The sequence below is a fragment of the Prevotella sp. LMAG:51 genome, assembly GCF_008680225.1.
GTDB classification, from domain to species: Bacteria; Bacteroidota; Bacteroidia; order Bacteroidales; family Bacteroidaceae; genus Prevotella; species Prevotella pectinovora.
Window position 1 is genome coordinate 173,015 of sequence record NZ_NALQ01000003.1, and the last position, 57,671, is coordinate 230,685.

Sequence of the window (57,671 nt, forward strand, 5' to 3'; positions counted from 1 at the left end):
TTCGCTGCAAAGGTAGTAAAAAAATTTTAAAGTTGCTTGTCAGTTAACAGTTTTTAGGTCGTCGTTAACATATAGGCATGTTGTATAACAACTTATAAATGAGCACTGTTAAGCTCATTGTGCCGTCTCCTGCCCCTCTTTTCCCATCACAGTCTGTGATGTCGCCGGTCATGATATCGCCGCCCAGTTCACGTTGGTCTTTCTCAGTGCGGCAAGGCGTTGCCAGAGCATGCTGTTTTCCGTTTTGTTGCATTCCGGGTCCTGCTCTATTATCTTCTGTGCCTCCTCCCTTGCCATCTGCACTATCTGTCCGTCTCTCGCTATGTCGGCAATCTTCAGGTCGAAAGCCATTCCGCTCTGCTGGGTGCCCTCCAGGTCGCCGGGGCCGCGCAGTTTCAGGTCGGCTTCGGCAATGAGGAATCCGTCGTTGGTGTCACACATGATGTCGATGCGTTTGCGCGTCTCGTTGGTCAGTTGAGGCTTCGTCACGAGGATACAGTACGACTGGCTCGCCCCTCTGCCCACACGGCCCCGCAGCTGGTGCAGCTGCGACAGTCCGAAGCGTTCGGCGTTGAGAATCACCATCACCGAAGCGTTCGGCACGTTGACGCCCACCTCTATCACCGTTGTGGCGACGAGAATCTGTGTCTCTCCGTTAACAAACTTTTGCATCTCCTCGTCCTTCTCAGCCGGTTTCATCTTGCCGTGCACCTTGCTGAGGCGGAATTCCGGGAACACCTCCTTCAGTATTTCAAACCCCTCCTCAAGGTTCTGTATGTCGAGCTTCTCGCTCTCCTTGATGAGCGGAAACACGATATACACCTGTCTGCCCTCTTTTATCTGCTGTCTGATGCCAGAGTACAGACTTGTGGTCTGGTTGTTGTATTTGTGTATCGTCACTATCGGTTTCCTTCCCGGCGGCAGCTGGTCGATAACGCTCACGTCGAGGTCGCCGTATATTGTCATTGCGAGGGTTCGCGGTATCGGTGTGGCGGTCATCACGAGCACATGGGGAGGGTTCTGGCTTTTGCTCCATAGCCTTGCCCTCTGTGCCACTCCGAAGCGGTGTTGCTCGTCCACCACCACGAGTCCCAGTTTGCTGAACTGCACCGTGTCTTCAATCACGGCGTGTGTTCCCACGAGGATGTCCACGCTGCCGTTGGCGAGTCCGCCGAGCACGGTCTTGCGCCGTTTGCCCTTCACGATGCCGGTGAGCAGTTCCACCCTTATGTCCATGTCGCCCAGAAACTCGCGTATCGTGGCGAGATGCTGTTCGGCGAGAATTTCCGTCGGTGCCATTATGCAAGCCTGGTATCCGTTGTCGAGAGCTATCAGCATTGTCATCAGTGCCACGAGAGTCTTTCCGCTGCCCACGTCGCCCTGCAGCAGCCTGTTCATCTGCCGTCCGCTGCCCAGGTCGCTCCTTATCTCCCTCATCACCCTTTTCTGGGCGTCGGTGAGTGAGAATGGCAGATGGTCGGAATAGAAGCTGTTGAATATCTCGCCGATGCGCGGGAAGGCATATCCGCGGTATTTCTTCTTTTGGTCGGAGGCATAGCGCAGGATGTTGAGCTGCACGTAGAACAGCTCTTCAAACTTCAGTCTGAAGCGTGCGCTCTGCAGTTCTTCGGCGGTCTTCGGATAGTGTACGTGGCGCAGTGCCGTGTCCCTCTCCACCAGACGCAGTCTGTTGGCGATAAACGGCGGCAGTGTCTCCGGCAGCGGCTGGTTCATCTTTTCGAGCATCGCCTTCGTGATTTTCTCTATCGACCTCGATGTCAGTCCCGCCTTCTTCATCTTCTCCGTGGTGATATAGTAGGGCTGCATTCCCATCTGTGAGAGCTGCAGGTCTTCCGCCTTGTCGATGTCGGGATGTGCAAACTGGTATCTGCCGCCATAGAGAGTAGGTTTTCCGAATACGATATACTCCGTGTTCACCTTGAATTGCTGCGTGGCATATTTGATGCCGGAAAACCATACTATGTCCGCTATCCCCGTTCCGTCGGTGAAGTGGGCCACGAGGCGCTTCTTGCGCGGTCCGCTGCCAAACTCCTCGAAACCGAGAATCCGTCCCTTCACCTGCACGAAGGGCATGTCGCTGCGCAGTTCGTTGATGGTGTATATGCGGCTGCGGTCCACGTATTTGTATGGGTAATACTCCAGAAGGTCGGATATCTTCGAGATACCCAACTCCTTCTGCAGCATGTCCCTCTTCTTCGGTCCCACGCCCGGCAGATATTGTATGTCCTGGTTCAGTATGTCAAGCACTTGTGATGTTCGGTTGTGACAGGTTGAATTGGCTGTTTGTCGGCTTCACTCCCCCAGGTTGGTCATCTGGAGTTGCCTGAAGTCTGTTGCTTCAGAATGATGGACTCCTGTTGCAGTATCACCTCCGCCACAGCCATGTCGAAAGGTCTTGTAATCTTGATGTTCTCCTGGTTGCCCTCCACGAGCGCCACCTCATGGCCGAGGTGTTCCACTACAGAGGCATCATCGGTGAAAGCCTCGGAATAGTCCTGTGCATAAGCCTCCTTCAGCAGTCTGATGCCGAATGCCTGCGGAGTCTGCACGATGCGGTATTCGCTTCTCGGCACCGTCTCCGACGGTGTTTCTCCGCCATCCTGAGAAGTGGCGGCGGTTGTCGTGGCGTCAGAAGCATTCTGCTTGTCGCTCTTCAGGAGATGTCTGAGCGTGTCCACCACCGGCACCACCGGTACGGCAGCCCCCATCTCCGCGGCTTTCGCGTATGTGCGGCGTATGGTGTCGGCAGATACGAATGGGCGCACTCCGTCATGCACCCCCACCGTTCCGCAGGCATCGTCGGGGATGCAGCCGAGTCCGTTTTTCACGGAGTGGAAACGCGTCTCTCCGCCGTCGGCAATCACAATCGGTTCGCAGAACGAATGCCGTTCGCACAACTCCTTCCAATACTCCTGCTGATGTTTGGGCAATACGAGGATGATGCGCATGCGGTCGTTGAAGTTCCTGAACCTGCGTATCGTGTGCATGAGCACAGGCAGTCCGCCTACAGGCAGGAACTGCTTTGGAACGTCAGCCCCCATGCGCATCCCCTTGCCGCCGGCAACGATTATCACATAGTCGTGATTCTCCATCATGCGGCGCTTATTTGTTTTCCATGAGATGCAGATACATCATTCCCTCAGCCACGCTCTCTGCAGTCTGCTTCGTGGTGAGCATTTCGAGCAGCGTGTATGCATAGGGGAATGTTGCGGCAGGACCTTCGCCTGTCACCACATTGCCGTCAACGGTGCACAGTTCATGGGTATATTCCGCTCCGTCGAGATATTTCTCGAATCCGGGGTAGCATGTGGCACGTCTGCCTTTCACGATGCCCAGGCTTCCGAACACCATCGGTGCGGCACAGATGGCAGCAACGAGTTTCCCCTTCTCATACTGGCTGAGCACGGCATTGCGCACACCCTCGTGGTCGTTGAGGTTTGTGGCGCCTGGCAGTCCTCCGGGCAGCATCAGCAGGTCGGCATCCTCCAGCTTGGCGTCCTCGAATTTTAGGTCGGCCTTCACGGTCACGCCGTGTGCCATCTCTACTAACTCTGAGCCTGTGATGCTCACTGTCTTTATCTCCACTCCGCCGCGGCGGAAAACGTCAACGGGAATCAGGGCTTCTATTTCCTCTGAACCGTTGGCAAGAAACATATACGCTTTTGCCATAATCTTTTGTTGTTTAATTATTCTATTGATAGACCGTTTGTCTTTCTTGATGTATCGCTGGAATATGTCGGTAGTAGCCGTCTTGTCGTCTTTTTCCTGCGTGTCGCGCTTCAGCTTGTATTCTCGTGCCATAATTCTTTAATTTGCAAGTGATACCAATCCTGACTTTTCCAAGGGGAAGTGACAGGCTTCCTTGTATGCCTGTAGCCTTTGTCAGCTTCGGGGCCTTACTTTAGGCACTGGAGATACGCCTCGATAGTGTTCTTCAGTCCGATGTAGAGGGCATCGCAGATGATGGCGTGTCCGATGCTCACCTCGTCGGTCCATGGAATCATCCTGTGGAAGTAGGCAAGGTTCACCAGGCTGAGGTCGTGGCCGGCGTTCAGACCCAGTCCCAAATCGCGGGCAGCCACGGCAGCGTCGATAAACGGCTTGATGGCCTCCTCCCTGTTTTCGGCATATCCCGATGCGTAAGATTCGGTGTAGAGCTCCACTCTGTCGGTTCCACACTCCTTGGCTCCCCTCACCATTTCGGCAGAAGGGTCCACGAAGATGCTCGTTCTGATGCCGGCCTCCTTGAATCTTCCTATCACGTCGGTAAGAAACGCTTTGTTCTCTATCGTGTTCCATCCGTGGTTGCTCGTCAGCTGGGCGTCGCCGTCGGGAACGAGCGTCACCTGTGTCGGCATCACCTCGAGCACGAGGTCGATATATCTGTCGATAGGGTTTCCTTCGATGTTGAATTCCGTAGTGATGAGCGGTTTTATCTCCCTCACGTCTTGATAGCGGATGTGTCTTTCGTCAGGTCTTGGATGTACGGTTATGCCCTGGGCGCCAAACAACTGGCAGTCAACGGCGGCCTGCTCCACGTCGGGATTGTTGCCGCCTCTGGCGTTGCGCAGGGTGGCTATCTTGTTTATGTTTACACTTAATTTTGTCATGTCTCTTCAATTTGTTAATATCACAGTGCCCGAAATTCGGTAGAAAACCGTATATTTGCAGACACTTTCAAGCGCAAAGTTACGAAAACATTTGCAATGGAGGCTTATTAATTCGTCAGAAAGATAAAAAACTCCCAATTATGTCGTTGAGAAAACTCAGATTTGCCATTTTCGGCAATATTTACCAGGCCAGGAAGTCGGCGGACATACAGCGCTTGCTGTTGTCGCTCAATGAACGGATGGCGCAGGTGAGCATGGAGAGAAGTTTCTACGATTTCCTCTGCTCGTCCCACGGTTTGCCGCTGCATGGCGTCACCGTGTTTGAAGGAAACGACTTTGATGCCGACTTCGTGATATCCATGGGAGGCGACGGCACATTGCTGCGGTCGGCATACAGCGTGGGCAGCCGCAGCATTCCCATTATCGGCGTGAACATGGGGCGCCTGGGATTCCTCGCCGGTGTCGGCGTTGACGATTTCGACAGTGTGCTCGACAGCATATACGCCGACAGCTATATGGTAGACAGTCTTGCCATGGTGAAGGTGGAGAGCGATGGTGCCAACGGCGACGAGCGGATTTCGGAATGCGCCCTCAACGAGATAGCCATACTGAAACGCGACAATGCTTCGATGATTTCCATCCGTGCCAGCATCAACGGCGAATATATCGTGACGTTCCATGCCGACGGACTGATAGTGAGCACGCCGACGGGGTCGACAGCCTATTCCCTGTCAAACGGCGGACCGATAATCGTGCCGCACACCGGAATATTGTGTCTCACTCCCGTTGCGCCGCATAGTCTCAACATGCGTCCTATCGTCGTTGCCGACGACTCTGTGATAACCCTTGAGGTGGAGAGCAGGAACCATAACTATCTCGTCGCCGCCGACGGACGTTCCATCAAATGTGGCGAGGGACAGACGCTCACCATACGCCGTTCCCCCTACGACGCACATATCGTGAAGCCCAAGGATTCTACATATTTCTCCACGCTGCGTGCCAAGATGATGTGGGGCGCCGACATGAGGATGAAGAACGAGTAAGCCAATGAGATATTTGAGAAAATTCCTGAAGATACCCAAGAGCCGGTATTCAGCCAGACAGATAATAGGATGGCTGTGGAGGGCATGGCGCGGCAACCGTCTGCAGGCGTCGCTCAATGCCATCCTCGGACTCATCGATGTGGCGATAAGCCTGCTTTCGGTGTGGGCTGTGAAACACGCCATCGACGTGGCGTCGCATGTCGTCGAGGGTTCTCTGTATTGGGCGGTGGCAATCATGGCGCTGCTCATCCTCGGCGGATTTGCCGTGAACATCGCTTCGATATGGGTGAAGAACATATTGGGAATAAAGGCACAGAACAGGATGCAGCAGCGTCTGCTCGCCCGCATCCTGCGCTCCGAATGGCATGGCAAGGAGAAATGGCACAGCGGCGATGTGTTGAACCGCCTGGAATTCGACGTCAGCAACGTGGTGGGGTTCCTCACCGAAACGCTGCCAAGCACTCTCTCCGTGCTCGCCCTCTTTCTGGGTTCCTTCTTCTATCTCTTCTCCATGGATCCCGTGCTGGCTCTGGTCATCATTGCCATGCTGCCGGTGTTCATCCTCTCGAGCAAGGTGTATATGGGCCACATGCGCAAACTGACACGCCAGGTGCGTAACTGCGACAGCAAGGTGCAGAGCGTGTTGCAGGAAACGATACAGCACCGCATGCTGATAAAGACCCTTGAGAAAGACGACGAGATGGTGGGCAGACTGGAGAACATGCAGGGAGAACTGAGACATAACGTGGTGAGACGCACCAGATTCTCGGTGTTCTCAAACCTCATACTCAATACAGGTTTCGCCATCGGATATCTCGTGGCATTCCTGTGGAGCGCACTGCGGATGTATCACGGCACACTCACCTTCGGCGGAATGACAGCATTCCTCCAGCTCGTGTCCAAGATACAGGGGCCGGCACGCAACCTCACCAAGCTCGTGCCGGCATTCGTCTCCGTGTTCACTGCAGCGGAGCGACTGATGGAACTTGAAGAGAACCCTCTCGAAGAACAGGGCGACCCCGTGTCGATGGCGATGACGGGTGGAGTGGGAGTGAGGTTCGACGACGCCTCCTTTGCCTACGCCGACGGCAGCAGGGATGTGATAGACCATCTCTCGTTTGATTTCCGTCCAAACACCTGCACCGCCATACTCGGAGAGACGGGAGCCGGAAAGACTACGATGGTGAGACTCATCCTCGCCCTGATACAGCCCACCAGCGGCCATGTATACATATATAATAAGGAAAGCGAGCAAGACATCTCGCCTCTCACACGCTGCAACCTCATCTACGTGCCACAAGGCAATACGTTGCTCAGCGGCACCATCCGCGACAATCTGCGCATGGGACGGTTCGATGCCACCGACGAGGAGATGATGCAGGCCCTCGACAAGGCATGTGCCGGTTTCGTGAGAGACATCCCCGGAGGGCTCGATGCCAGCTGCAGCGAGGCGGGCGGCGGACTGAGCGAGGGACAGGCTCAGCGCATCTCCATAGCCAGGGCATTGCTCAGGGAGGGAAGCGTGATGATATTCGATGAGGCTACGAGCGCTCTCGACCCGGAAACGGAAAGGCAGCTCCTCGCCAACCTGCTCCAGGAACGCCGGCAGACCATCATATTCATCACCCACCGCCCGGCAGTGGTGGACTATTGCGACCAGGTGTTGAGGATATGATGAACATCCGACGAACCGCTATGGCGCCTGACGGCCACATCGCAAGTGTAAAAGAGAGTATAACATCAAAAAGAGAAAACGATATGAAAATAAAGAAACTATTCATCTTCGTGGCGATATTCCTCGCCGCAGTGGTCTCGTCGCAGGCTCAGAATGCGCCGGACCAGACAAAAGACCTCGACTCGCTCTATGCACAGAAACTGTTGAAGCCCGGAACGGTGGCTCCCGATTTCATCCTTCCGATGATGAACAACTACAAGGTGCAGCTCTCCGAATTCAAGGGCAAATATGTGCTGCTTGACTTCTGGGCAACGTGGTGTCCGGACTGCCGCAAGGACATACCTGCTGTGAAGGAACTCTACGACAAGTATGGCTCAAAGGTGGAGTTCATCGGTGTGTCGTTCGACGTAGACCACAACCGCTGGACAAAATATGTTGTAGACAACGGGATGAAATGGCGACAGGTCAGCGAACTGAAGAAGATGCGCGATGCCGAAATCTCCAAGGCATACGGAGTGGAGTGGATTCCGTCGATGACGCTCATCGGTCCCGACGGCAAGGTGGTGCTCTCCACGGTAGTGCTGGAGAGAATGGCAAAGGCACTCGCCGACATAGCGAAATAATCCCACACCATTTTCCGCAAGTCTTTCGGCTTGCGAACTTGTTGACTCGTCAAGACAAATCTCTTTGTCAACTTGTTTACTTGTCAACTCGTCAACTTTATAAAAATAAAACTCAAGACATACAGATATGCCAGAATCAAATTTCGTAGACTACGTGAAGATATACTGCCGCTCCGGTAAGGGCGGCAAGGGATCTATGCACCTCCGCCACGTGAAGTATCAGCCCAACGGCGGTCCCGACGGCGGCGACGGCGGTAAGGGCGGAAGCATCATCCTGCGTGGAAACCATAACTACTGGACCTTGCTCCATCTGAAATACCAGCGCCACATCAAGGCGGAACACGGCGGCAACGGCGGTAGAGACAAATGCCATGGCACCGACGGCAAGGACGTATATATAGACGTGCCTTGCGGTACTGTGGTATACGACGCCGAGACAGGAAAGTTCATCTGCGACGTCATGCACGACGGACAGGAAGTGGTGCTCCTCAAGGGAGGCCGCGGCGGACTCGGCAACTACCAGTTCCGTACCGCCACCAACCAGGCTCCGCGCTATGCCCAGCCGGGAGAGCCCATGCAGGAGATGACGGTCATAATGGAGCTTAAGCTCCTTGCCGACGTCGGTCTCGTCGGGTTCCCCAATGCCGGCAAGAGCACGCTGCTCTCCGCCGTGTCGAGTGCCCGACCCAAGATTGCCAACTATCCCTTCACCACCCTCGAACCGTCACTCGGCATCGTGGGCTATCATGACAACAAGTCGTTCGTCATGGCAGACATCCCTGGAATTATTGAGGGAGCGAGCGAGGGCAAAGGTCTCGGACTCCGTTTCCTGCGCCACATCGAGCGCAACTCCCTGTTGCTCTTCATGGTGCCGGGTGATACCGACGACATAAAGAAGGAATACGAGATACTGCTCAACGAGCTTACCAACTTCAATCCCGAAATGCTCGACAAGCATCGCGTGCTTGCCGTGACAAAATGCGACCTGCTCGACGATGAACTCATTGAGATGCTCAAGGAAACGCTGCCGTCAGACCTCCCCGTGGTATTCATCTCGTCGGTGTCGGGAATGGGAATCTCCGAACTGAAGGATGTGCTGTGGAAGGAACTCAACAGCGAGAGCAACAAGCTCGCTGATATAATGGCTGAGGACACCCTCGTGCATCGCGACAAAGATCTCAATACCCTGCCCGAAGAACTGCGCAAGGAGGGAGAAGACGAAGTGGTGTTCCTCGACGAGGATGATATCGAGGACGTGGAAGACCTCGACGACTTCGAATATGATATGGAGGACGAGGACTGATGCAGAAACCACAACTCCATTATTACGACCTCGACGACAATGTGGTGGCGTTCAGCTCCACACGTCATGGAGGATACAGCACCGGCAGCCACGGTGAGTTCAACATCAATGAGCATTGTGGCGACGATGCCTCTGCCATAGCCCGAAACCGTCAGATTCTCTGTGAGGAGCTTGGCGTCGCCGACGCTAATGTCATTGTGCCACACCAGACGCATGGTGTGGAGGTGAGACAGATTGCCGCCGACTTCCTCGCCCTCCCGCTTCCGGTAAGGAAGATGATTCTGGATGGCGTGGATGCAGTGATGACAAATCTGGAGAACGTATGCGTCGGTGTGTCTACAGCCGACTGCATTCCCATTCTCCTTTCCGACTCCAGGCATGGAGCCGTGTGTGCCGTCCATGCAGGATGGCGGGGCACTCTGTCGCGTGTCGTGATGAGAGCCGTGGCGGAGATGCGTCTTGCCTACGACACCAATCCCGCAGACCTCAAGGCTGTGATAGGTCCCGGCATCTCCTTTGATGCCTTTGAAGTGGGCGACGAGGTGTATGAACAGTTCGTGGCGGCAAACTTCGACATGCAGGGCATCAGCCGCCAGATGAAGATGAACGGCAGTGAGGAATACAAATGGCACATCGACCTCGTGGAATGCAACCGCCAGCAGCTGCAGCAATGCGGACTTGCCGCCGGCAACATACAGTCGTGTGACATCTGCACATATTCCAATACCGACGATTATTTCTCTGCCCGTAAGCTCGGCATCGACTCCGGCAGGATATACTCGGCTGTGATGAGAAAATAAAATATCTCGTCAACCCGTCAACTTGTCAACTCGTCAACTGATATAACAACAAAGCCTCAAAGCTTGAATGCTTTGAGGCTTTATTATAGGGGGATGATGTGATTTAGAGATTGTCGATCACGGTGCAGATGTCACCGAAGATACGGTCGAGCGCTCCCAGTCCGTTGATGTGGTGATGGATGTTCTCCTTCTTATACCATTCGATGAGAGGAGCGGTCTGGTTGTGGTAAACGTCGAGGCGCTTCTTTATCGTCTCCTCGTTGTCGTCAGAGCGTCCGCTCTCCTTGCCGCGCTTCACGAGGCGCACCATCAGTTCGTTCTCCGGAACGTCGAGCTCTATCATTGCGGCAATTTTGTGTCCACGCTCGTCGAGCATCTTCTTCAGAGCCTCTGCCTGTGGGATAGTGCGAGGGAATCCGTCGAATATCACTCCCTCATGCTCCTTGCCGAAAGAGTCGTATACGCTGGCGAGAATGTTTACCATCAGCTCGTCAGGAATGAGCTGACCCTTGTCGATGTAAGCCTTGGCAGTCTTGCCCAGCTCAGTTTCGTTTTTGATTTCATTGCGGAGCACGTCACCAGTAGAGATGTGTCCCAGTCCGTACTTCCTGATAAGGAGATCGCTTTGTGTGCCCTTTCCTGATCCGGGCGCACCGAAAATAACAATATTCTTCATGTGTTTTGTTGATATGTAATTTATTGCTTATTCCTTTACTACGTAAATGTCTCTCAGGTTTCGTCCCAGTCCGTCGTAGTCAAGTCCATATCCGACGATGAAGTCGTTTGGAATCTCCATGGCTATATATTCGATGTCTAGATTCCTCTTCAGGTTGTCAGGTTTGAGCAGCAGCGTGCAGATGTGTATCTCTGCCGGTTTGAACTCTTTCAGATATTCTATCATCTTCTCCATGGTAAGACCCGAGTCCACGATGTCTTCCACGATGACCACCGTGCGTCCCTCGATATCCTCGTTGAGACCCACGAGCTTCTTCACTTTTCCTGTAGATTCTGTGCCCTGATACGATGTCATCTTCACGAACGAAATTTCGCTCTCTATGGTGAGCATCCTCATCAGGTCGGCGGCAAAAATGAACGATCCGTTCAAGACTCCGAGCAGCAGAGGCTTCTTTCCTTTCAGGTCGTTGCTGATCCTGTCTGCCACGGTTTTCACTCGGCGCATTATCTCCTCCTCGGGTATCAATGTCTCGAAGGTTTTGTCTTTGATATCTATAGTTGCCATAAGAATTATATTGTTTTTGCGCACAAAAGTAATAAAAATATTCAAACAATAAGTCAATCTATCCAATTAATTAGTATTTTTGCAGATATGAAGATTCTTACAGGCACACAGATACGTGAGCTCGACAAATATACGATAGAACACGAGCCGATAAAATCCATCGATCTGATGGAGCGCGCGGCAAAGGCATTGACGCGCGCCATAACGAGAGTATGGGACGACAACACCAGCGTGGTGGTCTTTGCCGGACCCGGCAACAATGGTGGCGATGCGCTTGCCGTGGCACGCATGATGGGAGAGCAGGGCTACAGCGTGAAGGTCTACCTCTTCAATGTGTCAGGCACCCTCTCCGCCGACTGCAGCGCCAACAAGGAGCGTCTTGCCGGAGCCGCCGGCGTTACCTTCATTGAGGTGACCAACGAGTTCGACCCGCCGGAGCTGCCGGCATCGGTGCTCGTCATCGACGGACTCTTCGGTTCGGGACTCAGCAAACCCCTAAGCGGCGGTTTCGCCTCGCTGGTGAAATACATCAACCAGTCGGAATGCCGGGTGGTGAGCATCGACATCCCGTCGGGCCTCATGACCGAAGACAACTCCTACAATACGCGTACCAACATCATACGCGCCGACTACACCTTCACCCTGCAGCAGATGAAGCTGGCGTTCCTCTTTCCTGAGAACCAGCGCTATCTGGGCCGCCTCGGTGTGCTCGACATCCGTCTCAGCGCCGAAGGCATAGAGAAGGCAGACGCCAAATTCGAGATTGTGGACGAGAGCTTCGTCCGCACGCTGCTCCGTCCGCGTGGCGACTTCTGGCACAAAGGCGATGCCGGCACCTCGCTCATCGTTGCCGGCAGCTATGGCATGGCAGGTGCTGCAATCCTTGCTTCCAGAGCCTGCTTCCGTTCCGGAGCGGGCAAGGTGATAACCCACGTTCCGGCACGCAACAACGACATCATGCAGATTGCCGTTCCGGAGGCCATCGTCAGCCGCGATGCCGACGACAACCTGTTCACCGAACCCGTTGCCGACGACAGTTTCGACGCCATGGGCATCGGTCCGGGCATCGGCACCGACGAGGTGACGGCAACGGCATTCATCTCGCAGCTGCGCCGTGCGCAGGTGCCTACGGTGGTAGATGCCGACGGTCTCAATATCCTGGCTTCCCACAGGGCATGGTTCCAGAGAATCCCCGTGGGCACCATCCTCACACCGCATCCTCTGGAGTTTGAACGACTCGCCGGAGTGCGTTTCAACGATGGTTTCGAACAGCTCTCCAAGGCTGTCGAGATGGCGCAGACCATGCAGATATACATCATACTGAAAGGTCATTATTCAGCCCTCTGCATGCCCGACGGCAAGGTGATGTTCAATTCCACAGGCAATTCCGGAATGGCGACGGCAGGCAGCGGCGACGTGCTCACCGGTGTGCTCACCGCACTCCTCGCACGAGGCTACAACCAGAAAGACGCCTGTCTGATAGGCACCTACGTGCATGGTCTTGCCGGCGACCTGGCGGCAGAAGAGCTGGGAGTGGAGAGCGTTACTGCCGGCGACATAGTGAGGTTCCTGCCAAAGGCTTTCAAACGCCTCGACGACTGATGGCGACACGGTAGTGACCATGGGGCAGGGCTGCTCCCTGTCCGACTTTAGAAAATCCATAATCCAAAACGAAACGACATAAAGAATTGATATGAAGAAATATATGAAATACAGGAATGTGATGAAGGGATTTGTGGCTGCCGTGGCGGTCACTCTTCTCGCTGCTCCACAGAATGCCGCGGCACAGGACGACGTGCGCACGGTGGACGGTGCATCCTATTATCTGCCGAAGACGGAGCTTCGCTTCTCGCTCCTTGTCGAGAAGGTCACATTTACTCCCGGCGACCTCGCTCCCTATGCCTCACGTTATCTGAGGCGCGACGATGTGAGTATGGAACCGTCAACACAATACCGCATCGTGGGCATGCAGCTCTCGCAGAAAGCTGTGCCCGACACCACGAAATTCTTCACGGCGAAAATCGACGGCAAGCACAGCGTCCGCACTCTCTCGCGTGATGGGAACGGAGTGTTGCTGGCGGTGAATGCCGAACCGAGGGAGGCGAAGACCCGCAAACCTTTCGTGGCGGCGCCGAAACCGGCTCCGGTGAACCCTCGCGACTATATGACCCAGGAAATCCTCAGCGCTGCCAACAAGGTGAAGATGGCGGAGCTTTGTGTGCAAGAGATATACGACATTCGCGAGAACAAGAGTCTGCTCAACAAAGGACAGGCAGACTTCATGCCGAAGGACGGTGAGCAGCTCCGTCTGATGATAGACAATCTGAACGCTCAGGAGAATGCCCTGCTGCAGCTCTTCGAGGGCACTACCGACCGTGACACAACGGAGGTGGAGGTGGCATTCGTGCCCACCCGTGAGGTGGAGAAGCAGCTGCTGTTCCGCTTCTCTAAGTATTTCGGACTGACGGATGCCGACGACCTCAGCGGCAAACCTTATTATATTAAGGTGGAAGACCTTCACAGTTCGCCCACTCTCAACGGCAGTCTGGCTGACCCCAAGAAAGACAAGGACAACATCGGCATCTGCGTGAACCTGCCGGGTAAGATACGTGCCACGGTGTTCAGTGCCGACCGTGCTTTGGGAGCCTTCGAGCTGTATGCTCCGCAGTTTGGCACCACCGAGTCGTTGAGCGGTGAGATGTTCAGCAAGAAGTTCACCTCCCACCTCGTGCTCAATCCCGTCACGGGAAGCATCGAGAGTCTTGAGACAGAACCGCTGAAATGATATTCCGCCATGCGATGGCAATGATATAGATTGAAAAAATGCCTTTAACCGATTCTCCTTTATCCGGTTAAAGGCATTTTTTACAGCACGGAGTGATAATATCGGTGAGCATAGTGTCCATCAGCCTGCGGCGATGGACACGGGTCTAAAATAAAACACTGATATCACAGATAAACCACGGATCAATCATCACGGATTATTTTAGACCTTTTTAGTTTTGGATTAAATCTTGGATTTCCGTGGATTTGCGAGTGCTTGTGGCACTCCCTTTTTCTGGAAGGCATCAGTAATGACTGTAGTTGCCCGTCCTTCAATATCAGCCCAACCTAACCTCAAACCCATCCTAACCTTCCCAAAGGGAAGGAACTGGTTACTTCGATTATTGTCATCAGCCCCCACCTAACCTCCCCCGTAGGGGAGGGATTGGTTACTCTCAGTTGCTGATTATCAATAGGTTATCAATATCCGGAGTAATCAGCATCTCCCCAACGGGGGAGAACGAGAGGGGGCTGAAGTTCATTGGCAGAGTAGCTTCGATTATTGTCATCAGCCCCACCTAACCTCCCCCGTAGGGGAGGGATTGATTGCTCTCAGTTGCTGATTATCAATAGGTTATCAATATCCGGAGTGACCTGCATCTCCCCTTCGGGGGAGAACGAGAGGGGGCTGAAGGCGATTGGAAGAAGATGTCCGATAACCATTGCGCATCGCAAGGCATATCGAAAAACGAAGTGCCCCAGCACTTGCAAATCCAACTGAATCCAAACCTGAATAAAAAAATCATTGGCTCAATAATATTAAAAAAATATCCGTGAAAGACCGATCCGTGGTTCTCTGTGCAATCCGTGTTTCATTTTTTGATTTGTGTCCCTGCTGAAGGCTGGGGACACAACTACAACAACACGGAATAGATATATCTGTGAGTCGATTAATATCGACTTCTGATTCCTCATCAACAGGAAAGAGTCTGTTATGTTGGCGCTTTGCATCCCCTTACTGACGTTTCTTTCTATGGAAACTTTGGGCACAGTTTTGGGCACTACCCGTGCCCACTTGGGGCAAGGTGCTTGCCCCAAGTGAGTAAGCTGCTTGCCCCACATGGGCAAGCATGTTGCCCATTTCATGAAGCTTTTAACCCAAATCGCTTTCTATGTTAATATCCAAATGTTTTGACCATTATTTTCAATTTATGCTGAGATTTTATATTCAGGGGTGAATGTTTGGCGATTTCTGACCATGGCTGTGACCAAATGTACAAGTTTGTTCTTGACATTGTTCAGTGCAACCTGCTTCTTCTTTCCTCGTTCTACGAGGCGCATGTAGTACCTCGCCATAATGGGATTGAAGTTGACGGCAGCTAGTGCCGCTTGCGTCAGCATGGCCTTTATCTGGCGGTTAGCCATATAATGTACATGCGGATCGGAATGCACACTGGTTCCCGAATCTTTGCCAAATGGAGCTAGGCCGTAATAGCAGGCAATCTTGCGTGAGTCGTAGTTGAAACGCCGGAAGTTGTCGGTGTACACCATCAGGCACACAGCGTTCTGCGTTCCTATGCCAGGCACCGAGGTCACGATGGTGAACACCTCGGTGAGTTCCTCGTCCGACTTGATGAGATCGGCAATGCGCTTATCTATCTTCTCTATCTCCTTATTGAGTTCAGAGACGATGTGCCGTCCGCTCTGCGAAATCATTGTCTTGACTGGCGACTTCTCCATAGTGAGTCGCTTTTCGCCTCTACGCACCTGGAAACTGCATCTGTGTCTTACGATCATCTGACGGTATAGGAACAGCTCACGCAGTTGTGTAAGCGACTCGCTAAGAGGCTCGTACATAACGGCTTTATCGTAATTCCTCATGGCGTATTCTGCAATCATCGAGGCGTCAGCACGGTCAGACTTCAATCGTCTAAGACCAGATGCGTCTTTGATGCTCTTTGCGTTCTCAAGCCACATGTCGTAGCCTTTACCGTAGAGGAAGTTGCACAGTCCCTTGCTGTAGTCGCCCGTGTTCTCGCCACAGAAGAGCCACAAGGACGAGTCGATACCGCAGGAATTCTGCTCAACCCACTTGACCAACTGCCTATAGCCAGACACGGTTGTCTTGAACTCGTTGAACACTCTAGCAGCGGTTTCTGCCAGTCCGTCTGCAAAAAGGATAGCCACATCAACTTTTTCTTTCGAAAAATCAACTCCGATAAATAAATTCTTCATAACTTTGTACGAGTTATATTGTGTAGAATTGGTCAATAGTTGTATGGACTAACACTCTAACAAGGCTCAGAGCCGATAACTTTCTATCTGGTCTTTGCAACTATGTCGATGAGGACCTAAACGATTTATAGCTTTACGGCTGGGTCATTAGCTGGTTTACCTCTTCGACAGACCGATTCTACCTTTTTACAACAAAGGTACGAAACTGTCTTTAGCAATCATAGTTTTACCTTGATTATTTTGGAGTTTATGCGACTTCGTCGCAATCTTCTGCAAACTTAGAGGTCATTAGGCCGTTTATTGTATTTTTTAATTACTGCTTGCAGTCTTTAGTTTTTTATAAGGCGCCTTTTGTCTGTTTTTAATTCGTAATAGCTCGCTATTACTCATTAAAAGCCAAACAAAATCCACTCTTCTAAAATAACAAAATCCAAGCAAGCCCTAACGGCCGATTCGGGTTTAAGACAAAATCCAGAACCGACAAGTTGTAACTACAATCAGACAGTCAATGGTATTTGTCCCTCCCCTTCGGGGGAGGTTAGGTGGGGGCTGATGACAGTATGCGGAGTAACTAACCTGAGTTCGGGATAAGAAAGTCTTTATAAAAGTTGGTAATCTCAATAATTTTTAGTACCTTTATGGTTGTAAATCAATTAGTTATAAAGTAAAAGGATACTATAGTTATGGAGATTACCAAGGACAAAATTACTGAAATTTTCTGTATTATCGATGATTTTTGCCAAGAATATGATAAAGAGATTGCCCGCATGTCCATTTGTGAGCCTGACGGGCGTAAGCACCGCAATCGGAAATGTACTATGAGCCGGTCGGAAATCATGACAATACTCATCTGCTTTCATTTCAATACTTTCCGCAACTTCAAGCATTATTACCTCTTTTATGTCAAGGTGCACCTGCACGACTTGTTCCCAAAGCAGCTCTCATATAACCGCTTTGTTGAACTCGAGTCCAGAGTCGCGGTTGAGATGATGCTGTTCCTCCAACTGTTTTGCTTTGGTAGATGCACGGGTATAAGTTTCATTGACAGTACATGCATTCCTGTATGCCACAACAAGCGTATAACAAGGAATAAGGTGTTCCGTGGTTATGCAGAAAGAGGCAAAAGCACCATGGGATGGTATTTCGGTTTCAAGTTACACCTGATATGCAATGAGAGAGGTGAACTGCTTAACTTTATGCTTACGAAAGCGAATGTTGACGATAGAAATACAGATGTTTTTAACAGATTGAGTGATAATGTGTTCGGAAAATTATTCGCAGACAAAGGATATATTTCGCATGGCTTGTTTGAGAGATTGTTTAACGACGGTATAGAAATTGTCACTGGCTTGAAATGCAATATGAAAAACAAGCTTATGCCATTGTATGACAAGATTCTGTTGCGTAAAAGATCTGTCATAGAAACCATCAATGACGAACTTAAGAATGTTGCACAACTTGTACATTCAAGACATCGTAGCGTGTTCAATTTCGTAATGAATGTCCTTTCTGTTTTGGCTGCGTATAGCTTCTTTGAAAAGAAGCCATCCATCAACATTGACTATTGCATAGAGAATGTTGACGGACAGCTTGCTGTTATAAAGTAAACTTCATTTGGACTTTACAATCCTTGCATTTTGCCATCCATATTGTTTGGAGGGCAAATGTAATATGCACCTATCGGAAATCTGGCATAGCAAGAAAAACGACTGTCGCTTATCCCGAACTCAGGTAACTAGTTTCTTCCCTTTGGGAAGGTCAGGATGGGTTTAACCCAAAACGGTCATTAGGCCGTTTAATATGGTATTTCATAACTGCTTGCAGTCTTTTGCTTTTTATAAGGCGTCTTTTGCTTGTTTTTAATTCGCAATAGCTCGCTATTACTCATTAAAAGCCAAACAAAATCCACTCTTCTAAAAAAGCAAAATACAAGCAAGCCCTAATGACCGATTTGGGTTTAAGGTCAGGATGGCTACCCTTTCAGACTGTCATGATACTTCAGTGATACTTCTATGATACATTTCTGTAAAGCAAATGGAAAAGTATCATTCCGCCATCTGCTTGCGTGTCAGACGATTATGCCCGAATGGAGGCTCGAAAATGATACTATGATACTTTCCAGGAGAAAAATCATTCATACGATGACCACCTTGCCTACACGTTAACATCGGTTAAAAACGGAAAAAACGTCGTCGTATAGTGGTGAGTGTCTCGTTTTTTATCATTACATTTGCATGCAAAGAGAAAAAACACGGGGTGCTGAGAAATTGGCTGAGATTATACCCACATTAACCTGATGCAGGTAATGCTGCCGGAGGGAATTGATATAACCTATAATAAAGCCCCTACTTCATGCGGAAGAGCATGGAATAGGGGCTTTTTCTTTTCCACTCACTTTCAGAGGCATTCCGTTAGAAAATAGATTTGGTCATCAGGCAGTTTTAATGTAATATCTTATAACTGCTTGTGGAAAATCCCCCAACCGTTCATCACGGTTTGACAAGGTTTCCATCGCCCCGTAGGGCACAGCCTTGACAGGTACTAACCATAACTAAGGAAAGCAAATGAAAGTAAACATCAACAACAAAGAGACAGAGACCGCCGCAAAGAGCGTTGCCGGCCTCGCCGAGGAGCTGCAGCTGCCGGCAAAGGGAGTTGCCGTTGCCATCGACAACAAGCTCGTTGCCCGTACCGACTGGAGCACAACGCCAGTGGAAGAGGGTGACAACATAGTGATAATAAAAGCGTTCTGCGGAGGATAGCCACATGATGAACAGAGAAGCAAAGGCAAATTTCAGTCTGCAGTTCATATCCCACACCAACGGCAATACCACCTATCTCGACGGTATCAGGATGGCGCTCGAGGGTGGTTGCAGATGGATACAGCTGCGCATGAAGGGAGCCGCCGACAGCGAGGTGGAGCCGATAGCCGTCGAGGCACAGAAAATGTGTCGCGAGGCAGGCGCCACGTTCGTCATCGACGACCGCGTGGAGATGGTGAAGAGGCTGGGAGCCGACGGAGTGCATCTTGGCAAGAACGACATGCCCATCAGCGAGGCACGCCGCATCCTGGGCGACACTTTCATCATCGGCGGTACGGCAAACACCATCGCCGATGTGGAAGACCACTGGAAGAGCGGCGCCGACTATGTGGGCTGCGGTCCGTTCCGTTTCACCACCACCAAGGAGAAGCTCTCGCCGGTTCTCGGCATCAGCGGCTACGAGAACATCGTGGCAGAGATGAATCGTAGGGACATCGGCATGCCAGTGGTGGCGATAGGCGGAATAACCACCGACGACATCCCCGCCATCATGGCTACCGGAGTCAGCGGCATCGCCGTGAGCGGCACGATACTCCGGGCTGACGACCCGGTGGAGAAGACGCAGGAGATAATGCGGCTGCTGGCAATTCATGAACGGCAGATGCCATAGGCAATATGATAAAAAGGAGAGACTACGACTGTCCTTTCCCGGGCGGTATGTCGCTCCCCTCGTCAATTCGTAAAACTTCAAAACAACATACAGAATGGAAAAATTAGTTATCGCAGGAAGGGAATTCAATTCCCGCCTATTCCTGGGCACAGGAAAGTTCAACGACAACACCCTGATGGCAGACGCCATCAAAGCGTCGGAAACGGAAATGGTTACGGTGGCAATGAAGCGCATCGAACTGGAAGACAAGAACGACGACCTGCTCGCCCACATCACCCAGAACCCTAACATCCAGCTGCTGCCAAACACCAGCGGCGTGCGCGATGCTGAAGAGGCAGTCTTTGCGGCACAGATGGCACGCGAGGCATTCGGCACCAACTGGCTGAAGCTCGAGATCCACCCCGACCCACGCTATCTGCTGCCAGACTCTATAGAGACACTGAAGGCAACGGAGAAACTCGTGAAGATGGGCTTCGTGGTATTGCCATATTGCCAGGCAGACCCCACACTCTGCAAGCACCTCGAAGAGGCAGGAGCAGCCACTGTGATGCCGCTCGCCGCACCGATAGGCACCAACAAGGGATTGAGAATGAAAGACTTCCTCAAGATCATCATCGACCAGGCCACGGTGCCAGTGGTAGTGGATGCAGGTATCGGTGCTCCGAGCCATGCCGCCGAGGCAATGGAGATGGGAGCAAGCGCCTGTCTGGTGAACACCGCCATCGCCGTGGCAGGAAACCCTGTGGAAATGGCAAAAGCCTTCAAGGAAGCCGTGGTATGCGGCAGAAGAGCCTACGAGGCAGGACTGGGAGCCATCAGCGACTGCGCCGAGGCAAGTTCGCCACTCACAGCATTCCTCGACAAATAAACCATATCAAGAATACATAACCTAATATCACACACTATGCCACAAGATAACAAAGCATACGCACAGAGAGAGAAAGCATATATGCAGGGTAAACTGTTCCCGGAGATAAGAGTGGGAATGACAAAGGTGAACCTCACCCCCACCGTGACCAAAGACGAGAATGGCATCCCCCACATGACGCCAAACGCTCCCGTGTATATCTACGACACGAGCGGCCCGTATACCGACCCTGAATACAAGGTGGACCTGAAGAAGGGACTGCCCAAGATGCGCCAGGCATGGATAGACAACCGTCCGGCATGCGAGGGCGGCACCACACAGATGGCATACGCCAAGGCAGGCATCATAACGCAGGAGATGGAGTATGTGGCTATCAGAGAGAACATGAACTGCGAGGAACTCGGCATCAAGACACATATCACACCGGAGTTCGTGCGCGACGAGATTGCCCGAGGCAGAGCGGTGATACCAGCCAACAGAAACCATCCCGAGAGCGAACCGATGATCATCGGCAGGAACTTCCTCGTGAAGATAAACACCAACCTTGGAAACTCAGCCACATCATCAGGCATCGAGGAAGAGGTGGACAAGGCGGTATGGTCGTGCAAATGGGGCGGCGACACCGTGATGGACCTCTCTACCGGAAACAATATCCACGAGACAAGAGAGTGGATTCTCCGAAACAGTCCGGTACCGGTAGGCACCGTGCCTATCTATCAGGCACTGGAGAAGGTGGACGGCAAGGTGGAAGACCTCAGCTGGGAAGTATACCGCGACACGCTCATCGAGCAGTGTGAGCAGGGAGTGGACTACTTCACTATCCATGCCGGAATCCGTCTGCACAACGTACACCTCGCCGACACACGCCTCTGCGGTATCGTAAGCCGCGGCGGAAGTATCATGAGCAAGTGGTGTCTCTACCACGAGAAGGAGAGCTTCCTCTATGAGCACTTCGACGACATCTGCGACATCGTGGCGAAGTATGACGTGGCACTCTCGCTCGGCGACGGACTGCGCCCAGGATGTATCGCCGATGCCAACGATGCGGCACAGTTTGCAGAGCTCGACACCATGGGCGAACTCGTGACAAGGGCATGGGACAAGAACGTGCAGGCGTTCATCGAAGGACCGGGCCACGTGCCGATGCAGAAAATCAAGGAGAACATGGAGCGCCAGCTCGACCACTGTCATGAGGCACCGTTCTATACCCTCGGTCCGCTCGTCACCGACATCGCCCCAGGCTACGACCACATCACGAGTGCCATCGGCGGAGCGCAGATAGCATGGCTCGGAACAGCGATGCTCTGCTACGTGACACCGAAGGAGCACCTCGCATTGCCAAACAAGGAAGACGTGCGTGTGGGAGTGGTGACATACAAGATTGCAGCACATGCCGCCGACCTCGCAAAGGGACATCCGGGAGCTATGGTGCGCGACAACGCCCTGTCTAAGGCACGCTTCGAGTTCAGATGGAGAGACCAGTTCCACTTGTCGCTCGACCCGGAACGCGCCCTGCAGTATTTTGAGGAGGCAGGACACACAGATGGCGAATACTGCACGATGTGCGGTCCGAACTTCTGTGCTGCCAAGCTGACCCACGATCTGAGGAAATTCAAGAAATGATGGAACTGACTTCAGAACAGAGACGCCGCTACGACCGACACATCATCCTCGACGGAATGGGGCGTGACGGCCAGCGGCGCCTTCTCGATGCCAAGGTGCTCGTGGTGGGTGCCGGCGGTCTGGGTTCTCCCGTTGCGATGTATCTCGCTGCGGCGGGAGTGGGACATATCGGCATCGTGGATGGCGACTTCGTCTCGGTGGCAAACCTGCAGCGACAAGTGCTCTATACCACCGATGATGTGGGGAGCGGAAAGGCAGAAACCGCCGCAAAGCGGTTGAGGGCAATGAACCCCGATGTAGAGGTGGAGGTGTATGAGACGTATCTCAACGAAGACAATGCCACCGACCTTATCCGTCCATACGACTTCGTGGTGGAGGGGACGGATAATTTCGCCTCAAAATATCTCGTCAACGATGCCAGTGTGATGCTCGGCAAGGGATTCACCATCGGCGGCATAAACAGATATTACGGACAGGTGATGACCCACCAGCCCGGTACGGCATGCTACCGCTGCATCTTCCCCGAACCGCCCGCTGTGGCAGAGGTGGAAACCTGCTCCATGGTCGGTGTGCTCGGTCCGCTGGCAGGAATGATAGGCACCGTGCAGGCTACGGAGACGATAAAGAGCATCGCCGGAATGGGCAGCACGCTCACCGACGCACTGCTCACTCTCGATGCGCTGACGATGGAGTGGCGGCGCTTCGACGTGGGGCGCAACGAAGACTGCGCATTGTGCGGCAAGTCGCCGTCGATAACGACACTGAGGGAATATGCGTACAAACCGTGCGCAAAGAAATGATAACAAGAAAAAGAATATGTTTAGCGAAGAATTAAAAAATATAAGTTGGGACGAGACCACAGAGCGCATCGCTCACATGACCGACAACGACGTGCGCCGGGCGCTCGCCAAAGACCACTGCAACGTTGACGATTTCATGGCGCTGATCTCGCCTGCCGCCACGCCATATCTTGAGACGATGGCAAGGCTCTCTCGCAAATACACCGAGGAGAGGTTCGGCAAGACGATGTCGATGTTCATACCTCTTTATATCACCAACTCGTGTGCCAACTCATGCGTCTACTGCGGATTCCACGTGGAGAACAAGATGGCGAGGACCATACTCACGATGGAGCAGATAGAAAACGAGTATAAGGCGATAAAGGAACTGGCACCCTTTGAGAACATCCTGCTCGTGACGGGAGAGAACCCGGCAAAGGCAGGTGTGCCATATCTCGCCAAGGCAATAGACCTGGCGAAGAAATATTTCTCCAACGTGAAGATTGAGGTGATGCCGCTCTCGGCAGAAGACTACAAGACTCTTGCCGACCATGGCATGAACGGAGTGATATGCTTTCAGGAGACATACAACCGCGAACACTATAACCTCTATCATCCGCGAGGCATGAAGAGCAAGTTTGAATGGCGGTGCAACGGATTCGACAGAATGGGACAGGCAGGAGTGCATTCCATCGGTATGGGAGTGCTCATCGGACTGGAAAAGGAATGGCGCACCGACGTGGTGATGATGGCATACCATCTGCGCTATCTGCAGAAGCATTACTGGAGAACGAAATACAGCGTGAACTTCCCACGTATGCGGCCGGCGCAGAACGAGGGATTCCATCCCAACTGCTATATGTCGGACAGGGAACTGGCACAGGCTACGTTTGCCATGCGAATCTTCGACCACGACGTGGACATCTCTTATTCTACACGCGAACCGGCATATATCCGCGACAACATGTGTACGCTGGGAGTCACCACGATGTCGGCAGAATCGAAGGTGAACCCCGGTGGATACCACACCTATCCGCAGGCGCTGGAGCAGTTCAGCGTGAGCGATGAGCGCAAGGCATCGGTGATAAACCAGCGGCTCAGAGAACTGGGACGTGAACCGGTGTGGAAAGACTGGGATGCCTCGTTCGACCTCTTCGGCAAACTCGGAAAATAATGAAGACAATAGTAATAACTCTACCACACTTCTTCTCTGGAGAGGCTGCGCAGATAGTGCAGCTCCTCCAGGGACAGGTGGACCTCGTGCATATACGCAAGCCCGAAGCCACGGCAGCAGAAGTGGAGAAGCTGATTAGGGAGATTCCTGCCGGATGGCACGGCAGTCTCGTGCTTCACGACCACCATGAACTTGCCCTGCGGTATTCCCTCCACGGCGTGCATCTGAACAGCCGCAACCCGCTGCCTCCCGAAGGATGGACGGGGAGCGTGAGCCGCAGCTGTCATTCGCTGGAAGAAGTGGCGGAATGGAAGAAGCGGTGCGACTACGTGTCGCTCTCGCCAATCTTCGATTCCATTTCCAAGCGAGGCTATCATTCAGCATTCACGGCAGAGGAAATCAGAGAAGCCCGTGACCGGGGCATCATCGACGACAAGGTGATGGCGCTGGGCGGCGTTACCTTCGGGAAGCTCGACGATGTGTTGAGGATGGGATTCGGCGGCGCCATGATATTGGGCGATGCCTGGAAAGGCGTGTCTGCGGAGCTGACTCCCGTAGCTCTGACGATAGCCGGATCCGACTCGTCGGCAGGAGCCGGCATACAGCAGGACCTGAAGACGATGGAATCGGTAGGGGTTTACTGCGCCACGGTGATAACGGCGATAACGAGCCAGAACACGATGGGCATTACCGGTGTGATGCCGGTCGGCGGCAGCGTGGTGGAGAGCCAGTTGAAGGCGGTGCTCTCGGATCTGAACGTTAAGGCGGTGAAGATAGGCATGGTGCCCGATGCCGGGGTGGCGCATGTCATAGCCGCGGCGTTGCGGGAATATAAGGCTTCTCACGACTGCCACGTCGTTTACGACCCCGTGATGATATCAACCAGCGGCAGGAGACTGATGGCTGCCGACTGTCTCGATGTGGTGGTGGAGGAGCTGATGCCGCTCTGTACGCTCGTCACCCCGAATATCCCCGAAGCGGAGTTCCTGGCAGCAAAGACAGGCATAGTCTGTGAGGGCGGCGCTCTGGCTGACGCCCTGCATGCCTCGATATTGATAAAAGGCGGACACTCCGACGGAGAGGTGCTCGCCGACAGCCTGTTCAATCCCGACGGCAGCAGCCAGAGCTTCAAGTCGGAAAGGATTGACACACGCAATCTGCACGGCACGGGATGCACCCTGTCGTCGGCAATAGCGGCATTCCTGCTGAAAGGACTCGACATCCCGTCGGCAATCCCTCAGGCGAAGGCTCTTCTTGCCCACGCCATCATGCGAGGCAAGGATGCCGGAATAGGCAAAGGAAACGGTCCGATATTGCCCGGAAAGCAATAGAAGGGCATCCAATCCGCTTATATTGATGTCATGGCAAACATAAACACAAATGTAGCTATTTTTGGATTAAATGGAGTCTGGGTGTGATTAAGCGGTCGTTATTGTGGAATATTGTGTTGACGGTAGGTTGGATGGCCGATATTGGTAATACTTTTTTCCGGCAAATCCTTAAAGATTGTAAAATTAATTTGTTATATTTGCACAATGGAAAAGTAGGAACCATACTACAAGTCAATATCCCCATCACACCGACTCGCCATGACGAATCACAGAAAAACCTACACCGCATTGTTTATGGCGCTGCTACTGATGTTTACAGTAGTGGCGGCAATCACTACCTCATGCTCGCAAGGGAGAAAAGACAGGCAGACAACCGACACATTGTCGCTGAAGCGTCTGCGGGCACTTGACGACTCCGTTTCCTTCCGTTCGCCGATGGCAAGGACGATGGCGGAGCAGGGGATGAAAGAGGCGAAAGACAGTGCCGAATACTATGAATACTACATCCGTCTGGGAAAGATATACCTTACGGAATCGGAACCGGATTCCGCCACTGCCGTGACCGACAGGACTCTGCACTTTCTCGAAAAACAGGAGAAAGATGCCCATACGGAAGGAATAATAGGATTTGCCAGAAACTGCAAAGGTGTGGCACTGCATAGTTTCAGACGCCAGCCCAAGGAGGCTATACGCCAGTACCGGCTCTCATACGAGGCTCTGATGAGGAGCGACAGGATGGAGACCGCACCCGACGTGTGTGCCAATCTCGCCGATGCCTATTCCTTCGATTCCGACCTGCCGAATGCGGCGGTGTGGTATCGCAGGGCGCTTTTCCTCGTTGACTCCCTCCAGCTGGAACCCACAAGAAACATAACTCTGTATATGGGATTGGGCAGAGTATACATGATGCTCGAAGACTATAAGTCGGCAAAGAAATATCTGGATGCCACAGAGAAGATGTATAATCTCATGAGCCCCGACATGCAGATATATCTCATAACCAGCATAGGAAACTACCATTATTATAAAAAGGAATACAAAGAAGCGCTGAAGCAGTTTGTGAGACTGGAGAAACTGCACGAACGGCTCGATATGGGAAAATCTTACTCGATGTTCATCTGCAAGGTGAACATGGCGGACGTATTGCTCAATCTCAACAGACTGGATGAGGCTGAGAAGTATGTTACAGAGGCAGACACCTTCTTCACAGCATGCGACGATGCCGTGGCACTGTACTATACACACTCCGTGGAACTGGGACTTGCCATGAAACGGGGTAATATGGCAGAGGCACACCGCCTCGCCTCGCTCGATGATACGCCGGAGAGCGTGGAGCCAGGACTGAAGGCGATACGCAACAAATACAAGCGTGAATACTATGAAGCGACGGGAAACTACCGTATGGCTTTCAAGAACCTCTCAAGAGAGATGCATGAAACAGATTCGCTTGTGAACAACAGACAGCACATGATAGCGGCGGAACTGATGAACAGATTCACGCAAGACACGCTGCAGCTGCACCACCAGATACAGATGCAAAGCAAGGAGAACGACGTGAGGGAGGCGCATTACGTGATAGCCGGTGCCATAGGATCCGTCGCTGTGCTTATGCTCGTAATAGCCTACGGCATCACATATATCCGTAAGAAAAGACTTTCAGAACAGATGAAGGTGTTCACGCTAAGACTGCAGAACGCCAGAAACAGGATATCGCCGCATTTTGTGTTCAACGTGCTGAACAACAGGATAACCACCGCCGACGGAACGAAGGAGGCGGACGAACTGCTGCTGCTCTCGAAACTGATACGGCAGAACCTCGACCTGACGGGAAAGCAGATGGCTACACTCGAAGAGGAACTGGACTTCGTGGAGAACTACGTGAACGTGGAGCGCAAGACCATCGGCGACGACTTTGAATATTCACTCACGCTGGGCGACGGAATAGACAGGAAGGTGCTGGGAGAGTTCATGATACCGTCGATGACGGTGCAGATACTCGTGGAGAACTCCATCAAGCATGCCCTCAGAGGCAAGGCAGGCAAGAAGCTGCTGCATATCACCGTCAGGAGAGACGGGCGCGGAGGAATGACGGTGACGGTGGGCGACAATGGCAACGGATTCGATATCCGTCGCACTGCCTCTACAGGACAGGGACTCGACATCCTGCGCACCACGATAAGCGTGCTGAACCAGAGAAACAAGAGAAAGACCAGCCTTACGGTAAGGAACGTACATGACACAAACGGAAACACATGTGGATGCGAGGCAAGCATAAGCTTTCCGCAGGGACTGAGAGAAATATAACGAACAGATAGAAAGACGAACACTTATGGATATAATAATAGTAGACGACACACAGACGGCAATCGACGCATTGGCAAAGAAACTTAAAAACTATCCCAACGTCACCGTGGCAGGATTTGCCAACAACGGAAAGGACGGACTGGAACTGCTCAAGACGACACACGCCGAGGTGGTATTCCTGGATGTGGAGATGCCCGACATGACAGGCATCGACTTTCTCGGCAGGATGAAAGACGAGGGATGCAAAGACACGCTCGCCGTGGTATACACCGCTTATGGCACCTACACGCTGCCGGCTCTGAGAAACAAGGCTTTCGATTTCCTCATGAAACCAATAGACGGTAACGAACTGGAGACCGTGATGGCACGCTTGGAAGAAGAACTTGAAGACATCAGAGTGGAGCGTGAGCAGCTGAAAGGAAAGGACGACAAAAACATCGACATCGACGATGAGGAAACTGACGACGACTGCTGCAGGGAGAGGGCGGTCACCAGTGCGCTGAAGAAGAAAGACAACAAATTGCTGCTATATACCAACGCCGTGGACTTCAGACTCGTCGAGATACAGGATATCTGTGTGTTCCAATACAACCACGACCTGAGAGTATGGGAAGTGGTGGCAACGCGATGCGACACACCGATACGCCTCAAGAGATGTGCCAACAAAGACATACTGATGGCGCTCGACGAGAATTTCGTGCAGGTGAACCAGAAATACATAATCAACATAAAATATCTGATGGAGGTGAGAGACAACCAGTGTTATTTCTTCCCGCCATTCGACGGCATACAATATATAAAGATAGGTAGGATGTACCGACGCAAACTCATCAAGCGCTTCAGCACCATCTGATAGCATTATTGCCAATATGACACGCATTCTGCAATCTCCGTCTTGAAAAATGCCATTTTAGTGCTCCGAGGATTTAATTTATATCAAATTCATAAAAAAGGAACATTAAAAAGCACTACTTCGCTTTGTTTACCCAAAATAAAGTGCTAACTTTGCCGATGTAACAGATTTTATGAGGATAACAGCCCCATATCCAAAAACTTAAGACAATAACTAATTTATAATTAACGTATTATACTATGGTAAGTTACAAAGAATTAGGCCTGGTAAACACCAGAGACATGTTTAGCAGAGCTATTAATGGCGGATATGCCATTCCAGCATTCAACTTCAACAACATGGAGCAGTTGCAGGCAATCATCAAGGCTTCTTCAGATTTGAAGTCTCCAGTTATCCTGCAGGTTTCTAAAGGTGCCCGCAACTACGCTAACCCAACGCTGTTGCGCTATATGGCACAGGGTGCTGTTGCATACGCCAAGGAATTGGGCTGCAAGCATCCTGAAATCGTATTGCACCTTGACCACGGTGACAGCTTCGAGCTTTGCAAGAACTGCGTAGACCTCGGTTTCTCTTCAGTGATGATCGACGGTTCTTCTCTTCCATACGACGAGAACGTGGCTCTGACAAAGAAGGTTGTAGAGTATGCTCATCAGTTCGACGTAACTGTAGAGGGTGAGCTCGGTGTATTGGCAGGTGTTGAGGATGAGGTAGCTTCTGAGGTATCTCACTACACAAAGCCTGAGGAGGTTATCGACTTCACTACAAAGACTGGCGTTGACTCACTTGCCATCTCTATCGGTACAAGCCACGGAGCTTACAAGTTCAAGCCAGAGCAGTGCACACGCGACCCGAAGACAGGCCGTCTCGTTCCTCCTCCATTGGCATTCGACGTGCTCGACGAGATTATGAAGAAACTTCCTGGTTTCCCAATCGTTCTCCACGGTTCTTCTTCAGTTCCACAGGAGTATGTTGACATCATCAACGCCAACGGCGGCAAGTTGCCAGATGCAGTAGGTATTCCAGAGGAGCAGCTCCGCAAGGCTTCAAAGAGCGCTGTCTGCAAGATCAACATCGACTCAGACTCTCGTCTCGCATTCACAGCTGCTGTGCGCAAGACATTGGCTGAAAAGCCAGCTGAGTTCGACCCACGTAAGTACTGCGGTCCTGCTCGCGACTTGATGGAGGTTATGTACAAGCACAAGATTATTGACGTGCTCGGCAGCGACAACAAGCTCGCTCAGCTCGACTAATCATAGCACGACTCATCTCTCTCCTGCTGACAACGGAGATTGCAGCGGAAGGGATTGAAAGAATAAGAGGATATGCCGAAGACTTAAAGTCTGAGGCATATCCTCTGTTTTTTGTTTATCTTCATTTGCCGGATAAGTCCAGTATTAAGCCCCTCTCCCTCAACTGGTCATTAGGGCAAGCTTGGCTTTTGGCATAGACCTTAACCCTCAACTGGTCATTAGGGCGAGCTCTGATTTTGGAATAGTTATGAAAACCAGCACCTTGTTGCCTGATGACTGTTTGGGGATAATCAGAACCGTTTTATTATCCACTCTCTGAAAAATCTGTCGCTCACTTGATACGAATCATTGTCGTATGAGATGAAATCGCGTTCTGTCAGAACTTTTATGGCTCCCTGTACCGTGCTTGATCCAAGCTTGTATTTCTGTAGGAAAGCTTGTGAAGTGACTCCGGTGGCATTTCTTTCGTTAGCGATGGCAAGCAAGACCTGCTTCTGCTTAGGCGAAAGTTGGAACAGCAGCGATTCATACACGAACCGATGGTGTGACAAGATGGCTGTCATAACGCTTTTCGCATCCTCTGTGGTGATGGTGAATTCTGATATGGCATGCGTGTAAAGCATATTCAGAATATACTGTATATACCACGTTATTCCATCAAACGACTGGTAAATCCACTCAAAAGCTTTGTGGGATATGGATCTGTTGATTTTTGACAGATGATGGTTGGCGAAATCAAAATACGCTTCTTTATTTATAGGCTCCAGTCCCATAATGCTGGAACTGTTGTAGAATGGTCGTGATTCGGATGCGAACATCAATGCCATCATGTGTCGTTTAGATCCTGAAAATACGAATTTTGCGTTGTGGCAATTCTGTATGCGTTTGCGCAATGCTGCTTCAACGGTTTTTTCCGGATAGCTCGCAATGGTTTGAAACTCGTCGATTGCCACAATACATGGCTTGTCGGCATGGTTCAGATATTCGAATATCTCGTCGAGTGTTATATCGGGGCTGGCGATGTCGCCAAGTCCGACGTTCCATTCCGGGTTGCCGTTGATGTCAAAAGTGATGGTTGATTTCAGAGATTGCATTATGTTTAGAAATGATTCCCACACTTTGCGTCCTTGTGACTTCAGTTCGCGCAATATACCTTTGCCCATGACATATACGAATTCGTTCAGGTTCTTTGTCTCATATATGTCTATGTAGATACAATGGTAGTTGTTTCTGATTTCTTCTTCGTTGAAGCAGTTGTAGATTAGTCCGGACTTTCCCATACGTCGTGGAGCGATGAGTGCCACGTTGCATCCGTTTGTAAGATGTCGTGTCAGTAGGGCTGTTTCTTCTACTCTGTCGCAAAAGTATTCTGGCGACAAATAGCCTTCTGTCAGGAATGGATTGTTCTGTAACATAGTGCTTTGCGAAATTATGGATTTTACGTAACGAAGAATCAATAATGCTCGGGATTCTATAGAAGAGCCGGCAGCTGGAAGAGTTTTATTCCGTTGCTTCCCTTTATGAGGATGTAGAACCCTTCTGGCTTGTTGGCGGCAATCTCAGCCTTCACCTCCTCCACATCGTGAAACTTGCGGAAGTTGCAGTCCGTCTTTCCGAACTCCTCACCCACCAGCCATACGTTGTCGATGCCGTTCTCCTTCAGGAAGTCCACCACCTTCTGATGCTCCTCATGGCTCACCTCTCCCAGTTCTCTCATGTCGCCGAGGATAGCCATCTTGTGGTCCACCTGCATGAGTCTGAAATTCTCCAATGCCGCCTTCATGCTCGTAGGGTTGGCATTGTAGGTGTCAACTATCAGTCTGTTTGAATCCGTCACTTCCAGCTGCGATCTGTTGTTCGTCGGCACATAGTCGCGCAGCGCCGTGCTGATATCCTCTTCGTCCACTCCGAAGAAGTCAGCTATACATGCCGCGGCAAGCATGTTCAACACGTTGTATGCGCCAATGAGATGCGTCTGCACCTCATGCCACTCTCCGTCAGCCTTTTTCCAGCGGAATTTGAGCAGCGGTGCACAGCTCACCACCTCTCCGCATACCGCCAGCGACGGGGCGTCGGCAGTGGTGCCATATCTCACGAGCTGCAGTCCGTCGGCGATACCCCTGAGATGTTCGTTCTCGTTGTGTATGAACACCTGTCCGCCGTGCTCCCTCAAGAAGTCGTATAGCTCCCCCTTGGTCTTTATCACACCCTCAAACGATCCGAAGCCCTGCAGGTGGGCCTTTCCCACGTTGGTTATTATTCCGCAGTCAGGTTCCACGATGTCCACCAGCTCCTTTATGTCGCCGGGATGACTCGCTCCCATCTCCACTACGGCGATTTCGTGTTCCGGTTTCAGTCTCAGCAACGTCTTCGGCACACCGATGTCGTTGTTGAAGTTTCCCTGGGTATACAATACATTGTATTTCTTCTGCAACACCGTCGCCACGAGTTCCTTTGTCGTTGTCTTTCCGTTGGTTCCGGTGATGCCGATAATCTTTGTTCCGAGTTTCCTGCGGTGGTAGTTGGCGAGTTGCTGCAATGCCTTCAGACAGTTGTCCACGAGTATGAATCTCTTGTCGTCCTCCTTGGCGAATTTCTTTTCGTCTACCACGGCGAAGGCGCATCCTTCGTCAATAGCCTTCTGTGCGAAGGCGTTTCCGTTGAACGACGCTCCTTTGAGCGCGAAGAAGATGGAGTCTTTCGGGCAGTCGCGGCTGTCGGTAGTCACCACGGGGTGTTGCTCGAAGATTCTGTACAGTTCAGATATTTCCATGACTTTATATCGTTTGTTTAGACATCTGCAAAGGTAATTATTTAAATCGAGAGGAGAGAATCGCAAGGATAAGAATTGCAATTTCAACCTTATTTGTTTTTCTTCCGTGATGCAGTTTGCTTTGTATGCAGCAAACAGTTGTAAGATATTACATTCATTCATAGAATAATTACACAGGACGGTCTGATGACCGATTTGGGTTAAATAAACTCGTCAGCAGACAACAATTGCATGCTTTTGCAGAAGAAAACCATAAAAAACATGTCGGTTTTATGTGTACTAATTTTAATACCTTTTAAGACTTTCTCATGCATTAAAAATAGAAAATGGCCGTTATATCAATGAAATACAAGCAAGGGCTGTGAAGTTTTGGGTATCTTTACAGCGATAAAGTTTTTATCATGTTCTGTAGTGGACAAGTAGGCGAGCGGATAGATACATAGTTTTTCACGTTTCTACAAACGTCGACAACGCTTTCTGACATATTCAATCAGCCTGTCCCCTCGTCAACTTGTCACATCTACAGTAATGACAATGCGGACTTTATCTTGCTTACATGAATTTAGATAACGTTCCTTTTTATAAATATGTCTATTAATTAGTTGCTTGGCTGGCGCTGTGAAGCGTTGGCTAAGTTTTTTTATACATACCCGTCTAAGAATTTGTATGTAAAGGGAACAACCTGTCTTGATTTTTATTAACTTTGCATAAGTTAAGCTTCGGCTCGGGATAAGAAATGAATGATGGATTCATTTCGTTCTCCTCTCGCCTTGCATTAACTTTGCCAAAGTTAAGCTTCGGCTTTACGATAAAACTGATCTCTTTAAAATTTAATTCAAACACTTAATTCTATGAACAAAAAACTTTTACTAATCTGGACGTTCCTGTTATGCTTCGTGATGGGAATGTCGGCAGACAAGGTGATTGTCTTCAATGAAGGCACTGGAACCAATGATTCGCAGACGAAGATTACAACGATGGAAGAAATCGTGAAATCTGGTTCCGAAAATCTTAAAAGCATTACCGATGCTAATAATGTCTACCTCGCCCGCAAGGGCAGAGGACTCAAGCTCGGAGCAAATTCCAAGCCGGGATCCATGACCCTCAACCTCGCTGCTCCAGCAAAGCCTACAGCAATCAAGTTCAAGGCAATGTGGTATAAGAATACCGAGAAGACACTGGAAGTGGCTGGTACTGAATTTGCGGAATTGACTGGCGAGGTGAGTGAATACTCAGTGACGATGGATGGCAACACCACGGTGAATTCCATCACCATCGCTACTGCCGGAAAGCGCGCCTACATCACTGAGTTGACAATCGTTGAGGGAACAGCCGCTTCGGTAGCCACTCCTACCATCGAGGGAACGACACCGTTCATCGGCACTACCACAGTGACTCTGGCATGCTCTACAGCAGATTCCAAGATATACTACACCCTCGACGGAACCGATCCTACGGATGCAAGCACGGAGTATACCGCTCCGTTCTCTCTCGATGCCACAGCAACCGTCAAGGCTATAGCATATAAGGGAAAGGATGCAAGCGCAGTGGCAACAATGCAGTTCGTTGCCATCCCGACGGTGGCAAACATCGCCGAACTGACACAGCTTGCCGATGGCACCGAATTCGTGTTTGGCGGTGAGGCTGTCGTTACAGCCGCTCCTACAGCCAAGCATCTCTATCTGAAAGACGCTACCGGCGTTACCTTCGCATACGACGTTGCCGGAGGCTTCACCTTCGAGCCGGGACAGCATATCACTGCCGGATGGCAGGGCAAGGTTTCCTTCTACAAGGGTCTCTTCGAGGTGGTTCCTACTACTGCGCTCACTGCCGTTGAGGGAGTGAAAGACGAACTGACATACGATGAGGTGACACCAGCCGACGTTACACTGGAGAACGCTAACAAGGTGGCTGTGCTCAAGGGCGTTACCTATACCGCACCGGCTGCCGACAGCAGAAATTTCGAAATCAAGAAGGATGAGGCTGCCGTTGCCGGCTACAACCAGTTCGGTCTGACCATCGACGAACCTGTTGCCGATGCCACATACGACATCCTCGGCGTTATCAGCCGCTACAACGACAATGCCCAGTTCCAGCCTGTATCCATCACCCGCAATGCCAGATGGATTCAGATTAACAAGGATGTGGAAACAGGAAAAGACCTCGCCGCAGTGGTGGCAGAGGAGACAGAGGCTGTGACGGCTGCCGGCGACAAGGTGGGCAGCGTGACTCTTAACCTCGCTGCCAACGGTGCATATACCGTGAGCAAGGCTATCTCTTCACCGGCTTCTGTCCAGATTCTCGGCGATGCCACGGCTCCTGCCACAATCGACGCCAGCGCTCTCACAGAACCTCTCGTGAAGATAGAAGGCGGCAGCCAGCCGGCTTTCAATCAGGACGGAACGGTGAACGCCGGCTACAAGGGCGTTGACATCGTGGCTGTAAAGAACGTGAAGATCAGTTCGCTCTCTACATCTCTGCTCAACGATGCACAGAAGTCTTACGTCGGTGAGGTAGTGGTAGAGAATGCCAATGTGGAACTCGTGGGCTCTGCCAACGTGTTCGACTTTAAGGGCTATCCTGCTTCTCTCAGCATCAGCAACTCCACTCTCTGGTCTAAAGCGGGACACACAGGACAGCTTATCAAGACCGCCGGCCGAGTGAGAGACCTCGACGGTGACCAGGTGGAATACAAGCAGGCTACTTCTATCACAAACTCCACTCTCTATCAGGTGGCTGTAGGCAAGCAGTTCAACAACTTCCAGGGCAAGGGACAGAAGTCTCTCGTTCTGACTCTTAAGAACTCCATCATTGCCAACTGCACACAGGACGGCAATGAGGTGCGCGGATGGCTCGGAGGACAGAACTCCAACAATCCTACCGTGGTTTATGAGAACAACACATATATCAATGCCGGCACTGAGCAGACCGGCTGGACCGACGAGACAAAGCAGGGTTCTGACCAGACCGCCACATCACACAACACAGACCCAGGTTTCGCTGATGCGGCAAACGGTGACTTCACCGTGGCTGCCTCTTCGCAGCAGGCTAAATTCCAGATCGGCGACTCTCGCTGGCTCGTGGAATACGTGCCGGAGGACATCACTGCCGAGAAGGCTCTCCTGGCTGAGGAAATAGCTAAGGCTACCGCTCTGCTCGGTGATGCCGATGTGGAGAACAACGAGGATGCAAAGGCTCTCAAGGCTGCCATCGACGAGGCTCAGGGCGTTTACGATTCTGCCGAGACAAAGGCTGAGGTTAACGCTGCCATCGAGAAGCTGAAGGCTGCCGAGGAGGCATACGCCATGAGTGTGGCAAGAGCGGAACTGGCTGCCGAGATTCAGAAAGCCAATGCTCTGATAGAGGGCAAGGACACTGAGGCCGACGCTGATGCCAATGCTCTCAAGACTGCCATCGACAAGGCGCAGGGCGTTTGCGACAACGCTGACGCTACTCTCGAAGATGTGGAGAAGGCTCTCGAAGACCTTAAGGCTGCCGAGGAGACCTACAAGCTGACTCTCTCTATCAGTGGCGTTGATGCTGCCGCTGCCGACGATGCCGCATGGTATACTCTGCAGGGCGTTCGTGTGGCTGCTCCTCAGAAGGGCATCTTCATCCACAACGGCAAGAAGGTGGTTTTGAAATAAAGTGACTGATCGGCGTAGCCACGCCGACATGACGAAATAAGTGAAAGGCAGTTGCTCTGTGAATGATGTTCATGGGGCAACCGCCTGTTTTCTTTGGCAACTAAGAAAAGAAGCAGAATCGTTGGGTTAAAAGCCAACCAAAATCCACTCTTCTAAAAATCAAAATCCAAGCAAGCCCTAACGACCGATTTGGGTTAAAATTGGGCACGCTGCTTGCCCAACTGGGGCAACGTGCTTGCCCATCATGGGTAACGTGCTTGCCCCTGTTGGGCAGATTTGCTGTCAGACGTCTGCCCAATAAGTTAATGTTGTAACACCCATATTTCTGTTTTCAGGATTCTGCCAACGCATCCAATTCCCGTCGTCTGAATTCCTTACATCTGACAATTCCTTTCGCCAGCAAAAACCATCCAGACAATTGGCTGACAATCGCCAGATGGTCAACTGCCTGTTTGTCAGAACATTACAGCGAAAAACCAGATGGTCTGACAGTTTTTTCGCAATTCTTGATTTTACTAAGAATCAGCGATATTGGCAACTTTTACTCATATTACTTTCGAAAAATCATGGCTTAAGCCCTAATGACCGATTTGGGATAAAAAATAAAAGATTTTATTTTGGTATTGTCTTCGTTTTCACTATCTTTGCCAATATAAAGGTAAAACAAGACAGATAATTATTAAATGACGGCAAACGAATTCTTCAGAAAGTTGATGAGCGGCAAGTTCTGGGCAAATATCGGAGCTATGCTTATCGTTGTGGTGCTGCTTTGCCTCGGCGTTAAGTTCGGACTCGACCTATACACTCATCACGGTGAGGAGATAGTGGTGCCGGATGTGAAACACAAGGTGTTCAGCGATGCCGAACAGCTGCTCTCCAACAGGGGCCTCGAGATACAGGTGGTGGACACGGGATATGTGAAGACGCTGCCGCCCGACTGCGTGCTCGACCAGATGCTCGCACCCGGGTCGAAGGTGAAGAGAGGCAGAGTGGTGTATGTGGTGATAAATTCCGCACACTCGCCGATGCTCACGCTCCCAGACATCATCGACAACAACTCCTACAGAGAGGCAAGGGCAAACCTGATAGCCATGGGATTCAAGGTTGGACCGCCACAGTATGTGTCGGGAGAGAAAGACTGGGTGTATGGAGTGGTGTGTCACGGACAGAACCTGAGAAACGGACAGAAAGTGTCTATCGAAGACGTGCTGACGATACAGGTGGGCGACGGAGTGATGAACATGGACGACGACATAATATACACCGATCCTGAATATGTGCCTAACGACGGCGACTCTACGGCAACCCATACCGACGGCGGCGTGATAGAAGGAGAGGGAGGCCACGACGACTTCGAGGTGGTGAATGGTCCGGAATAAAAACCGGCAGACCGTAATCCCTACAGCGAGAAGACAAGCCAGACGCCGACAGCGGCACTGGCACAATGACAACAAAACGACGGAATACAGACAATGATAGAAGACTCCATGATACCGGCAACCGAGGAAGAACTGACCGACGACGAGAACGGACAGCTCTACGAACACCAGCGGTTGGTAGTGGACAAAGGACAGGTGCCGCTGCGAATAGACAAGTTCATGTGTGAACACCTGCAGCATACAAGCCGCAACAGGATACAGAAGGCGGCAGACGCCGGTTTCGTGCATGTGAACGAAAAACCGGTGAAGAGCAACTACAAAGTGCGTCCGGGTGATGTCATCACACTGATGCTCGACCGTCCGCAATACGACAGCAGCATAGAGCCGGAGGAGATACCGCTCAACGTGGTGTATGAAGACTCCGAGCTGATGGTTATAAACAAACCCGCCGGAATGGTGGTGCATCCCGGATGCGGCAACTATCACGGCACACTCGTCAACGCCGTGGCGTGGCACCTCAGGGATGTGCCCGGCTACGACCCCAACGACCCCGAAGTGGGACTCGTGCACAGGATAGACAAAGACACCAGCGGACTGCTCGTGGTGGCAAAGACGCCACTCGCCAAGACAAAGCTCGGAGTGCAGTTCTTCAACAAGACCACCCACCGCAGCTACAACGCCCTGGTGTGGGGCAACTTCGTGGAGGACGACGGACGCATAGAAGGAAACATCGGCCGCGACCCCAAAGACCGTCTGCGCATGGCAGTGTTCCCTCCCGGCTCCGAAATCGGCAAGCCGGCGGTGACCCACTACAGGGTGTTGCAGCGCTTCGGCTACGTCACCCTCGTGGAGTGTATCCTCGAAACGGGGCGCACACATCAGATCAGGGCACACATGAAGCATATCGGCCATCCGCTCTTCAGCGACGAGAGATACGGCGGCAACGAGATATTGAGAGGCGAGCGCTGCGGCACATACCAGCAGTTCGTGCGCAACTGCTTCAAGATATGTCCACGCCAGGCCCTGCATGCCAAGACACTCGGCTTCGTGCATCCCAAGACGGGACAGCAGATGGACTTCACGTCAGAACTGCCCGACGACATGCAGATGCTGATAGAGAAATGGCAGAAGAGGGTGCCGGTGAGAGAATGAAAACAATAAAACGGAAAATAACAACATTAAAATATTCATCATTATGAAAAATCTTAAACGTACGATAGCCATCGTCTGTGGTGGCGACTCATCAGAGCATGACGTGTCAATGCGCTCGGCACAGGGACTCTATTCTTTCTTCGACAAGGAGCGCTACGATGTATATATCGTTGAGATGAAAGGCTACAACTGGCGCGTGGAACTCGCCGACGGCACATGGGCACCCATCGACCGCAACGACTTCTCGTTTATGGACAACGGAAAGTTCGTGCAGTTCGACTATGCCTACATCACCATCCACGGCACACCGGGCGAGAACGGTATCCTGCAAGGATATTTCGAACTCATCCATCTGCCTTATTCCACAAGCGGAGTGCTCGTAGAGGCAATGACCTTCGACAAGTTCGTGCTCAACCAGTATCTGCGCGGCTATGGAGTGAGCGTTGCCGACAGCCTGCTCATCCGCAAAGGCTACGAGACTCTCGTTTCCGACGATGAGATAGAGGAGAAGATCGGTATGCCATGCTTCGTGAAGCCGGCAGCCGACGGCAGCAGCTTCGGTGTGTCGAAGGTGAAGAACAAAGACCAGCTCGCCCCAGCCATCCGCAAGGCAATAATGGAGAGCGACGACGTGATGGTGGAGAAATTCATCGAAGGAACGGAAATCTCCATCGGCTGCTACAAGACACGCGAGAAGAGCGTGGTGTTCCCGGCTACCGAGGTGGTGACACAGAACGAGTTCTTCGACTACGACGCCAAATACAACGGCAAGGTGACGGAGATAACACCGGCACGCCTCAGTGAGGAGACCACGGCACGCGTGAAGGAGATAACGAGCCGAATCTATGACATCCTGCACTGCAACGGTATTATCCGCATCGACTATATCATCAGCCGTGGAGTGGGAAGCAACGGCGAAGAGGTGGACAAGGTGAACATGATAGAGATAAACACCACACCGGGAATGACCGCCACCAGCTTCATACCACAGCAGGTGAAGGCTGCCGGACTGAACATGACGGATGTGCTGACGGACATCGTGGAGAACCAGTTCAGATAACGATAATACATAATACTATTCATTATGAAGACTCCATCCATTTACGACGATATACGTCCTTTCGACCCCGAAGAGCTGCCTGCAGCCTTTGAACGCCTGCTCTCGGACGCACAGTTCCAACAGGTGCTCGGATATCTTTATCCAGGAGTGCCACTGGAGGCGGTAAAGACAAAGATGATGGCATGCAAGACGAACCTGGAGTTCCAGCTCGCTTTCTGCTATGGTTTTCTGAAAGACCTCATGGCAAAGGCAAGCAAGGGGTTCGACATGAATGTGGAGGCGGTGGACGTGACGAAGCGTTACACCTTTGTGAGCAACCATCGCGACATCGTGCTCGATTCGGCGCTCCTCGACGTGCTGCTCTATGACGCTGGCTTCAACACCACATGCGAGATTGCCATCGGCGACAATCTGCTGTCGCTGCCATGGGTGAAAGACCTCGTAAGACTCAACAAGTCGTTCATCGTGCAGCGCTCGCTCTCGCCGAGGGAGTTCCTCATGGCGAGCAAGAAGATGGCGGAGTATATGCACTACGTGGTGGGCGAGAAGAACGACAACATCTGGATTGCGCAGCGCGAAGGCAGAGCCAAAGACTCCAACGACCGCACACAGCCGTCCATCCTCAAGATGATGGCGATGGGAGGGGAGGGAAGCCCCGTTGACCGTCTGCGCCAGCTGCATATCGTGCCGCTCGCCATATCCTACGAATACGACCCGTGCGACTTCCTGAAGGCTGCCGAGTTCCAGCTCAGGCGCGATGTGCCGGGATGGAAGAAGACGGCGCTCGACGATGTGAACAGCATGCGCACCGGCATCATGGGATACAAGGGGGGCGTGCATTACCACTGCGCACCGTGTATCGACGGGTTCCTCGACAACCTGTCGCCGGATATTCCGAAGACGAAGGTGTTTGACGTCATTGCCGAACATATCGACAAGGAGATATTCAGGAACTACCGCCTCTATCCTTCAAACTACATCGCCCTCGACATGCTCGAAGGCAATGAGGCGCATGCCGGCAGATATACGGCTGATGACAAGGCGGCGTTTGAGAAATATCTGCAGGGACAGATTGCCAGGATTGACATCCCGAACAAGGATGAGGCGTTCCTGAGAGAACGGATGCTCACCATGTATGCTAACCCGGCAAGAAACAGCCTTGCCGTAACCGATTGATGATGACGATTCTACGACACATAACGACTGCCGCCGCCGGTATGGTGATGCTCGCTCTCGCCGTTTCGGCTTGCAGCAGCGATGCTTACGACACCGGCGACGGCAGTCTGTCGTATATGCGTGCCGACTTCGTGAAGGCGTTCGCCGACCACGACGGCAAGTTCACGGCGGCAATTACCGACAACGACCTCTCGCTGACACTCCAGCCGACGATAGCGGCAGGATGGTCAGCGCCAGACACCGTGTGCCGTGCGCTGCTCTATTATGATGCCGCCCAACTGTCGGAATCGGCAAGGGAGGCAGCGGTGCGCCCCGTGGCGATTGGCAGGGTGCTGATGCCTAAGGTGGTGAACCGCATGGCATTGGCAGCCGATTTGCCCACCGACCCCGTGGTGATGGAAACGGCATGGAGAAGCAACAACCACAAGTATATAAACCTGGGACTGCAACTGAAAACCGGTACAACAGACGGTAATGTGGCAGCGCAGGCGATAGGTTGGGTCTATACCGGCAGCACTACGCTCGACGGCGGAGCGCAGCGCCATTCCTTCATGCTGGCACACTCGCAGAACGGAGTGCCGCAATATTATTCCACACCGCTGTATGTCAGTCTGTCGCTCGACGAACTGCCGGTGAAGCTTGGTGACGGCGACGAGATAGAGGTGAGCGTGAACACATACAAGGGAGTGGTCAGCCGCACATTCCAGCCATAGGCGGTGCCAACCAGCCATGACAAGACAAATGAAAAGAAAGAAATGAAAGGATTACCAAATTATACAATCAATGCCAACGGCAGACTCATCGACCTCTCAAATCCGCAGGTGATGGGAATTCTGAACGCCACTCCAGACTCCCAGTATGAGGGAAGCCGCAAGCAGACGGAACGCGACATCGCCGACCGCGCCAACCAGATTGTGGCGGAGGGCGGCAGCATGATAGACATCGGAGCCTTCTCCACAAGGCCCGGAGCGGCACAGGTGACGGAAGAAGAAGAGATGCAGAGAATGAGGCGTGCCCTGACGATAGTGAGAGGACAGCAGCCTGATGCAGTGCTCAGCATCGACACCTTCCGTCCGGAGATAGCCCGGATGGCAGTGGAGGAGTTCGGGGCGGCTATAATCAACGACGTTTCCGAGGGAAACATCAACGGAGCCTTCGGAGGCGCCGATGCCACGAATCCCAACGGAGAGACGGAGAGCGACGACAGCAGGTATCCCGCCATCTTCCGCATGGTGGCAAAGCTCGGTGTGCCATATATCCTCATGTCTACCCATGGAGAGATGGGCGACATAATGATAAACCTGGCGAGAGAGGTGCAGATGCTCCGCGACCTGGGAGTCAAGGATATCATCCTCGACCCGGGCTTCGGATTCGGAAAGACGCTCGACCAGAACTATATACTGCTGCAGCGGATGGACGAACTGAAGGCTTTCGGACTGCCCGTCCTCGTGGGGGCATCGAGAAAGACGATGATATTCAGACTCCTGGATTCCACTCCTGCCGAAGCGCTGAACGGCACTACCGTCGTCAACACGCTGTCGCTGCTCAAGGGAGCCTCGATATTGAGGGTACACGACGTGAAGCCATGCGTGGAGACGGTGAAGATTGTGGAGAAGATGCTCGGATGCGGAGAATGAGCCTATATATATAATAAGGAGAAAAACGGATGTTTGAATTTGGAATAAAAGACATAATAGACATAGTATGCGTCGCCATGATGCTATACTATCTGTATCGGTTGATGAAGGAGTCGCGTTCGCTCAACGTGTTCATCGGCATCATCGTGTTTGTGGTGATCTGGCTCTTCGTGAGCCAGGTGCTCGAGATGCGACTTCTGGGCAGCATCATGGACAAGCTGGTGAGCGTGGGAGTGATAGCCCTCATCATCATCTTCCAGGAGGAGATACGAAAGTTTCTGTATTCGCTCGGAGCGCATCAGCGGATGAGACGCTTCGCCAGCCTCTTCTCGTCGGGCAGCAAGAACAAGAAGGATATGGACAAGACAGCCATCATGCCAATCGTGATGGCGTGTATCAACATGAGCCGCGGCAAGGTGGGAGCGCTCATCGTGATAGAGCGTATGGTGTCGCTCGACGATATCATAGAGACCGGCGACATCATAGACGCCAATATCAACCAGCGGCTTATAGAGAACATCTTCTTCAAGAACTCACCGCTCCACGACGGTGCGATGGTGGTGTCGAAACGCCGTATCCGTGCTGCCGGCTGCATCCTGCCGGTGAGCCACAGTGTGGACATACCCAAGGAGCTCGGACTGCGCCATCGTGCAGCCCTCGGCATATCGCAGGATAGCGATGCCATCGCCGTGGTGGTGTCTGAAGAAACGGGAGGCATCTCCGTGGCTATCAAGGGCGAGTTCCGCCTGCGTTTGTCAGGCGAGCTGCTTGAGAGCATACTGACCAAGGAACTGTTGGGCTGATGCACAGACACCATGGGCTGACGGGACCGTATCGCGTCCTGTCTGATAAGTGGGTCCGATATGCTTGTCCGTCAATAGGGTATGATATGCTTGTCTGATAATTCAGTCCGGTTGGATGATCCGATAATATAGTCCGGTTGGATGGATAATAAGTCCGATTTGATGATACAATAAAAAAGCAGAGGAGAACATTCAGCGTGATGCCGATGTTCTCCTCTGCTGTTTTCCTTTCTTTGGATAAAGGCGCGCAAATTACTTGCCGTGGTTCTCGTCAGAAACAGTAAGCTTCTTGCGACCCTTTGCGCGACGTGCAGCGAGCACGCGGCGACCGTTCTTTGTTGCCATTCTCTCACGGAAACCGTGCTTGTTCACACGTCTTCTGTTGTGTGGCTGAAATGTTCTTTTCATCGTTTTTTATTTTATTTATTGTTATTGTTTATACACTTTGGGCTGCAAAAGTACTCATTTCTTTTGATTTAACCAAAGGTAAACGGATTTTTGCGCACTTCTTTTATGGTTTTTTCTGAATTTGTTGTAACTTTGCAGTCGGAAACAGGCAAAATCGCTATCCCTGACGGTGTTATGACTGTGGAGGTGGAGATTTCAGCCTCAGAAATGAGATTATAAATTATAAGCAATAAAAACAAAATGATTAATTCACAGGACATTAAGAAAGGCGTTGCTGTTCGTATGGACGGCGGCATTTGGGTTTGCATCGACTTCCAGCACCGCAAGCCAGGTAAGGGAAACACCATCATGAACATCAAGTTGAAGAACGTTACAGACGGTCGTGTGCTTGAGCGTCGTTACAATATCGGCGAGAAACTTGAGGATGTTTCTATCACACGTCGCCCATACCAGTATCTCTACAAAGAGGGAGAGGACTATATCTTCATGAATCAGGAGACATACGACCAGACTCCTATCCCTGCAGAGCTCGTGTCAGGAGTTGAGTTCATGAAGGAGTCAGACATCGTGGAAGTTGTTTCTGATGCTGACACAGACACAGTGCTCTATGCCGAGATGCCTGTAAAGACAAACCTCCGCGTGGTTCACAGCGAGCCGGGAATCAAGGGCGATACAGCTACCAACGCTACAAAGCCTGCTACAGTAGAGAGCGGTGCAGAGATCCGCGTGCCTCTCTTCATCAACGAGGGTGACCTTATCCAGGTTGACACTCGCGACGGTAGCTATCTGAACCGCGTGAAGGAATAATGACCGTTGACAAGAGTCTTATTGACGGATGACATACAAGTGGTGAAGAATCCAATGGTGTCCTGCTACGAGTGGGCTGGCTGCTGGAGCTTCACCATTTTTTGTTTCCATGCCCATACGGGCAAACACTAAGAATGTCGCCATGATACCCGAAGGGGAAATTATGGTGGCAGCAACAAAACAGAAGCCCTTGACACAACAGATATGAAATACTCCATTATTGTTCCAGTATATAACCGTCCCGACGAGGTAGACGAACTGCTCGCAAGTCTCGTCGGGCAGACAGAGAAAGACTTTGAGGTGGTCATCGTTGAAGATGGCAGCAGCAAGCCGTGCAAGGAAGTGTGCGACAGATACGCCGATGCCCTCGACCTGCATTATTATATGAAGCCGAACGGCGGACCCGGACAGAGCCGCAATTATGGAGTGGAGCGTGCCAAAGGCGACTACGTGTTGATTCTCGACTCCGACGTGGTGTTGCCGCCGGGATACATCAGCAGCGTGAGCGAGGAACTGCAGCGTGAGCCTGCCGACGCTTTCGGCGGACCGGATTGCGCCCATCCGTCGTTCACCGACACGCAGAAGGCGATAAGCTATTCAATGACCAGCTTCTTCACCACCGGCGGAATACGCGGCAGCAAGAAGAAAAAGCTCGACAAGTTCTATCCGCGCTCCTTCAACATGGGAGTGAGGAGAGACGTATACAACAAGTTGGGAGGATTCTCCAAGATGCGCTTCGGCGAAGACATAGACTTCAGCATCCGGATCTTCAAGGCAGGATGCAGATGCCGCCTCTTTCCCGAATCATGGGTGTGGCACAAGCGCCGTACCGACTTCCGCAAGTTCTTCCGCCAGGTATACAACAGCGGCATAGCGCGCATCAACCTATACAAGAAATACCCGGAGTCGCTGAAGCTCGTGCATCTGCTCCCGATGGTATTCACCGTGGGCGTTATCCTTCTCGTGCTCACGTCAGCCGTCGGCAGACTGCTGATGCACTACGACGACATCGACCGCTGGTATTGGCTGTGTGCCGCTCCGTGGCTGCCAATCCTGGCATATTGCGTGTTGATATTCATCGATGCCACAAAGCAATACCGCAGCGCCAAAATCGGTGGGATGAGCATCGCCGCCGCCTTCGTGCAGCTGATGGGATATGGATGCGGATTCCTTTCGGCATGGTGGAAACGCTGCGTGTTGGGCAAAGACGAGTTCCAGGCTTTTGAGAAGACATTCTACAAATGATTCCACTCCGTCTGACTATGGAAAAACTCAACATCACACAATGGGCAGAAGAAGACAGACCGAGGGAGAAACTCATGAGACTCGGCGCGGAGGCGCTCACCAATGCTGAGCTCCTCGCCATCCTCATAGGGTCTGGTTCGCCGGAGGAGACAGCCGTGGAACTGATGAAGCGTGTGCTCGGCGACTGCAACAACAATCTCAACACCCTCGGCAAGAAGAGCATCAGTGAGCTTACCGACGCCAGATACAAGGGACTCGGACCAGCCAAGGCCATCACCATCCTTGCTGCCTGCGAACTGGGCAAGCGCCGCCAGAGCGAGAAGGCGGAAGAGCGCCAGCGTATGGATTCGGCAGAGGCGATATATGAGTATATGCGTCCCAAGATGCAGGACCTCGCAACGGAGCAGGCGTGGGTGCTCCTGCTCAACCAGAACTTCAAACTCATAAAGACCGTCAGGATTTCGAGCGGCGGGATAAGCGAGACCTCTGTCGATGTGCGGATAGTGCTGAAAGAGGCACTGCTCTGCAATGCCACCGTAGTGGCTCTCTGCCACAACCACCCGAGCAACAATCCGCAGCCCAGCGGCGACGACGACCGCATAACGCAGCGTCTGCAGAAGGCTTGTGAGACCATGAGGATATACATGCTCGACCACCTCGTGATTACAGACAGCGACTACTACAGCTATATGGAGAACGGAAAACTCGACAGATAGCTTGTGCGCTGCCTCATAAGCCCATGATTTCCCGCTGTCGGGAAATATTCTTCAAGCTTAATTCTTCATTTTTGATTTATTTCGCTATCTTTGTATTTAATTTAATTATCTAAGTATGACACAAGAAGAAAAGACAAGGATAGAGGGAAGAATCGTTGACGTGTTGAAGACCGTCTACGACCCGGAAATACCAGTGAATATCTATGACCTCGGACTCATATACAGGATTGAGGTGGGAGATGACGGCAATGTGGACATCGACATGACGTTCACCGCTCCGTCATGCCCTGCGGCAGACTTCATCCTGGAGGACGTGCGCCAGAAGGTGGACTCGCTTGAGGGAGTGAAGTCGGCTAACGTCAACCTCGTGTTTGAGCCTGCCTGGGACCAGAGCATGCTCAGCGAAGAGGCACGTCTCGAACTGGGAATCGACTGACGCAGACCTCCCGAATCGCCATGCGCACGGCACGCGCACGGCGGAAACGCTGCACCCTATGTCAATAACACTCAAAACACAAGTTATGAAGAACGTATACATCCTATCTGACGCACACCTCGGCTCTCTGGCGATAGACCACAGCAGAATGCACGAGCGCCGTCTGGTGCGCTTTCTCGACGACATAAAGCATAAGGCGTCGGCGATATATCTGCTCGGCGACATGTTCGACTTCTGGTATGAATACAAATATGTGGTGCCGAAGGGCTACACACGGTTCCTCGGCAAACTCTCGGAGCTTACCGACATGGGAGTGGAGGTGCATTACTTCACCGGCAACCACGACATCTGGATGTATGGATATCTGGAGGAGGAGTGTGGCGTCATCCTGCACAAGAAGCCGGAAACGGTGGACATCTACGGCAAGGTGTTCTATCTGGCTCATGGCGACGGACTGGGCGACCCTGACTCGCGCTTCAAATTCATACGCAAGGTGTTCCACAACCGCTTCTGCCAGCACCTCTTCAGTTCGCTGCATCCGCGTTGGGGAATGTGGTTCGGACTTGAATGGGCGAGGAGAAGCCGCATGAAGCGTGCCGACGGCAAGGAGCCGCCATATATGGGCGAGGACAAGGAATATCTCGTAAGATACACCAAGGAGTATATGAAGACCCATCCCAACATCGACTATTTCGTGTATGGTCATCGTCATATCGAACTCGACCTCATGCTCTCGCGCAAGGTGCGCATGATGATTCTGGGCGACTGGATATGGCAGTTCTCCTATGTGGTATACGACGGGGAGCATATATTCCTTGAGGAATATGTAGAGGGAGAAAGCAAGATGTGATATACAGTATCAATATCAATCAATATCAATAATAGCAATAAAGGCTGCGAATCTCATCGCAGCCTTTATTGCTATTATTGATGTCTTTGCAGTGGGGTGTCTCGTTAGAGCAGTGCCATTGTGTCTGAAGCGATCATCAGCTCCTCGTCGGTTGGGATGACGCATACTGCCACCTTGGACTCTGGAGTAGAGATGAGGGCCTCTTTGCCGCGGAGGTTCTTGTTCTTCTCCACGTCGATTTCCACTCCGAGGTAAGTCAGCTTCTTGCATACTTCCTCACGCAGACTTGGCTGGTTCTCGCCAACGCCGGCTGTGAACACGATGATGTCGCAACCGTCCATAGCTGCTGCGTATGCACCGATATACTTGCGGATGCGGTAGAAATACATGTCGAAAGCGAGTTTTGCACGCTCGTTGCCTTCCTCGAAAGCCTTCTCGATCTCACGCATGTCAGAAGAGACGCCTGTGATGCCGAGCATACCGCTCTTCTTGTTCAGCAGGTCTGACAGGCCGTCGGCATCCAGTCCGAGCTTCTTCTCGATGAATGTCAGCGCACCGCCGTCAACGTCGCCGCTTCGTGTACCCATGATAAGTCCCTCCAGTGGAGTGAGACCCATTGAGGTGTCAACACACTTGCCGTCCTTTACGGCAGCGATGCTCGCACCGTTTCCGATATGGCATGTGATAATCTTTTTGCCTTCAGCCTTTACGCCGAGGAACTCGCATACGCGCTGTGACACGTAGCGGTGGCTTGTTCCGTGGAAGCCGTAGCGACGCACGCCATACTTCTCATACAGTTCGTAAGGAAGGGCATACATGAAAGCCTCCTTAGGCATTGTCTGATGGAATGCTGTGTCGAACACACCTACCTGTGGCATTTCCGGCATCAGTTCCTGAACGGCGCGAATACCCTTCAGGTTGGCTGGGTTGTGCAGAGGAGCCAGGTCGTTGCACTCCTCGTATACCTTCAGCACCTCTTCGGTGAGACGAACGCTCTTGTTGAACTTCTCGCCGCCGTGAACGGTGCGATGGCCTACAGCGTCGATTTCCTTCAAATCCTTGATGACGCCGATTTCTGGGTCAACGAGCAGGCTGAAGATGAACTTTACACCCTCTGTGTGCTCTGGAATGTCGTGCATCACCGTCTTCTTCTCGCCGTTGGCGAGTTTCACTTTCACGAAAGCTCCGTCGAGTCCCACGCGCTCCGCACCACCAGATGTCATTACAGTCTTGGTGTCCATGTCGTAGAGAGCATACTTGATAGAAGAGCTACCACAGTTTAAAACCAGAATCTTCATTTTGATATATTTGTTTTTTAGTGAGACTTTTGATTAATTCTTAGCGTCCATAGCCTGACAAGCGGTGATAGCCACCAGCTTGTAGATGTCGTCTACCGAGCAGCCGCGGCTCAGGTCGTTCACTGGGCGTGCGATACCCTGGAGCACTGGGCCGATAGCCTCGGCGCCACCAAGACGCTGCACCATCTTGTAAGAGATGTTGCCCACCTCGAGGCATGGATATACAAGCACGTTTGCCTTACCAGCGATTTCGCTGCCTGGAGCCTTCTTCTCGCCTACTGATGGAACGAGAGCGGCGTCAGCCTGGAGCTCACCATCGATCTTCAGTTCCGGATCCATCTCCTTGGCAAGCTTGGTAGCCTCTACCACCTTGTCTACAACCTCATGCTTCGCGCTGCCCTTTGTAGAGAAGCTCAGCATTGCAACGCGTGGCTCAGCGAAACCAGCAACAGACTTTGCTGTCTGGGCTGTGCACACTGCGATCTGTGCCAACTGTTGTGCGTCTGGCATTGGAGTAACGGCAACGTCGCCGACTACCAATACACCGTTCTCGCCATATTGAGGCTCCTTTGTGAGGAGCAGCATAGCACCGCTCACGCATGTGATGCCAGGAGCACACTTGATGATCTGCAATGCTGGGCGCAGTGTCTCGCCTGTGGTGCTCAGCGCACCGGAGATCTGTCCATCGGCATCACCGGTCTTGATGATCATGCAGCCCAGATAGAGTGGGTCTTTCACGAGCTCACGGGCCTGCTCGATTGTCATGCCCTTCTTCTTGCGGAGCTCAGCCAGCAGAGTGGCATACTCCTCGCTCTTTGGGTTGTTCTCCGGGTCGATGATGGTAGCCTTGTCGATGTTCTTCAAGCCCCATTTCTCAGCCAGAGAGTTGATCTCGGCAGGGTTGCCGATGAGGATGATGTTTGCCACGCCCTCTGCCAACACTTTGTCGGCTGCTCTAAGTGTACGCTCCTCTGTTGCTTCAGGGAGCACGATGCGCTGCTTGTTGCTTTTAGCGCGCTCGATGATTGATTGTACTAAATCCATGATTATAGTGTGTTTAAATAAGTTTGTCTTGTCAGGCAGGTACGGTGTTCAATGTATGTTCATCGTAGATGTTATGCAAAAGTAGTCATTTTATTTCTAATGTGGTGCCGTTTTGTTGAGTTTTTTATAAATATCGCCGTTCTTCCAATTTTGTAAGCCCTGTTTTGCAAAAAAAACGGTTTCTTGATATATATCACCTATATATATTATCCAAAATCTGTAATCAGGGCTTGCTTGGATTCTGATTTTCAGAAGAGTGGATTTCGTCTGGCTTTTATTGAGTGCTGATTGTGCTGCTATACTTTCTGGCAGGAACATAAAATCTCCATTCAGGGCTCTGAAAGAATATACTAATTACTGATTTGGATTTTATCGTAATTCTCTAAAAGCTCCTTTTCCTTTTGCTTTTTCTGTGCCTTCCTTGACTTTACAATTTCTCCCATATTGATTTGATAAGGTTCTGTGTCATACTCTCTCGTAAAGACATGGGTCCTGGTCTTGGGGTCGGTGATTGTGTCTGCTATGGCATCAAAGGCAGTCTCCTTGACAACACTTCATTACGACATTGAAAGTACTGTTACAGCACAAAGGGATACATGGATATAGGAATAATAGTTCTTCACTTTTTTCATTGATCTTGCTTTTTGTCGTATAGCGAAGGAACTGCCGTTTTATTGCTGCAGTTTAGAAGCGATTCTGTTCTTTTCTTAGTTGCCAAAGAAAACAGGCGGTTGCCCCATGAACATCATTCACAGAGCAACCGTCTTTCACTTATTTCGTCATGTCGGCGTGGCTACGCCGATCAGTCACTTTATCTCAAAACCTTCTTGCCGTCCATGATATACATGCCGTTGGCTGGAGCTTCTTTCAGTTTCATTCCGCTGATGGAATACATCGTTCCGTCTTTCTTACGGTCTTGGGTGGCAGCATTCACGCCCAACGTCACGCCGAAGTCCTACGGTGAGATCTATTCCTTTTCCATCACTTCGTCGAGCGTGGTGTAGAAGGCAGGGTCTTCGCCGATGACGAATGTTATCAGTTTTCCGTCTTTGCCTACGATGAATTTTGTGGGGAATCCCTGTATTCCGTATTCCTGTGTGATGTCTCCGGCACCTTGGGGGTTATATACGTGAATCCAGGGCAGTGAGAGATTGTCGACGGCGGCTTTCCACTGTTCCTTGGTGTCGCCGCAGTCAACGCCGACGATTTCCATCTTGCCCTTGTATTTCTCGTAGTATTTCTTCATCTCCGGCATGCCCTTCACACACCATCCGCACCAGCTGCCCCAGAAGTCGATCACCACGATCTTGCCTCTAAGGCTCGACAGACGGAACTGTTTGCCGTTGATGTCGGTCAGTTCGAAGTCGGGAGCCATCGGCTGGTCTTCCAGTGTGTCGTTCGCCTCCTGCTGTATGGCATCGGGAGTGGCGGCTTGGTTGTTCTGTACTTTCTGGTTTCCGCAGTTTGCCATTGCCACGGCGGTAGTCAGCATGAGAGCCGTGGTCAGCGATAGTTGTAGTTTCATAATATCCGTTTTTTTTATTTGAGTTAATGACTTAGTTATATCTTTCCAGCTTTGAGTCCTCTTATCACGGCGCTTGAGAATCCGGCGTGCTCCATCTCGTTGAGTCCGCGGATGGTCAGTCCGCCGGGAGTCGTCACCTTGTCGATGGCGGCTTCGGGGTGTTCTCCGGATGCCTGCAGCAGTTCCACGGCACCTTTTATCGTCTGCAGCACAATCTTCTGTGCGTCTTTCGCCTTGAAGCCGATTTCCACGGCACCCTCCACGTTTGCCCTGACATACCGCATGGCGTATCCAATGGAGCACGACATTGCCGTTGCCGCCGGGAACAGTCTCTCTTCCAGCACTATCGTCTCTCCCAGTTTGTCGAAGAGGTCTGTCACGGTCTGTTTCTCCTTTGCCGATGCTCCGCAGGCAGAGATGTATGTCATGGATGCCTTTTCGGCGATGGCGATGTTTGGCATCACGAGGAAGAGTGATGGTTTCTCCCCGTCTTTCTCCATCCATTCGTTTATCTTTTCAGACGGTATTCCTGCCGCCACCACCACGAGCAGCTGGCTCTTGTAGTCGATAACGGGCTTGATGCCTTTCAGTGTCTGTTCCACGCACCATGGCTTCACCACCACCATCACGATGTCGCTGCCTTCTGCCGCCAGCTGGTTGTCGGATGTCACGCTCGTTCCCTTTTGCGCGAAGTGGTCCATCACAGGCTGGTTGTGGTCACACACGGTGATGTCGTCGGCTCTCAGGTCGTCGCATCTGAGCAGTCCTTCGGCGATGGCTCCTCCCATTGCTCCTGCTCCTATTATTGAAATTTTCATGATTCCTCCTGTTGTATGATTTTAATTTAGTGGCTAATATTCAATATTCGGCAATACGTGGCGCAGTCCCTCTATCACTTCGTCGTTTGACACTCCCACGCCCTTCACGATGAATATCGTGTCGTCGCCGGCTATCGTGCCCAGGATGTGGGGTATGTTGCTGTTGTCGATGTTGTATGCTATGCTGCTCGCATATCCGGGACGGGTCTTTATCACAGCCATGTTGCCCGAGAAGTTTATCGACCTGAATCCCGACGACTGCATCATCTCTCTTGCCGTCTGCTGGCTTGGCACTCTCTTATACATCGTTTCGTTGGGCAGGACATACACGTATTTGCCGTTCATGCTTGCTGCCTTTGCCACCTTCAGCTGTTTGAGGTCGCGGCTCAGAGTGGCCTGCGTGATGGTGTAGCCCTCGCTTTTGAGAGCCTTGAGCACTTCCTCCTGACTGCCCAGGTCTTTGCTTGAGATTAGCATCTTCAAGACTTCCATTCTGCTGTTCTTTACTCTCATAATCGTATAGTTTGGTGATACGTTGCAAATTTATGTATATTTACTTAAAAATGCAAGTATTTATACGTGAATTATTGATTGTTGTGTATATAGTCTAAATATTTGAGTGTTTTTCTTGTATAAATATCATTATGACACTTGTTCTGAAAAGCCGTGTTGCTTCTGATGGCGCTTTTTGCATCTCCTTTACGAACGTTTACTTTCATGGAAACTTTGGGCATTGTCTGGGGTGCGAAAGTTGCCCACTTGGGGCGAGGTGCTTGCCCCAAGTGGGTACGGTGCTTGCCCAACATGGGCAAGCGTGCTGCCCATTTCCTGACGTTTTTATTATCCTTGCCAATGATTGGGATGTTGGTTGAAAACAATGCCAACCTGAGAAGTATATCTGCCATTATTTAGCTCGCAAAAGTTTGCCCAGACAGCAATAAGAGATAATCAATACAACTATGATCAATGGAGAATAACCCGTTGGCGGAATTAATTTAAGTTGGTCGATATGAGCAAAAGTTGCCCATATCGCTGATTCTTAGCAAAAACGAGAATTTCTGAAAAACTGTCAGATTGTCTGGTTTTTTGTCGTAATATACTGGCAATCAGACCGTTGGCTGTCAGGCAATTGTCAGCCAATTGTCTGGATGGTTTGCTGATGAAAAGAGAATTGTCAGATAAAAAGAATTATCAGATGAAAGGAATTCAGACGACAGGAATTGTATGTGTTGGCTGAATCATGAAAACAGGAATATGGGTGTTGCAACATTAACTTATTGGGCAGACGTCTGACAGCAAATCTGCCCATCCGGGGCAAGCACCGTGCCCATGATGGGCAAGCACGTTGCCCCAGTTGGGCAAGCAGCGTGCCCAATTTTAACCCAAATCGGTCGGGTTAAGTATGCACTGAATCAATTCCGCCAACAGGTATGGAGAATATGAATATCCAAGAAATAAAGAAGGTAATGCCAACCCTTGTGCTGGCATTACCTCCCGAGTTTGTTGTTCTCTATATAATAATGTGAACTTCCCTGTATCTTTAGTCCTTGTTTCCTCCGAATATCCTCAACAACATGAGGAAGAGGTTGATGAAGTCGAGATAGAGAGTCAGCGAACCGAGCAATGCCAGTTTCTGTGCACCCTCGTCCATGGAGTCGGCCTCATAGAGCATGTGCTTGATTTTCTGGGAGTCGTATGCCGTGAGGCCCACGAATATCACTACACCCACGTAGCTCACTATCATGTTGAGCATCGAACTGCCCAAGAACAGGTTTACTATCGTGGCGATGATGATGCCGATGAGTCCGATGAACATCATCCTGCCCAGCGACGTCAGGTCTTTCTTAGTGGTGTAGCCCAGGAACGCCATCACACCGAAGGTGCCGGCGGTGATGAAAAACACGTTGGCTATCGATGTCAGCGTGTATGCCAGGAATATCACCGACAGAGTGGCGCCGTTTATCACCGAATACAGGATGAACAGCAGCGTGGCGGTGGTTATTGACAGGCGGTTTATGGCTCCGCTGATGGCGATCACCAGACCGAACTCGGCGATGACGAGTCCCCAGAACAGCAGGCGGTTGGTCACTATCGTGTATGCCAGGCCGGGATTGTTGGCGATGCCGAATGCCGTGATGCCCGTTATCACGAGGGCAAGAGCCATCCATACGTACACTTTTCTCATAAGAGCAGGGAAAGCCAATGCTACCATGCCTTCCTTCTCCTCTATCATTCTGTAAAGTTTGTCTTCGTTCATAATCGTTATTTTAAAATATTCTAGGTGCAAACATACGCATTATTATCCGTTATACGGCAACAATGGGTGAAAAAACATTGATTATTAACATCTCTTTCCTTATTTCCACATCTGGAAAACGGTGTCGCTTTTTACAATCAGTTTGCTATTTTACAAATTATCGTTCGTTTTTTATAAACCGAACCTGCCGAAAAGGACGTACCTTTGCAGCGGAAATGAAAACACAATGATATTCCAACCTTGAAAAACCGAATTTAAACTATTAATGATATAATATTATGACAGACAAGACAAAATTCAGAGTAGAGTCTGACCTCCTTGGTGAACTGAACGTTCCAGCTGATGCCCTCTATGGCGTACAGACACAGCGTGGTATCAACAACTATCATATCTCACGCAAGACAATGCGTGACTATCCTGATTTCATTATCGCTACAGCATACGTGAAACTCGCTGCCGCACAGACAAACCACTCTCTCGGAGTTATCAACGACGAGATTTCCGGAGCTATGGCACAGGCTTGCCGCGAGATTATCGACGGACAGTGGCATGAAAACTTCCCTATCGATATGGTGCAGGGAGGTGCAGGAACATCTGTAAACATGAACGCCAACGAGGTGATCGCTAACCGCGCGCTCGAAATCCTCGGACATAACAAGGGCGAATACCAGTATTGCTCTCCTAACGACCACGTGAACTGTGGACAGAGCACAAACGACGCTTACCCTACATCTATCCGCCTGGCGCTCATCCGCATGAACATCCATCTGGTACGTGCTCTGACCGGTCTTATCAGTGCTTTCCGCTACAAGGGAGAGGAGTATAACGACGCAATCAAGATGGGACGTACACAGTTGCAGGACGCCGTGCCTATGACTATCGGACAGGAGTTCAAGGCATACGCCAACAACCTCGAAGAGGAAATCCTCAACCTCGAGCGCAACGTGAAGTTGCTCCACGAAATCAACATGGGTGGTACTGCAATCGGTACTGGCTTGAATGCCGTTCCGGGATTCGCAAAGCTCTGCGCTGCTAACCTGAGCAAGCTCACCGGCGAGAACTTCGTTTCTGCCACCGACCTCGTTGAGGCTACACCAGATACAGGTGCTTACGTAAGCTACTCTTCAGCTCTGAAGCGTCTGGCTGTCAAGCTCTCTAAGATATGCAACGACCTGAGACTCATGGCTTCTGGTCCTCGTTGCGGACTCAATGAAATCAACCTGCCTCCTAAGGCTCCTGGATCATCAATCATGCCAGGTAAGGTGAACCCTGTTATTCCAGAGGTGACAAACCAGGTTTGCTTCAAGGTTATCGGTAACGACGCTACTGTATGCTTCGCTGCAGAAGCTGGCCAGCTCGAGCTCAACGTTATGGAGCCAATCATCACTGAAAGCCTCTTCGAGAGCCTCACATGGTTGAAGAACGTTATCGAGACTCTCACAGAGGAGTGCGTGCTCGGCATCACAGTAAACAAGGAGCGCTGCCAGGAGATGGTGAAGAACAGTATCGGTATCGTTACTGCCCTCAACCCAATCATCGGCTACAAGAAGAGCTCAAAGGTTGCCAAAGAGGCATTCGAGACAGGTCGCTCAGTATACGACATCGTTATCGAGCAGGGACTCATGAGCAAGGAAGAGCTCGACAAAGCACTCGATCCAAAGGAGATGCTCCAGTCTCACAACTTCACATTGAAATAATATCCCATAACATCAATACGGAAATATCTAATTGACAAACGCCTGACGGTTTCAATATGCCGTCAGGCGTTTTTCTGAAATTGCCCCTCATGCGTGCGCATTAATTATATAAGGTGAATAACCACGTTTTTCTTTGTTTTCTGTCAAATAAAAGGAAAACCGTCACTTTTTTCTCATTTTCTTTTGAAAACATTTGGATGGTATGAGAAAAACCCATACCTTTGCATCCGCTTTTGAGAACGAACGCTGTTACTAAACAGTTACTAAGTCAGAAAGAGCGACAAAAGAAAGAGTTCTTTGAAAAGATTACAATAAACAGAGAAGTAGTAGTACAAGAAGCAGGCTTCTTTTCCACCTTATATTATATAGGGGTCATGGATAAAGGAGTTCTGGGTAGAACGAAACCTATCAATTTCTGAAGGTGATACCGAATGATTTTCGGAGGCATTCTGAACAGAGACAAAACGAACTTTCCTTCGGGAAAGGTCATTATAAAGATATTATACAATGGAGAGTTTGATCCTGGCTCAGGATGAACGCTAGCTACAGGCTTAACACATGCAAGTCGCGGGGTAACATCTGGTAGAGCTTGCTCTTCCAGGATGACGACCGGCGCACGGGTGAGTAACGCGTATCCAACCTGGCCCATACCACGGGATAGCCCGTCGAAAGGCGGATTAATACCGTATGCTGTCATTAAGATGCATATATTGATGACGAAAGGACTGGCGGTATGGGATGGGGATGCGTCTGATTAGCTTGTTGGCGGGGTGACGGCCCACCAAGGCGACGATCAGTAGGGGTTCTGAGAGGAAGGTCCCCCACATTGGAACTGAGACACGGTCCAAACTCCTACGGGAGGCAGCAGTGAGGAATATTGGTCAATGGGCGCAAGCCTGAACCAGCCAAGTAGCGTGAGGGAAGACTGCCCTACGGGTTGTAAACCTCTTTTGTTTGGGAATAAAGTGCGGGACGTGTCCCGCATTGCATGTACCATTTGAATAAGGACCGGCTAA

General features: G+C 51.4%; 49 protein-coding genes, 1 rRNA gene and 1 pseudogene (1 of these 51 cut by a window edge). 33 read left to right on the top strand and 18 right to left on the bottom strand.

Going from position 1 to position 57,671, the window contains the following annotated elements:
- Positions 1 to 168: 168 nt before the first annotated feature.
- From recG to CCC32_RS00965, 4 genes and pseudogenes are all read right to left on the bottom strand, one after another.
- A pseudogene (recG, locus tag CCC32_RS00950) lies at positions 169 to 2,280 on the bottom strand (ATP-dependent DNA helicase RecG); the annotation flags it as partial.
- Between the two features lie 50 nt (positions 2,281 to 2,330).
- A complete protein-coding gene (ispD, locus tag CCC32_RS00955; protein WP_374119347.1) occupies positions 2,331 to 3,116 on the bottom strand; it encodes a 2-C-methyl-D-erythritol 4-phosphate cytidylyltransferase in 786 nt (261 codons plus the stop codon).
- 7 nt (positions 3,117 to 3,123) lie between these two features.
- A complete protein-coding gene (locus tag CCC32_RS00960; protein WP_044064525.1) occupies positions 3,124 to 3,690 on the bottom strand; it encodes a DJ-1 family glyoxalase III in 567 nt (188 codons plus the stop codon).
- 227 nt (positions 3,691 to 3,917) lie between these two features.
- Positions 3,918 to 4,631 carry a pyridoxine 5'-phosphate synthase gene (locus CCC32_RS00965; protein WP_022315622.1) on the bottom strand — a complete coding sequence of 238 codons (714 nt, stop codon included), beginning with the start codon at positions 4,629 to 4,631 and terminating at the stop codon, positions 3,918 to 3,920.
- 140 nt (positions 4,632 to 4,771) lie between these two features.
- Here CCC32_RS00965 and CCC32_RS00970 point away from each other — a divergent pair, with 140 nt between their 5' ends.
- From CCC32_RS00970 to pgeF, 5 genes are all read left to right on the top strand, one after another.
- Entirely contained in the window at positions 4,772 to 5,674 is a 903-nt protein-coding gene (locus CCC32_RS00970; RefSeq protein ID WP_022315621.1) for an NAD kinase, read from the top strand.
- A 4-nt stretch (positions 5,675 to 5,678) separates the two neighbouring features.
- A complete protein-coding gene (locus CCC32_RS00975) occupies positions 5,679 to 7,349 on the top strand; it encodes an ABC transporter ATP-binding protein (RefSeq protein ID WP_287071590.1) in 1,671 nt (556 codons plus the stop codon).
- 83 nt (positions 7,350 to 7,432) lie between these two features.
- Complete coding sequence (locus tag CCC32_RS00980) at positions 7,433 to 7,972, top strand: peroxiredoxin family protein (protein ID WP_287071592.1); 540 nt, start codon at positions 7,433 to 7,435, stop codon at positions 7,970 to 7,972.
- Positions 7,973 to 8,099: 127 nt separating this feature from the next.
- Positions 8,100 to 9,275, top strand: coding sequence for a GTPase ObgE (gene obgE / locus CCC32_RS00985; protein WP_022315618.1), 1,176 nt, complete (start codon positions 8,100 to 8,102; stop codon positions 9,273 to 9,275).
- A complete protein-coding gene (pgeF, locus tag CCC32_RS00990; RefSeq protein ID WP_287071594.1) occupies positions 9,275 to 10,075 on the top strand; it encodes a peptidoglycan editing factor PgeF in 801 nt (266 codons plus the stop codon). The genes obgE and pgeF overlap by 1 nt, the downstream gene beginning before the upstream one ends.
- Positions 10,076 to 10,178: 103 nt before the next feature.
- On the opposite strand, the gene CCC32_RS00995 is transcribed toward pgeF, so the two are convergent.
- The gene (locus tag CCC32_RS00995; RefSeq protein WP_042518209.1) at positions 10,179 to 10,751 is read right to left on the bottom strand and encodes an adenylate kinase; all 573 of its coding nucleotides are present in this window, start codon (positions 10,749 to 10,751) and stop codon (positions 10,179 to 10,181) included.
- Between the two features lie 27 nt (positions 10,752 to 10,778).
- Complete coding sequence (gene hpt / locus CCC32_RS01000) at positions 10,779 to 11,315, bottom strand: hypoxanthine phosphoribosyltransferase (protein WP_022315615.1); 537 nt, start codon at positions 11,313 to 11,315, stop codon at positions 10,779 to 10,781.
- Positions 11,316 to 11,402: 87 nt separating this feature from the next.
- Between hpt and CCC32_RS01005 the strand changes: the two genes are divergently transcribed.
- On the top strand, positions 11,403 to 12,917 hold the full coding sequence (locus CCC32_RS01005; RefSeq protein ID WP_022315614.1) for a bifunctional ADP-dependent NAD(P)H-hydrate dehydratase/NAD(P)H-hydrate epimerase: 1,515 nt from the start codon (positions 11,403 to 11,405) through the stop codon (positions 12,915 to 12,917).
- Positions 12,918 to 13,008: 91 nt separating this feature from the next.
- Positions 13,009 to 14,100, top strand: coding sequence for a DUF4831 family protein (locus CCC32_RS01010; RefSeq protein ID WP_287071598.1), 1,092 nt, complete (start codon positions 13,009 to 13,011; stop codon positions 14,098 to 14,100).
- Between the two features lie 1,187 nt (positions 14,101 to 15,287).
- On the opposite strand, the gene CCC32_RS01015 is transcribed toward CCC32_RS01010, so the two are convergent.
- Positions 15,288 to 16,313 carry an IS110 family RNA-guided transposase gene (locus tag CCC32_RS01015; RefSeq protein ID WP_042517114.1) on the bottom strand — a complete coding sequence of 342 codons (1,026 nt, stop codon included), beginning with the start codon at positions 16,311 to 16,313 and terminating at the stop codon, positions 15,288 to 15,290.
- A 683-nt stretch (positions 16,314 to 16,996) separates the two neighbouring features.
- Here CCC32_RS01015 and CCC32_RS01020 point away from each other — a divergent pair.
- The 11 genes from CCC32_RS01020 (at position 16,997) to CCC32_RS01070 (ending at position 29,927) form a co-directional block, all read left to right on the top strand.
- Positions 16,997 to 17,920, top strand: a complete 924-nt coding sequence (locus CCC32_RS01020) for an IS982 family transposase (protein WP_287071600.1) — start codon at positions 16,997 to 16,999, stop codon at positions 17,918 to 17,920.
- A gap of 957 nt (positions 17,921 to 18,877) precedes the next feature.
- Complete coding sequence (gene thiS, locus CCC32_RS01025; RefSeq protein WP_044064504.1) at positions 18,878 to 19,075, top strand: sulfur carrier protein ThiS; 198 nt, start codon at positions 18,878 to 18,880, stop codon at positions 19,073 to 19,075.
- A 4-nt stretch (positions 19,076 to 19,079) separates the two neighbouring features.
- Positions 19,080 to 19,745: a thiamine phosphate synthase gene (locus CCC32_RS01030; protein WP_287071607.1), complete on the top strand. Its 666-nt coding sequence runs from the start codon at positions 19,080 to 19,082 to the stop codon at positions 19,743 to 19,745.
- A gap of 94 nt (positions 19,746 to 19,839) precedes the next feature.
- A complete protein-coding gene (locus CCC32_RS01035; protein WP_042518217.1) occupies positions 19,840 to 20,613 on the top strand; it encodes a thiazole synthase in 774 nt (257 codons plus the stop codon).
- 36 nt (positions 20,614 to 20,649) lie between these two features.
- Positions 20,650 to 22,236: a phosphomethylpyrimidine synthase ThiC gene (thiC, locus tag CCC32_RS01040; protein ID WP_287071609.1), complete on the top strand. Its 1,587-nt coding sequence runs from the start codon at positions 20,650 to 20,652 to the stop codon at positions 22,234 to 22,236.
- Entirely contained in the window at positions 22,233 to 23,036 is an 804-nt protein-coding gene (locus CCC32_RS01045; protein WP_231560829.1) for a HesA/MoeB/ThiF family protein, read from the top strand. The genes thiC and CCC32_RS01045 overlap by 4 nt, the downstream gene beginning before the upstream one ends.
- Before the next feature lie 16 nt (positions 23,037 to 23,052).
- Entirely contained in the window at positions 23,053 to 24,189 is a 1,137-nt protein-coding gene (thiH, locus tag CCC32_RS01050; protein WP_022315769.1) for a 2-iminoacetate synthase ThiH, read from the top strand.
- Entirely contained in the window at positions 24,189 to 25,520 is a 1,332-nt protein-coding gene (gene thiD / locus CCC32_RS01055; RefSeq protein WP_278841893.1) for a bifunctional hydroxymethylpyrimidine kinase/phosphomethylpyrimidine kinase, read from the top strand. The genes thiH and thiD overlap by 1 nt, the downstream gene beginning before the upstream one ends.
- Positions 25,521 to 25,778: 258 nt before the next feature.
- On the top strand, positions 25,779 to 27,824 hold the full coding sequence (locus CCC32_RS01060) for a tetratricopeptide repeat-containing sensor histidine kinase (protein WP_082027912.1): 2,046 nt from the start codon (positions 25,779 to 25,781) through the stop codon (positions 27,822 to 27,824).
- Between the two features lie 25 nt (positions 27,825 to 27,849).
- The gene (locus CCC32_RS01065) at positions 27,850 to 28,677 is read left to right on the top strand and encodes a LytR/AlgR family response regulator transcription factor (protein ID WP_022315772.1); all 828 of its coding nucleotides are present in this window, start codon (positions 27,850 to 27,852) and stop codon (positions 28,675 to 28,677) included.
- A 239-nt stretch (positions 28,678 to 28,916) separates the two neighbouring features.
- On the top strand, positions 28,917 to 29,927 hold the full coding sequence (locus tag CCC32_RS01070; protein ID WP_022315773.1) for a class II fructose-bisphosphate aldolase: 1,011 nt from the start codon (positions 28,917 to 28,919) through the stop codon (positions 29,925 to 29,927).
- 290 nt (positions 29,928 to 30,217) lie between these two features.
- On the opposite strand, the gene CCC32_RS01075 is transcribed toward CCC32_RS01070, so the two are convergent.
- Positions 30,218 to 31,342 carry an AAA family ATPase gene (locus CCC32_RS01075; RefSeq protein ID WP_287071620.1) on the bottom strand — a complete coding sequence of 375 codons (1,125 nt, stop codon included), beginning with the start codon at positions 31,340 to 31,342 and terminating at the stop codon, positions 30,218 to 30,220.
- Positions 31,343 to 31,398: 56 nt separating this feature from the next.
- Positions 31,399 to 32,700, bottom strand: a complete 1,302-nt coding sequence (locus CCC32_RS01080) for a UDP-N-acetylmuramoyl-tripeptide--D-alanyl-D-alanine ligase (RefSeq protein ID WP_044071963.1) — start codon at positions 32,698 to 32,700, stop codon at positions 31,399 to 31,401.
- An 851-nt stretch (positions 32,701 to 33,551) separates the two neighbouring features.
- On the opposite strand from CCC32_RS01080, the gene CCC32_RS01085 reads away from it, so the two are divergent.
- The 8 genes from CCC32_RS01085 (at position 33,552) to cdaA (ending at position 43,554) form a co-directional block, all read left to right on the top strand.
- Entirely contained in the window at positions 33,552 to 36,347 is a 2,796-nt protein-coding gene (locus CCC32_RS01085; protein WP_287071621.1) for an FN3 associated domain-containing protein, read from the top strand.
- A gap of 683 nt (positions 36,348 to 37,030) precedes the next feature.
- Complete coding sequence (locus CCC32_RS01090; RefSeq protein WP_287071623.1) at positions 37,031 to 37,726, top strand: PASTA domain-containing protein; 696 nt, start codon at positions 37,031 to 37,033, stop codon at positions 37,724 to 37,726.
- 93 nt (positions 37,727 to 37,819) lie between these two features.
- Positions 37,820 to 38,878 (top strand): RluA family pseudouridine synthase, encoded by a 1,059-nt coding sequence (locus CCC32_RS01095; RefSeq protein ID WP_022315793.1) that lies wholly within the window; start codon positions 37,820 to 37,822, stop codon positions 38,876 to 38,878.
- Positions 38,879 to 38,921: 43 nt separating this feature from the next.
- Positions 38,922 to 39,938 carry a D-alanine--D-alanine ligase gene (locus CCC32_RS01100; RefSeq protein WP_022315792.1) on the top strand — a complete coding sequence of 339 codons (1,017 nt, stop codon included), beginning with the start codon at positions 38,922 to 38,924 and terminating at the stop codon, positions 39,936 to 39,938.
- A 24-nt stretch (positions 39,939 to 39,962) separates the two neighbouring features.
- Positions 39,963 to 41,114, top strand: a complete 1,152-nt coding sequence (locus CCC32_RS01105; RefSeq protein ID WP_287071626.1) for a 1-acyl-sn-glycerol-3-phosphate acyltransferase — start codon at positions 39,963 to 39,965, stop codon at positions 41,112 to 41,114.
- A complete protein-coding gene (locus tag CCC32_RS01110; RefSeq protein ID WP_287071628.1) occupies positions 41,114 to 41,827 on the top strand; it encodes a NigD1/NigD2 family lipoprotein in 714 nt (237 codons plus the stop codon). Before CCC32_RS01105 ends, CCC32_RS01110 begins: the two co-directional genes overlap by 1 nt.
- A gap of 42 nt (positions 41,828 to 41,869) precedes the next feature.
- The gene (locus CCC32_RS01115) at positions 41,870 to 42,751 is read left to right on the top strand and encodes a dihydropteroate synthase (RefSeq protein WP_287071630.1); all 882 of its coding nucleotides are present in this window, start codon (positions 41,870 to 41,872) and stop codon (positions 42,749 to 42,751) included.
- A 29-nt stretch (positions 42,752 to 42,780) separates the two neighbouring features.
- Positions 42,781 to 43,554, top strand: coding sequence for a diadenylate cyclase CdaA (cdaA, locus tag CCC32_RS01120; RefSeq protein ID WP_022315788.1), 774 nt, complete (start codon positions 42,781 to 42,783; stop codon positions 43,552 to 43,554).
- 252 nt (positions 43,555 to 43,806) lie between these two features.
- On the opposite strand, the gene rpmH is transcribed toward cdaA, so the two are convergent.
- Positions 43,807 to 43,962 carry a 50S ribosomal protein L34 gene (gene rpmH / locus CCC32_RS01125; RefSeq protein WP_013063965.1) on the bottom strand — a complete coding sequence of 52 codons (156 nt, stop codon included), beginning with the start codon at positions 43,960 to 43,962 and terminating at the stop codon, positions 43,807 to 43,809.
- Positions 43,963 to 44,202: 240 nt separating this feature from the next.
- On the opposite strand from rpmH, the gene efp reads away from it, so the two are divergent.
- The 5 genes from efp to CCC32_RS01150 all read left to right on the top strand — a co-directional run bounded on the left by efp (position 44,203) and on the right by CCC32_RS01150 (position 48,016).
- Positions 44,203 to 44,769 carry an elongation factor P gene (gene efp, locus CCC32_RS01130; protein ID WP_042518237.1) on the top strand — a complete coding sequence of 189 codons (567 nt, stop codon included), beginning with the start codon at positions 44,203 to 44,205 and terminating at the stop codon, positions 44,767 to 44,769.
- A 204-nt stretch (positions 44,770 to 44,973) separates the two neighbouring features.
- Positions 44,974 to 46,014: a glycosyltransferase family 2 protein gene (locus CCC32_RS01135; RefSeq protein ID WP_042518238.1), complete on the top strand. Its 1,041-nt coding sequence runs from the start codon at positions 44,974 to 44,976 to the stop codon at positions 46,012 to 46,014.
- The gene (gene radC / locus CCC32_RS01140) at positions 46,011 to 46,730 is read left to right on the top strand and encodes a RadC family protein (RefSeq protein ID WP_287071646.1); all 720 of its coding nucleotides are present in this window, start codon (positions 46,011 to 46,013) and stop codon (positions 46,728 to 46,730) included. Before CCC32_RS01135 ends, radC begins: the two co-directional genes overlap by 4 nt.
- 115 nt (positions 46,731 to 46,845) lie before the next feature.
- The gene (locus CCC32_RS01145) at positions 46,846 to 47,166 is read left to right on the top strand and encodes a DUF59 domain-containing protein (RefSeq protein ID WP_022315784.1); all 321 of its coding nucleotides are present in this window, start codon (positions 46,846 to 46,848) and stop codon (positions 47,164 to 47,166) included.
- 85 nt (positions 47,167 to 47,251) lie between these two features.
- Positions 47,252 to 48,016, top strand: a complete 765-nt coding sequence (locus CCC32_RS01150; RefSeq protein ID WP_022315783.1) for a UDP-2,3-diacylglucosamine diphosphatase — start codon at positions 47,252 to 47,254, stop codon at positions 48,014 to 48,016.
- Positions 48,017 to 48,120: 104 nt separating this feature from the next.
- On the opposite strand, the gene CCC32_RS01155 is transcribed toward CCC32_RS01150, so the two are convergent.
- The 8 genes from CCC32_RS01155 to CCC32_RS01190 all read right to left on the bottom strand — a co-directional run bounded on the left by CCC32_RS01155 (position 48,121) and on the right by CCC32_RS01190 (position 54,958).
- Positions 48,121 to 49,314, bottom strand: a complete 1,194-nt coding sequence (locus CCC32_RS01155) for an acetate kinase (protein ID WP_287071649.1) — start codon at positions 49,312 to 49,314, stop codon at positions 48,121 to 48,123.
- Between the two features lie 33 nt (positions 49,315 to 49,347).
- The gene (gene pta / locus CCC32_RS01160; protein ID WP_287071651.1) at positions 49,348 to 50,358 is read right to left on the bottom strand and encodes a phosphate acetyltransferase; all 1,011 of its coding nucleotides are present in this window, start codon (positions 50,356 to 50,358) and stop codon (positions 49,348 to 49,350) included.
- A gap of 811 nt (positions 50,359 to 51,169) precedes the next feature.
- Positions 51,170 to 51,304, bottom strand: coding sequence for a hypothetical protein (locus tag CCC32_RS01165; protein ID WP_287071653.1), 135 nt, complete (start codon positions 51,302 to 51,304; stop codon positions 51,170 to 51,172).
- Between the two features lie 21 nt (positions 51,305 to 51,325).
- Positions 51,326 to 51,883: a TlpA family protein disulfide reductase gene (locus tag CCC32_RS01170; RefSeq protein WP_082026176.1), complete on the bottom strand. Its 558-nt coding sequence runs from the start codon at positions 51,881 to 51,883 to the stop codon at positions 51,326 to 51,328.
- Between the two features lie 35 nt (positions 51,884 to 51,918).
- On the bottom strand, positions 51,919 to 52,701 hold the full coding sequence (locus CCC32_RS01175) for a pyrroline-5-carboxylate reductase family protein (protein ID WP_044080110.1): 783 nt from the start codon (positions 52,699 to 52,701) through the stop codon (positions 51,919 to 51,921).
- Positions 52,702 to 52,734: 33 nt separating this feature from the next.
- Positions 52,735 to 53,214 (bottom strand): arginine repressor, encoded by a 480-nt coding sequence (locus tag CCC32_RS01180; RefSeq protein ID WP_022317032.1) that lies wholly within the window; start codon positions 53,212 to 53,214, stop codon positions 52,735 to 52,737.
- Positions 53,215 to 53,285: 71 nt separating this feature from the next.
- On the bottom strand, positions 53,286 to 53,606 hold the full coding sequence (locus CCC32_RS01185; RefSeq protein ID WP_278841523.1) for a hypothetical protein: 321 nt from the start codon (positions 53,604 to 53,606) through the stop codon (positions 53,286 to 53,288).
- Between the two features lie 635 nt (positions 53,607 to 54,241).
- Positions 54,242 to 54,958, bottom strand: a complete 717-nt coding sequence (locus tag CCC32_RS01190) for a Bax inhibitor-1/YccA family protein (RefSeq protein WP_044075341.1) — start codon at positions 54,956 to 54,958, stop codon at positions 54,242 to 54,244.
- A 278-nt stretch (positions 54,959 to 55,236) separates the two neighbouring features.
- Between CCC32_RS01190 and CCC32_RS01195 the strand changes: the two genes are divergently transcribed.
- Positions 55,237 to 56,655 carry an aspartate ammonia-lyase gene (locus CCC32_RS01195; RefSeq protein WP_022317030.1) on the top strand — a complete coding sequence of 473 codons (1,419 nt, stop codon included), beginning with the start codon at positions 55,237 to 55,239 and terminating at the stop codon, positions 56,653 to 56,655.
- Positions 56,656 to 57,159: 504 nt separating this feature from the next.
- Positions 57,160 to 57,671, top strand: a 16S ribosomal RNA gene (locus CCC32_RS01200); it runs 1,020 nt beyond the window's last position.

Excerpts from the sequence above, each read along its gene's own strand:
- radC (WP_287071646.1), top strand. The coding sequence starts at position 46,011 with ATGATTCCACTCCGTCTGACTATGGAAAAACTCAACATCACACAATGG.
- CCC32_RS00975 (WP_287071590.1), top strand. The coding sequence starts at position 5,679 with ATGAGATATTTGAGAAAATTCCTGAAGATACCCAAGAGCCGGTATTCA.
- CCC32_RS01105 (WP_287071626.1), top strand. The coding sequence starts at position 39,963 with ATGAAGACTCCATCCATTTACGACGATATACGTCCTTTCGACCCCGAA.
- ispD (WP_374119347.1), bottom strand. The coding sequence starts at position 3,116 with ATGATGGAGAATCACGACTATGTGATAATCGTTGCCGGCGGCAAGGGG.
- CCC32_RS01045 (WP_231560829.1), top strand. The coding sequence starts at position 22,233 with ATGATGGAACTGACTTCAGAACAGAGACGCCGCTACGACCGACACATC.
- thiC (WP_287071609.1), top strand. The coding sequence starts at position 20,650 with ATGCCACAAGATAACAAAGCATACGCACAGAGAGAGAAAGCATATATG.
- CCC32_RS01015 (WP_042517114.1), bottom strand. The coding sequence starts at position 16,313 with ATGAAGAATTTATTTATCGGAGTTGATTTTTCGAAAGAAAAAGTTGAT.
- CCC32_RS00995 (WP_042518209.1), bottom strand. The coding sequence starts at position 10,751 with ATGAAGAATATTGTTATTTTCGGTGCGCCCGGATCAGGAAAGGGCACA.
- pta (WP_287071651.1), bottom strand. The coding sequence starts at position 50,358 with ATGGATTTAGTACAATCAATCATCGAGCGCGCTAAAAGCAACAAGCAG.
- CCC32_RS01110 (WP_287071628.1), top strand. The coding sequence starts at position 41,114 with ATGATGACGATTCTACGACACATAACGACTGCCGCCGCCGGTATGGTG.
- thiD (WP_278841893.1), top strand. The coding sequence starts at position 24,189 with ATGAAGACAATAGTAATAACTCTACCACACTTCTTCTCTGGAGAGGCT.
- thiH (WP_022315769.1), top strand. The coding sequence starts at position 23,053 with ATGTTTAGCGAAGAATTAAAAAATATAAGTTGGGACGAGACCACAGAG.
- pgeF (WP_287071594.1), top strand. The coding sequence starts at position 9,275 with ATGCAGAAACCACAACTCCATTATTACGACCTCGACGACAATGTGGTG.
- CCC32_RS01065 (WP_022315772.1), top strand. The coding sequence starts at position 27,850 with ATGGATATAATAATAGTAGACGACACACAGACGGCAATCGACGCATTG.
- CCC32_RS01070 (WP_022315773.1), top strand. The coding sequence starts at position 28,917 with ATGGTAAGTTACAAAGAATTAGGCCTGGTAAACACCAGAGACATGTTT.
- efp (WP_042518237.1), top strand. The coding sequence starts at position 44,203 with ATGATTAATTCACAGGACATTAAGAAAGGCGTTGCTGTTCGTATGGAC.
- CCC32_RS01035 (WP_042518217.1), top strand. The coding sequence starts at position 19,840 with ATGGAAAAATTAGTTATCGCAGGAAGGGAATTCAATTCCCGCCTATTC.
- CCC32_RS01095 (WP_022315793.1), top strand. The coding sequence starts at position 37,820 with ATGATAGAAGACTCCATGATACCGGCAACCGAGGAAGAACTGACCGAC.
- cdaA (WP_022315788.1), top strand. The coding sequence starts at position 42,781 with ATGTTTGAATTTGGAATAAAAGACATAATAGACATAGTATGCGTCGCC.
- CCC32_RS01010 (WP_287071598.1), top strand. The coding sequence starts at position 13,009 with ATGAAGAAATATATGAAATACAGGAATGTGATGAAGGGATTTGTGGCT.
- CCC32_RS00960 (WP_044064525.1), bottom strand. The coding sequence starts at position 3,690 with ATGGCAAAAGCGTATATGTTTCTTGCCAACGGTTCAGAGGAAATAGAA.
- CCC32_RS00970 (WP_022315621.1), top strand. The coding sequence starts at position 4,772 with ATGTCGTTGAGAAAACTCAGATTTGCCATTTTCGGCAATATTTACCAG.
- hpt (WP_022315615.1), bottom strand. The coding sequence starts at position 11,315 with ATGGCAACTATAGATATCAAAGACAAAACCTTCGAGACATTGATACCC.
- CCC32_RS01080 (WP_044071963.1), bottom strand. The coding sequence starts at position 32,700 with ATGGAAATATCTGAACTGTACAGAATCTTCGAGCAACACCCCGTGGTG.
- obgE (WP_022315618.1), top strand. The coding sequence starts at position 8,100 with ATGCCAGAATCAAATTTCGTAGACTACGTGAAGATATACTGCCGCTCC.
- CCC32_RS01185 (WP_278841523.1), bottom strand. The coding sequence starts at position 53,606 with ATGGCAGATATACTTCTCAGGTTGGCATTGTTTTCAACCAACATCCCA.
- CCC32_RS00980 (WP_287071592.1), top strand. The coding sequence starts at position 7,433 with ATGAAAATAAAGAAACTATTCATCTTCGTGGCGATATTCCTCGCCGCA.
- CCC32_RS01005 (WP_022315614.1), top strand. The coding sequence starts at position 11,403 with ATGAAGATTCTTACAGGCACACAGATACGTGAGCTCGACAAATATACG.
- CCC32_RS01085 (WP_287071621.1), top strand. The coding sequence starts at position 33,552 with ATGAACAAAAAACTTTTACTAATCTGGACGTTCCTGTTATGCTTCGTG.
- CCC32_RS01190 (WP_044075341.1), bottom strand. The coding sequence starts at position 54,958 with ATGAACGAAGACAAACTTTACAGAATGATAGAGGAGAAGGAAGGCATG.
- CCC32_RS01020 (WP_287071600.1), top strand. The coding sequence starts at position 16,997 with ATGGAGATTACCAAGGACAAAATTACTGAAATTTTCTGTATTATCGAT.
- CCC32_RS01115 (WP_287071630.1), top strand. The coding sequence starts at position 41,870 with ATGAAAGGATTACCAAATTATACAATCAATGCCAACGGCAGACTCATC.
- CCC32_RS01100 (WP_022315792.1), top strand. The coding sequence starts at position 38,922 with ATGAAAAATCTTAAACGTACGATAGCCATCGTCTGTGGTGGCGACTCA.
- CCC32_RS01135 (WP_042518238.1), top strand. The coding sequence starts at position 44,974 with ATGAAATACTCCATTATTGTTCCAGTATATAACCGTCCCGACGAGGTA.
- CCC32_RS01075 (WP_287071620.1), bottom strand. The coding sequence starts at position 31,342 with ATGTTACAGAACAATCCATTCCTGACAGAAGGCTATTTGTCGCCAGAA.
- CCC32_RS01180 (WP_022317032.1), bottom strand. The coding sequence starts at position 53,214 with ATGAGAGTAAAGAACAGCAGAATGGAAGTCTTGAAGATGCTAATCTCA.
- CCC32_RS01175 (WP_044080110.1), bottom strand. The coding sequence starts at position 52,701 with ATGAAAATTTCAATAATAGGAGCAGGAGCAATGGGAGGAGCCATCGCC.
- CCC32_RS01090 (WP_287071623.1), top strand. The coding sequence starts at position 37,031 with ATGACGGCAAACGAATTCTTCAGAAAGTTGATGAGCGGCAAGTTCTGG.
- CCC32_RS01170 (WP_082026176.1), bottom strand. The coding sequence starts at position 51,883 with ATGAAACTACAACTATCGCTGACCACGGCTCTCATGCTGACTACCGCC.
- CCC32_RS01155 (WP_287071649.1), bottom strand. The coding sequence starts at position 49,314 with ATGAAGATTCTGGTTTTAAACTGTGGTAGCTCTTCTATCAAGTATGCT.
- thiS (WP_044064504.1), top strand. The coding sequence starts at position 18,878 with ATGAAAGTAAACATCAACAACAAAGAGACAGAGACCGCCGCAAAGAGC.
- rpmH (WP_013063965.1), bottom strand. The coding sequence starts at position 43,962 with ATGAAAAGAACATTTCAGCCACACAACAGAAGACGTGTGAACAAGCAC.
- CCC32_RS00965 (WP_022315622.1), bottom strand. The coding sequence starts at position 4,631 with ATGACAAAATTAAGTGTAAACATAAACAAGATAGCCACCCTGCGCAAC.
- CCC32_RS01195 (WP_022317030.1), top strand. The coding sequence starts at position 55,237 with ATGACAGACAAGACAAAATTCAGAGTAGAGTCTGACCTCCTTGGTGAA.
- CCC32_RS01150 (WP_022315783.1), top strand. The coding sequence starts at position 47,252 with ATGAAGAACGTATACATCCTATCTGACGCACACCTCGGCTCTCTGGCG.
- CCC32_RS01060 (WP_082027912.1), top strand. The coding sequence starts at position 25,779 with ATGACGAATCACAGAAAAACCTACACCGCATTGTTTATGGCGCTGCTA.
- CCC32_RS01030 (WP_287071607.1), top strand. The coding sequence starts at position 19,080 with ATGATGAACAGAGAAGCAAAGGCAAATTTCAGTCTGCAGTTCATATCC.
- CCC32_RS01145 (WP_022315784.1), top strand. The coding sequence starts at position 46,846 with ATGACACAAGAAGAAAAGACAAGGATAGAGGGAAGAATCGTTGACGTG.